The sequence below is a fragment of the Bradyrhizobium sp. CCBAU 25338 genome, from assembly GCF_028128965.1.
GTDB classification, from domain to species: Bacteria; Pseudomonadota; Alphaproteobacteria; order Rhizobiales; family Xanthobacteraceae; genus Bradyrhizobium; species Bradyrhizobium liaoningense.
Map to the genome: position 1 here is coordinate 1 of NZ_LFKY01000033.1, position 57,671 is coordinate 57,671.

Below are 57,671 nucleotides of genomic sequence, written 5' to 3' on the forward strand. Positions count from 1 at the left end.
ACCGCCCGGATGGGCACATCCAACCGCCCGAACGAACTCAGGTCTGGATAAAACTTGGGGGCAACGTCACCGTCGACGCGCAAGCTGCCGTTCATCGGGTATTCAGCGCCTCCGTCATACGTTGTGAGGAGGGAGACGGATCATGATCATTAGCGTTGCCGCGGCTGCGCTCGCGCTTCACCTCGGGACCCCGGTGGCACGGGACATTTCACCCGAGATTCGGACTGTCCAATACCATGTCCCCGTTAGGCCGCCTCCGTGCGGCCACGGTTGGGATGTGAGCGCCCGTGACGGTATGTGCTATCCAAACGGGTACCTTCCGCCTCAGGAACAGGCTGCGCGGCAGTACTACTATCGCGGTGGTGGAGGTTACGGCAGACATCGAGTTCCCTGTGGTCACGGCGCAGACGTCGATGTTCGAGACGGTCAATGCTACCCCAACGGTACGGTCCCGCCGCAGTTTCAGCAGGGTCGACAGGGGTACTATGGCTACGACGAGTATGAACGCCACCCCAGACGCCGCTATTATTGAGAAGCCCGCCAGCGGTGAACTGGCGGGCCTCGACCTCAGCTCTTCGTATCAGCGCCCTTCAGCGCATCCCATGCGGCTTGGTTCGCTTGATCGAACGCCTTCCGGGATTCGGCGAGCGCGGCGCTCAGGACGGACCAGGATTCACTGCCGGCCTGCTTCAGCTTTTGCACACGTGCTTCCGCTTCGGACGCATCGGATTTCATCTGCTTGAGCGCGGCATCGACGTCGGCGGTGCGGGCCGTGGCCACTTTGCCCGCGGCCTCGCGGAATTTGTCCGCCGCTTCGCGCCAGGCCTTGGCCTGTGCCGCCGCAACGTCCTTGAACGTGGCCTGCTGCTGCTCGAGCTGCTTGCCCGCGGTTTCGAAGAAGGTCTTCACCTGGGCTTCAAACCCAGCCCATTGCTTTTCCAGGTCTGTCTTGGCGCCCGCCCAAGCGGCTTCGCCGGCCTCCGCCTGCGTCTTGAGCAAGGCCTGAAACTCATCGCGGCGATTCTTCAGGTCCGACAGGAGTTGATCAGTCTTGACCTTGGACTCGGCCTTGGCCTCGCCGGCCTTGACCTCGAAGGAAGCCAATGCGGCATCCATTTCGTCGATCCGCTCCTTGGCCCAATTGAGGTAAAAATGCATGCTGCTCTGCTGTGACATGGCCGTCTCCGTTTGCTTGCCGAGGTCAGGATTTCAGAGCTCGGGCTTGCCCGTATTGACCTGTCTCAATGACCTTGTGGTCTGAAGCGCTGGCGAACGGTCGACGGCGCACCTCCTCCTGGCGCAAAGGAGGAAAAGCGCGTCAGGAACGCCATCGAATTTGAGAGATTAGCCTGACCGGAAGCTTCACAGCGGGCAACGCATGTTCTTCTTCTTCTCAAACCGGCTGGGATGTCTCGGCTCGCTGCTGATCTCCGGCTTGATCACTGTGGCGCTGCTGTTCCTGTTCGGGATACTCCGGTTTTGATCCTCGGCGCGTGGGTCCAAGGCTGCGCCCGCGCTCGGGAGGGACGGCAGAAGCTGGAAGGTCTGCCTTTGCGCTCCGAACGGCGATCGTGGGAACCCCTTGAGCATCCAACGCGTTTAGACACGAATGCGAATTGCGAGGTCCACCTGCTTCAGAGTTCATCGACCCTGATCCCCGGCGACACCGTCTGGCGGCGGTGCGAAGCGCGGCGTGTGGCGGTTCTGAACGATGCTGCCGCTTATTTCGCGGCCCTGCGGGAGGCGCTGCTGGAGGCGCAAGATCTCGTCTATATCGTAGGGTGGGACATCCATAGTGAAACCCGGCTGGTCGGAGCTTCCGGACGAGCCGATGATGGCTTGCCGGAACAGCTCGGTCCGTTCCTGCGCGCGCTGGTTCAACGCCGGCCCGCCTTGCGGATCAACATTCTCGTCTGGGACTTCGTCTCCTTTTACGCCTCCGAAAGGGAGTGGAGTTCCGCGGCAAAGTTTACCGCCGAAACAGATGGCCGCGTCCGGTTTCATCTGGATTCCACGCTTCCGTTTGGCTCGGCCCAGCACCAGAAGATCGTCTGTGTCGACGGTTCACTGGCGTTCGTCGGCGGGCTCGATCTGACGATCAGGCGCTGGGACACGAGTGACCATCGCGCCGATCACGCATCGCGCTGCGACCCCCAGGGGAAGCCATACCTGCCGTTTCATGACGTTCAATGCATGGTCGACGGGGATGCCGCGGCGTTGCTGTTCGAGCTCGCGGAGGCACGCTGGCGTGCGGCAGGTCAACAGAGGCATGATCGGCGCGCGCTGAAGAGCGTTCGGTGGCCAGCCAACGTGCCGGTCGAGGCCGAGCACTTGCCGGTCGGTATCGCCAGGACCGAGGTGGTCTGTCCCGCAGGTTCGACCATCAGGGAGGTCGAGCGTTCCCTGATTGCAGCGATCCGGTCCGCGACGAGCTTCATCTACATCGAAAATCAGTTCACCAGCGCCACCAAGATCGCGCGCGAACTGGCGGAGCAGATGCGTCGCGTGCCGTCGCTTCGGGCTCTGGTGGTCGCTCCAAAACTGCATTCCTCGTGGCTGGAATTCCAGGCCATGCAGAACGGCCGTGGCGCCTTCATCGACTGCTTTGGTGCAGCCGGGGTCGCAGATCGCATTCGCTTCCTCTATCCGGTCTCACGCAGCGGAGATACGGAAGTTGCCGTGATGGTGCACAGCAAGCTCATGATCGTCGATAACAGGATATTGAGAATCGGCTCGGCTAACCTTAACAATCGGTCGATGGGAGCCGATAGCGAATGTGACCTCATTTTCGAGGCCGCATCCGAGGAGCATCGGGATTTCATCGCCTCGGTTCGCCATCGCTTGATCGCCCATTTCTGCGTTCTCGAAGAACAGACCCTCGCGCAAGATGAGGATCGCCTTCTTGCTCTCCTCGACGACGTGTCGAAAGGTGATGGGACGAAGACGCTGCGGAAAGTGGAGTCCTCGGGTTTGACCAGTACACTGGCCACGATGGTTCAGCCGGTGGCGGACCCTGAGAGGCCTCTTCATTTGGAGCGGGCAGCATCTCGCATGTGGAGCACGAAGACGATAATCGGGATCGTATCGATCGCCGTGGCGCTTCTTGGCTTGACGCTGGCCTGGTCGTACTCATCCTTGAGCGATTTCGCCGATGAAGGCCGCATTTCGACGCTCCTCTCTGCCTATTCGCAATCCATCTGGGGACCATTCTTCGCGATCGCAGCTTTTGTCGTCGGCGGGCTGGTCGTGTTTCCGATTCTCGTACTCATTGCCGCAACCGCTGCTGCACTGGGGCCATGGCTGGGTTTCTTCACTGCAATGGCTGGCGCCTTGCTCAGCGCCCTTGTCCTTTTCTCAATCGGACGGGTGCTCGGTCGAGAACGCCTCCAGCATCTGCTCGGACGACGCGCAGCACGCATCCAGGAACGCATTGTCGGTAGAGGCATTCTGGCCGTCGTCGTCATCAGGATGATTCCGATCGCGCCGTACTCGGTCGTGAATGTCGTGGCAGGTGCGAGCACGCTGCCGCTTCGTGACTTCATGGTTGGAACGCTGCTGGGTATCACGCCCGGGATTCTCGCCATGGCCGTTCTGGGAGCTCAGATCGCGGATCTGGCCAGGAATGCGTCCTGGAGCAACGTTTTGCTGCTCGCACTGGCGTTTCTGGGCTGGCTCGGGTTCTGCGCGGGCGCACAATTCCTCGCGACGTGGCTCGCCGGGAGGCGCTGATGGCGCCAATGCGCTTCATGACGTGGAACGTGCACGGCACGTTCAATCTCAATCCGAAATTCGACCTGGATGGTGTTTGCTCCATCATTCGCAAGTGGTCGCCGGATGTCGTCGCGCTTCAGGAGGTGGATTCCCGATCGCGGTCGGACGATCCCTTTGCGAAGCTCGCGAGTGCGGTCGGCGATCATCGCGTCCACGCCAAGTCGATCGTCACGGAGGACGGTGACTACGGTCAGATGCTCCTGAGCCGCTTTCCGTTCTCCGGCGTGCCGGAGATCGTCGACGTGTCGTATCGGGAGCGGGAGCCACGCAGAGCGATTGCCACGGGATTGCTGACGCCTCTTGGCGACGTCCGCGTGGTCGCCACTCATCTCGGCCTGAGTATCCACGAGCGTTATGCGCAGGCTCAGGCCCTGGTGAGCCTGGTGAGGCCTGGAAGAACTGTCGTCCTCGGCGATTTCAACGACTGGTTTTGGGTGAAATCGGTGCGGCGCGTGCTCGCGCAGGCCTGCCCAAACCGTACGCGGCTGCGAACCTTCCCGGCGCGCTTGCCCTTGCTTCGGCTCGACCGGATCTATGCAACGCGCGATAGCCGGTTCGGGAAAGTCTGGACCGACGAAGAGGCGAGGGCCTATTCGGACCATTTGCCTGTGATCGCGGACATCGAGATCTGATTTGCCGGCGACGGGCCCGTTTCACTTCCCCTCTCGCCGTGGCCCCCCGAAAAGGGGAACTCGGTCAGATGTTCCGAGGGATGAAAGGGCTGTTGCGCTTCAGAAAAGCGTTGTGGCAGCAGGACTTATCTACTGTGCATGGGGTTGTTTTCGCAATCTTCATGACCGGGCCTATGCCCGTGAGCGGGACCATGCGGGAACTTTTTCCTCGCCGCGGCGTTGATTTGGCATGACTGAAGACCTTTCCTTTCGACGCAAACCCCTGACCCCCGAACAGCGCCAAGCGCGCGATGCGGCGCGCCGGATCGAGGCCGAGAAGGCCATGCGCGACCATGAAGCGGCGCAGAAGGCGTTTTACGCCAACAAGGAACGGCTGAGGGCCGAGCGGCTGGCGCGTGAAGCGGCGGCGCCGAAGGACTGAGCTGACGCGCTTGCTGCCCAATCCGTGAATCGTTTCTCCGGCGGCCTTTTTGGCCGCTGGTGCCGCTTGGACACCTTTTTCGAGTCGTCGGCGACCTTCAGCGGTCCGCTTCGCGCAAGGTCCGGGGTTGATAGGGTGGCTTGCTACAGGCAGATCCGTTCAAGCCTTCGAAACTCCGGCAGTTCATTGCTCGGGCGTCAGCTCTCGATGTCTCCGCTCCATGCGGCGCCGTGCACCCGCGTGCATCGGCAGGCTTGACGGCGTTCGGCTTCCGGGAGGAAGCTTCAGATGATCCTAAACTGACGTGAAGCACGGAGACTTTCGCTCCCAGCAAGTCCGATCCTCATCAGCGAACCAGAATGGAGCTGACCATGACCACGTTCGACAAGCGCGAGCAGGGCTTTGAAGCCAAATTCGCTCACGACGAGGAGTTCATGTTCAAAGCCGCCGCGCGATCCAACAAGCTGCTCGGGCTGTGGGCCGCAGGCCAGCTCGGGCTTAGCGGCGATGCCGCGGCAAGCTACGCAACCGCGCTGGTGACGGACCACCTGGAGAGCCGGACGATCGACGATGTCGTCGGCAAGGTGTCAGGCGATCTCGCAGACAAGGGCGTCGTGCGTGAGCAGGTCGCGCAGAAGCTTCAGGAGTATCTGCACCAGGCCCTTCAGCAGCTCCAAGCAGAATCCTGAGCGTGTGCAACTGGCGCTCACAGCTCCATGTGAACGATTTCGATGGGCTCGCCGCCGAGGCCGTGAGAGAACTGCCCTCTGCCCGTGCTTCTGAATCCGTATCGTCGGTAGAAGGCCTCGGCGTTGATCGTGGCTTCAAGACGGATCGGTCCGTCATGGCCGAGGCGAGCCTGGGCGACGCCGATGTCGAGCAGCCGCTGACCGAGCCCGGAACCGGCCGCTTCGGGCAGGACGAACAAGCGGGTGACCTCGCCGGGCTCCGCATCGACGAAACCGACGACGATCCCGTTGCGAAGGCCGACGGTCATTCGCCCTCTGGTGATGAGATCTTCGTAGAACCGCGGTGTCCGTTCGCCCATCCAGTTTTCGATCTGGGCCTGCGAATAGCACCCACGCGACAGACCCGCGATCGAGGCTTTGGTGATGTTGAACACCGTTTCCGCATCGTCAGGACGCGCCGCCCTGAAAGACACCTCGCTATCGGCGGACATGAAACCTCTCAGGGCAGGCGGTGGGTTGCAAGCTGTGCGGGCGATCCTCACTCCGCATGTTTGCGCATCCCGGACTCGCTGAGCTTGTCGACATAGGCAATGCCGATCGCCGACACGACGAAGGTGAGGTGGATCAGCACCTGCCACATCACGGCGGTTTCGGTGAAGCCGGCGCGGTTGGAGCCGAGATTGCCGGCCTCGATGAAGGTGCGGAGCAGCGCGATCGAGGAGATGCCGATGATAGCCATGGCGAGCTTGATCTTCAGGGCGCTCGCATTGACATGGCCGAGCCATTCCGGTTCGTCGGGATGGCCCCGGAGCTCGAGCCGCGAAACAAACGTCTCGTAGCCGCCGATGATGACCATCACGAGCAGATTGGAGATCATCACGACGTCGATCAGCGCCAGCACGCTCATCATGATCTGGTGCTCGGTGAGGTCGAGGGCGTGCCAGGAGAGGTGCCAGAGCTCCTTGAGGAACAGCGCGATGTAGACGCATTGCGCCACGATCAGCCCGAGATAGAGCGGCAGTTGCAGCCAGCGCGAGCCGAAAATGATCGTCGGAAGCAGGCCAAGCTGCGGCGAAGGCGGGCGGCGGCCAGTTCTGGGGTCAAGCTCAACCGACATTCAGGCCGCATCCTCGCATTCGGACGATCTCGCCGTCATGTACCCCGACAAGATGGCCGGCGGAAGACGCGAGGCGCTTGCCGCCTTCCATGGGCAGGGCTGTTTCGTGCTACCTTGCCGACCGGCCGCCGGGTGACGGCCGGCGAGCTGGAGGTGGGGAGTGTCTCGGAGCAGCCTTGGCAAGTGGTCCGGCGCAGTCGCATGCGCGGGCGCCATGCTGGTTGGTGCAGGCGGCGCCGAGGTCTCGGCGACGCCGCTGACGCCGTTTCGCTACGAGGCGCAGGCGCAGCGTCATTGCCCGCATGACAGGGTGGTCTGGCTCGACTTCAAGAAGGGCATCTACTACCGCAAGGGTCAGAAGCGGTATGGCCAGGGATTTGAGGGCAGCTTCGTCTGCCTGAGCGAGGCCCGCGACGGCTTCTATCGCCGTTCACTGCTGGGTCTGCGCTGAGCGGCACGTGATCCAGGCTTGCCGACGCGCCGGCTATTTCTGCGCCGGCAGCTTGATCGGCACGTGCGGACAGGTGCTGATGACCCGGGGACTTCCATCCGGATAGGTGCGGTCGCCGCGGATCAGGGATTCCAGGACCAGGAAGAATTTCTCGGCAAGCATCTGCGTCACCCTCATTGGTGATGGCCTCTCGCAATTGGTCGAGGCGCCGAACGCAGAAATTCAATCAACTGAATGGGAGCGGGACAGTGGCGCTTGCTGCGCCGCGGTGGAGCGATGTCCTAGATCGGAAGCAGGGCCCTCAGGCAAATGCCAGGGCCACGAGGCTCGAGCAGAGCAGCACCAAGCCGCCCGCGGTCAATGCCAGGAAACCATCGGATACGAGGTCATGGTTGCGCATGGGACACCTGCTGCTCTCGTCTACGATGCTCGGTCGGATCCATCAAAATCGTCCGAACGGGCCGCCTTGAAAGAGGTGACGCTTGCTGCCCGCGCGAGTGCCTTTAGGCCCTCGTGCGGTAACCTTCAAACGCATGGGCCAGGAAGATCACCGCGCTTACCAGACCCATCAGTGCCGAAACCGTCTCGATCATCGTTAAATTCCAATCCGCCCCTGCCAGCCGAGAAGACGCGTGCGGCCTTGCACAGTCAAAAGAATTTCGGTGAGCGCCGCGACAATGGGGGTGGAGTGAGGATTTGGCGCAACAGCTTGTCCAGCGGTGGCACAGAGCAGGGCGCCCAGGTTCCGTAGATGGCGGGGGGAAGCGAACCTCCCGTTTACCATCTCGGCGTGATCGCTGTGGGCTCCCCATTTCCGCCGTGTTCGGGTTGCGTTATCCTTACTACTTCCGATGCGGTGGTGGGCCGCCTTGGAATCACAGGTCCGGACAGCGCTCTCCGTCACCAAAGCGGGTTGGGTACGCCTCCGGCGGAATGGTATTTGGGGCGCATGGGGATCCGACGGTCAGATTCGGTTTTGCGGGCCGCGCGTGGTGTTGCGGCAGTCGCGACCTGCCTCGCGCTCGCCAATTGCGCCTCGTCCAGCAAATTCGCCAGCCGCGTCGATCCGAAATACGGCGTGTCCTCGAGCCCCCGGGTGGTGGCCTGGGGCGAACCGGTCCCGAAAGGCGGCGGCACCTACCGTGTCGGCAAGCCCTATGTCGTGGCGGGCCGGACCTACGTGCCGGAGGAGGACGTCAACTACCGTGCCGAGGGCATGGCGTCCTGGTACGGCGACGATTTCCACGGCCGCCTGACCGCCAACGGCGAAGTGTTCGACATGACCTCGCTGACCGCGGCGCACCCGACCTTGCCGATGCCGTCCTACGCGCGGGTGACCAATATCTCGAACGGCAAGTCGCTGATCGTCCGCGTCAATGATCGCGGGCCCTATCACGGCAATCGCCTCATCGACGTCTCGAACAAGGCTGCCGAACTCCTTGAATTCAAAGGCAATGGTGTCGCCAAGGTCCGCGTCGAATATGTTGGCCGGGCGCCGCTTGAAGGCTCCGACGACCGCCAGCTGATGGCAACCTTGCGCACCGGCGTTCCGGCACCGTCGCCCTCGATGGTCCGTGTCGCCTCGGCAAAGCCGTTCGTGCCGGAGCTGCCGTCATCGAGCCGCGGCTCCATCCGCGGCGAGGTCCCGATGCCGGAAGGACGCCCCTACAATCTCGGTAACACCTCGGCCGACATGGCATCGCTCAATGCGACCTCGGAAATGTCGGCCTCGAGCCGCGGCCGGGGCCGAGCGCTGCAGAACGTGCGCGCAGTGTCCTATGACGAGGACCGCCGCTACCTCGCCGAGAGCGCGGCCTCATCGGATGGCGCCGCCGAGGCTCGCAACATCCTGAGCGGCCGCGGGCTCTACTGAGCCGCGCTCGCCGTCAGGAATTTCACCAGCGCCGCGTTCACCTCGTGGGGCCGCTCCTGCTGCACCCAATGGCCGGCGCCCTCGAGGATCAGCCTGCCCTTGAGATTCGGCAGCACCCGCTCGAGCTCGTTGACGCGCTTGGCGCCGATCAGGCCGGTGATCACTGCGTCCTTTGAGCCTGCGATGAAGAGGGAAGGCTGGTGGATCTGTGCGTCCTGCCAGGGCGCGGTCAGCTCCCAGTTGCGGTCGATGTTGCGGTACCAGTTCAGCCCGCCGCGGAAGCCGGACTTGCGGAAGGCTTCGGTGAAATAGGCCAGATCAGTCTCGCTGAGCCAGCCGGGCAGTGGCTCCTCGGTAGTCGCGTGGCTGAGAAAGCCCTTGCCCTCCTGCACGAACATGGCCGCGGACGGATCGGCCAGGCCGCGTCCGGCGAGCACGATGCGCATGGTGCGGCCGACGTCTCGCTCGAGTTCAGCCTCGGCGACGCCGGGCGCCTGGAAATACTGCCAGTAGAAATTGGTGATGCCGCCTTGGCGCAACAGGTCGAGCGGCTTGCCGCGGCCGCGGAACGGTGGCGGCACGCTCAGGCCCGCGACCGCCGTGAAGATGTCGGGCCGGAACAGCGCCGCGTGCCAGGCGACCGGGGCGCCCCAATCGTGGCCGACCACCATCGCCCTGGTCTCGCCGAGCGCCTGGACGAGGCCGACCACGTCACCGACCGTATCGAAGATCGAATAGGCCGCAACATCAGGCGGCGCTGAGCTTTGGCCGTAGCCGCGCATGTCGGGCGCGACGACGTGAAACCCGGCCTCGGCGAGCGCGGGGATCTGGTGGCGCCAGGAGTAGGACAGTTCCGGCCAGCCATGGCACAGCACCACCAGCGGTCCCTGGCCGGCTTCGCGGACGAACAGCTCGACCCCGTTGGCCTTGATCATGCGGGTTGAGGACATTCGCTTTTCCGCCTTGTTTCAGGGGTTTGGTCCGGAAATATGAGATGCCACGATAGGGGCGCGAGGAGAATCGTGCAATCTCACGGGCAAGCATCCAACCGCGTGTTGTTCGCATCTGTTCCAACTGTTAGAACGCCTCCCTCAGGGCTTCGCCATGGCATTTCGTCTTCCTTTGCTTCGTCGTAACCGGCTCACCGCCGGCACGCTGGTGCGCGGGCTGATCGCTGCGGCCCTGGTGGCGGGGATCGGCTGGGGCGGGGCGCTCTATGCGGCCAACCAGAGCGTCCAGGGCGCCAAGAAAGCGGAAGAGGCCGGATTCGATGGCGATGCCCCGACTGCGATCCTGATCGAAGCCTCCAGCGGCAGCGTGCTGTTCGAGAAGAACGCCGACGAGCTGCGCGCACCCTCGAGCATGATGAAGCTGATGACCGCGGAGGTGGTCTTCAATGCGATCAAGAAGGGCGACATCAAGCTGACGGACGAGTACCGGATCAGCGAGAATGCCTGGCGCCGGGGCGGCGCGCCCTCGGGCGGCTCGACCATGTTCGCGGCCATCAACAGCAAGGTCTCGGTCGACGATCTCCTGCACGGCGCGATCATCCAGAGCGGCAATGACGCCTGCATCGCGCTTGCCGAAGCCATGGCGGGCAATGAGCGGATCTTCGCGGCCGACTTCATGACCAAGCGCGCCCGCGAACTCGGCCTCGCCAGATCGACCTTCGCCAATTCCAACGGCTTGCCCGATCCCGGCAACAAGATGACGGTGCGCGAGCTCGCCATGCTCGCCCGGCACATCATTCTCGACTTCCCCGAATTCTACAAACTGTTCGGCGAGAAGGAGTTCACCTGGAACAAGATCCGCCAGTTCAACCGCAATCCGCTGCTCAATTCGATGGAAGGCGCCGACGGTCTCAAGACCGGCTACACCAAGGAAGGCGGCTACGGCATGGTGGGCTCGGCCGTGCAGAACGGCACACGGCTGATCGTCGTCGTCAACGGACTCGAAGATCCCGAGGATCGCGCCACGGAAGCCAAGAAGATGCTGGAATGGGGCTTCCGCAATTTCGAGACCCGCACCCTGATCGCCGCCGAGCAGCCGGTCGGTTACGCCAAGGTGTTCGGCGGCGAGAGCCGCTCGGTCAAGCTCGTCGCCAGGACGCCGGTGAAGGTGATGGTGCACAAGAACGGCAGCGACAAGCTGATTGCGCGCATCGTCTATAGCGGCCCGGTGCGCGCGCCGATCGAGGCCGGTCAACGGGTCGGCGTGGTCAAGGTCTGGCGCAGCGGCAACATTGCGGTCGAGACGCCGGTCTATGCAGCGGAAGCGATCGGCACCGGTTCGACCATGCGCCGCGCGATCGACGGCGCGAGCGAGCTCGTGATCGGCATGTTCCGCGCAGGCGCCGAGAAGCTCTGATCATGAGTGAGAGCGCGGTACAGCGACCGTCCGGACGCGGACGCTTCATCACCTTTGAAGGCGGCGAGGGCGCGGGCAAGTCGACCCAGATCAAGAAGCTCGCTGACCGCCTCAAGGCGGCAAAGTTGCGCATCCGGGTCACGCGTGAGCCGGGTGGCTCGCCGGGCGCCGAGATCATGCGTCACCTGGTGCTGTCGGGCATGGGCAAGCTGCTCGGCCCCGAAGCTGAGACGCTGCTGTTTGCCGCCGCGCGCGATGACCATGTCCGCACCGTGATCCTGCCTGCGCTCAACCAGGGCACCTGGGTGCTCTGCGACCGCTTCGCCGACTCGACACGGGCCTATCAGGGCAGCCTCGGCCGCGTTCCCGAGGGCCTGATCAACGCCATGCAAAGGGTCACGATCGGCGATCTCAAGCCTGATCTCACCATCATCCTCGATTTGCCGGTCGAGATTGGCCTGCAACGCGCTGCCGCGCGCCGCGGCAGCGGCACGCCTGACAGGTTCGAGGCCGAGAAGCTCAGCTTCCACGAGGGCCTTCGCGAAGCCTATCGCAAGATCGCAGCGGAGGATCCCGCGCGCTGCGTGCTGATCGACGCCAATTCCGATCCGGACACGGTCGCCGGGCGCATCTGGACCGTGCTGTGCGAACGTCTGCTCCCCACGCCTGCATCAGTGGTGTCAGCATGAGCCCGCGTCAGGCCGAACGCGAAACCGCGATCCCGCATCCGCGCGAGACTTCGCGGCTGTTCGGCCATCGCGAGGCCGAGGCGGCGCTGCTGACGGCCTATCGCAGCGGGCGCATTCCGCATGCCTGGCTGATCGGCGGGCCGCAAGGGATCGGCAAGGCAACGCTGGCCTATCGCATGGCGCGCTTCGTGCTCGCCCATTCTCAGCCGCTCGCGCCCGCCGTGCTGCACGCCGAGAACCTTGCGATCGATCCTGACGACGCGGTCGCGCGGCAGGTGGCCGCCGGCTCGCATGGCGGCCTGCTGGCGCTGGAGCGAACCGCCAATGATCGCGGCGTGATGCGCACCGTGATCACCGTGGACGAGACGCGCGAGACGATCGCGTTCTTTGGCTCGACCGCGGCAGCCGAAGGATGGCGCGTCTGCATCGTCGACACCGTCGACGAGCTCAATCCGAACGCGGCCAACGCGCTTCTGAAGATCCTCGAGGAGCCGCCCCAGCAATCGCTGTTTCTTCTGGTGAGCCACGCGCCCGCGCGCGTGCTCGCCACGATCCAGTCACGCTGCCGCAAGTTGCGCCTGCGTCCGCTCGCCACGGATGACGTGATCGCGGCCGCGGCTTCGGCGGCCGAGCTCGATCCGAACGATCCCGCGCTGCGCGAGGCGGCCGAGGCCTCCGAGGGAAGCGTCGCACGGGCGCTGACGCTGCTCGGCGGCGACGCCCTGAAACTTCAGCAGCGCACGGCGGCGCTGCTCGCGCGCCTGCCGCAGGTCGATCCGCGCGAATTGCACACGCTCGGCGATTCGCTCGGCACCAGCGACCGCGTCGCGCTTGCCGCCTTCGTCGACGGCATCGACCGCTGGATCGCGGAGCGGCTGCATGCGGATGAGGCCAATGCCAACCAGAACCTGCCGCGCCTTGCGCGCCTAGCTGAGGTATGGGAAAAGATCGTCCGCGCCGCGCGTGACACCGAAACCTACAATCTGGAGCGCAAGCCCTTGGTCTTCTCGGTGTTCGGCTGGCTGGCGGACGCAACGCGCTGAAGCATGATCCGGAAAAGTGCGGAGCGGTTTTCCGAAAAGATCATGCGCAAAACAACAACCTAACGCAGGTTCGTTTCCAAATTTCGGACAAGCCGGTAAAGGAATTCGTGGTGGCAACGCGAGCTAAGAAGACCGTCAAAGGCAAGAGCAGCAAGAAGAAGGCTGCCAAGAAGGCCGTGAAGAAAGCCGCCGTGAAGGCCGTGAAGACGCGCGCGGCCAAAGCCGCCAAGAAGACCAAGAAGGCCGCCGCCAGGAAGGGCGGGGCGAAGAGCGCTGCAAAGACGACGAAGAAGGCCGGCAAAAAGGCTGCGAAGGAGCAGGTCGTCGCCAAGAAGGCTTCGAAGAAATCGGCTGCCAACAAGCCGGCCAAGGCTCCGGCAAAGGCTCCGGCGAAGAAGGTCGCGAAGAAGGCGGCTGCACCTGCCGTGACCGCCGCGCCGTCTCCTGTCGTCACGCCGCCGAGGGCTGTGACGCCCAAGGTATCGAAACCCAAGACCCCGCGTGCGCCGAAACCAGTCGCTGCTCCACAGGTCGCCGCACCCGTTGCCGCCCCCGCGCGCGACAACGTCTTCTACATCACGACCGCGATCGCCTATCCCAATGGCAGCCCGCATATCGGCCACGCCTATGAGGCGATCGCGACCGACGCGCTGGCGCGCTTTGCGCGGCTCGACGGCAAGGACGTGTTCTTCCTGACCGGCACCGACGAGCACGGTCAGAAGATGGTTCAGACCGCGGCCGGGGAGGGCATGTCCGCCGCCGCGCTCGCGACCCGCAATGCCGGCCGCTTCAAGGAGATGGACGAGCGTCTGAACGTGTCGTTCGACCGCTTCATTCGTACCACCGAGGAGCAGCATCACCGCTCCAGCCAGGAGATCTGGCGGCGCATGGAAGCGAACGGCGACATCTATGCCGACACCTATTCGGGCTGGTACTCGGTCCGTGACGAGGCCTATTACGCCGAGGACGAGACGCGCGTGAACGACGACGGCGTGCGCCTGGGGCCGCAGGGTACGCCGGTCGAATGGGTCGAGGAGAAGAGCTATTTCTTCCGCCTGTCGGCGTATCAGGACAAGCTGCTCAAGCTCTACGCGGATCACCCTGATTTCATCGGACCGGACTCGCGCAAGAACGAGGTGGTGAGCTTCGTCAAGGGCGGCCTGCGCGATCTCTCGATCTCGCGCACGACCTTCGATTGGGGCGTGAAAGTGCCTGGCGACGAAGGACATGTGATGTATGTCTGGGTCGACGCGCTGACCAACTACATCACCGGCGTCGGCTTTCCCGATGAGAGCGACAAGAACTGGCGCTATTGGCCGGCCGACGTGCACGTCATCGGCAAGGACATCATCCGCTTCCATGCGGTGTATTGGCCGGCCTTCCTTCTGTCGGCCGGAATCCCGCTGCCGAAGCGGGTCTATGCCCACGGCTTCCTGTTCAGCAGGGGCGAGAAGATGTCGAAGTCGGTCGGCAACGTCGTCGATCCCTTCAATCTCGCCGACCAGTACGGCGTCGACCAGATGCGCTATTTCTTCCTGCGCGAGGTGCCGTTCGGACAGGACGGCAACTACAATCATGAGGCCATCGTGGCGCGCATCAATGCCGATCTCGCCAACGACCTCGGCAACCTCGCGCAGCGCTCGCTCTCGATGATAGCCAAGCAGTTCGGCGGCGTGCTGGCCGAGCCCGGGGACTTCAGCGACAACGACAAGGCGATTCTGGCAATGGCCGACGGCATGATCGCTGCGTCACGCGAGGCCATGGCGACGCAGCAGATCCATCAATGGCTCAACGCCGTCTGGGCAGTGGTCGCGGAGGCCAACCGCTATTTCGCCGGGGAGGCGCCGTGGGCGCTCGCGAAGACGGATCCTGCCCGGCAGAAGACGGTGCTCTACGTCACCGCCGAAGTCGTCCGCCAGGTCGCGATCCTTGCTCAGCCGGCGATGCCGACCGCCTCAGGCAAGCTGCTCGATAGCCTCGGCATCCCCGAGACCGAGCGCAAGTTCGCCATGCTCGGCGGCGCCAAGCGCATCGCGCCCGGCTCGACGCTCCCGGCGCCGACGCCGGCGTTCCCGCGCTACGTCGAGCCGGCGGCCTGAAGGCGTTCGCGCGATGCTGGTCGACAGCCACTGCCACCTCGATTTTCCGGACTTCGCGGAAGATCTCGACGGGATCGTGTCGCGGGCGCGAGCGGCCGGCATCACGCGCATGGTCACGATCTCGACGCGGGTGCGCCGGCTGAAGGATCTGCTCGCGATCGCCGAACGCTATGACGACGTCTATTGCTCGGTCGGCACCCATCCGCACAACGCGGACGAGGAGGACGGCATCGCGCCGGACGAGCTCGTTGCCCTGACGCAGCACGCCAAGGTCGTCGCGCTCGGCGAGGCCGGGCTCGACTATTTCTACGACAACGGCTCGCCGGAGGCGCAGGCGAGGGGCTTTCGCGCCCACATCGCCGCCGCTCGCGCCACCGGCCTGCCGCTGGTGATCCACACCCGCGAAGCCGACGAGGACTGCGCACGCATTCTGGAGGACGAGGCGGCAAAGGGATCGTTTCGCGCCGTGCTGCATTGTTACACGGGCGGACGCGAGCTGGCACTGAAGGCGGTGTCGCTCGGGCTCTATATCGGCTTCACGGGAATCCTGACCTTCAAGAAATCAGAGGCCTTGCGCGCGCTCGCGGCCGAACTGCCATCGGACCGTATTCTGGTTGAAACGGACTCGCCCTATCTTGCGCCCGGCAAGTTTCGAGGCAAGCGCAACGAGCCAGCCTATGTCGTCGAGGTGGCAAAAGTGCTCGCCGAGACACGCGGCGTGTCGTTTGACGAGATCTCGCGCCAGACCACTGAAAACTTCTTCCGACTGTTCTCGAAGGTGAGAGCTTGAGACTGGGAACCACATGACGTTGACGCTGACGATCCTGGGCTGCGGCTCCTCCGCCGGCGTGCCGCGCCCGGCGCTCGGCTGGGGCGCCTGTGATCCCAACAATCCCAAGAACCGCCGTCGCCGCTGCTCGCTCCTGGTCGAACGGCCGTCCGAGCACGGCACGACACGCATCGTGATCGACACCTCGCCGGATCTGCGCGAGCAGTTGCTCTCGACCAATGTCGACCACATCGACGCAGTGTTCCTGACGCACGAGCACGCCGACCAGACCCACGGCATGGACGATCTACGTTCGGTCGTCATGCACATGCGCCGTCGTATCCCGACCTACTTCAACCAGTCGACCGCCAAGGACATCCTGTCGCGATTCTCCTATTGCTTCATCTCGCCGGAGGGCAGCGACTACCCGCCGATCCTGACCCGGCATTCGATCGAGGCGGGCGAGAGCCAGACCATCCTGGGGAAGGGCGGCGCCGTGACGATGACAGCCTTCCTGGTGCAGCACGGCAACATTCCCGCGCTCGGCTATCGTATCGGGGATGCCGCCTACACGCCCGACCTCAACGACATCCCGCGCGAGAGCTGGGGCGCACTGGAAAATCTGGACCTCTGGATCGTCGATGGCCTGCGCTACACCAGCCATGTCAGCCATTTCAGCATCAACGACGCGCTGTCCTGGATCGAGCGGTTCAAGCCGAAGCGCGCGGTCATCACCAATATGACCGCCGACGTCGACTACGAGGTCATCCGTCAGTCGCTGCCGGCCGGCGTGGTGCCAGCCTATGACGGGCTGCGGCTGGAGACGCACTGAACCTGGGGTAGAAATTCTGGCGTGAGCCGGCATACTCCTTGCTTGCACCCACCCCATCATGTTGATCTAACGTCTGAAAGACAGGCGTTGGACAGGGCGACATTCAGGCACGACCGGCACGGGTCGATTGAATCGCCTCGTGTGAGGATGGGGATTGCGTTGGCAGGGGACGATGTAGCGGCTCGGGGACCAGTGCGACGCGCGCTGGATCTGCTTTACCTCGGCGCGGGCTACGCCGCGGGCGTCTTCATGGTCGCGATCTTCGCAATCATGATGGTCATGTCGGTCGGGCGCCAGTTTGCGATCAACATTCCCGCCGGCGATGATTTCGCGTCCTGGTGCATGGCCGCGATGGCTTTCCTCGGTCTCGCGCACACATTTAAGCGCGGAGAGATGATCCGCGTCGGTCTGCTGCTGGAGCGTCTGCACGGGCGGACCAAGCAGATCGCCGAGATCGTGGCGCTCGGTATTGCCACCGCCTTCATCCTCTATTTCACCCGCTATGCCGTGCAGATGACCTACGACTCCTGGCGCTTCAACGATGTAGCGCAGGGCGTCGTCGCGCTTCCGCTCTGGATTCCGCAGCTCGGCTTTGCCGGTGGCCTTGCGATCATGTCGATCGCGCTCATCGATGAAATGGTCAATGTCGTCGTCGGCAACCGGCCGAGTTACGAGAAGGGCTCGCCGGATGAGACGCCGGACGAATTCATCGAGCGCATCTCGCAGGGCGGCGGAGGTTGACCATGGCCAATCTCGGCATGATCGAGCTGTCGTTCGTTCTGCTCGGCGTCATGATCCTGCTGCTGGGAAGCGGCGTGTGGATCGCGGTCTCGCTTGGACTTGTCGGCTTCGTGGCGATGGCGCTGACGACGAGCCTCCCGCTCGGCGCCGTGCTCGCCACCACCACCTGGAGCGCCAGCTCGTCGTGGACCCTGGCCGCGCTGCCGCTGTTCATCTGGATGGGCGAGATCCTCTTCCGCACCAAATTGTCGGAAGAGATGTTCCGGGGGCTGTCGCCCTGGGTTCAGTGGCTGCCGGGACGCCTGACCCATGTCAACGTGATCGGCTGTGGCATCTTTGCGGCGGTGTCGGGCTCTTCGGCGGCGACCTGCGCGACGATCGGAAAAATCGCGCTGCCTGAGCTGGACAAGCGCGGCTACGACAAGAGCCTGAGTCTCGGATCGCTCGCAGGGGCGGGCACGCTCGGCCTCCTGATTCCGCCCTCGATCCCGATGGTGGTCTACGCAGTCACGGCGAACGTCTCCGTGCTTCAGGTGTTCCTCGGCGGATTCCTGCCGGGCGTGCTCGTGATGGTGCTCTATTCGGGCTACATCATCATCTGGTCGTTGCTCAATCCCAAGAAGGTTCCGCCGCGCGATCCGCCGATGCCGTTCCGGCAGAAGCTGCGAGAGTCTGCGAAGCTCGCACCCTGCCTGCTTCTGATCCTGGCCGTGTTTCTTTCACTCGTGCTGGGCTTTGCGACCGCCACGGAATGCGCCGCATGGGGCGTCACGGGCGCGCTGCTGCTGGCTTGGTGGAGCGGTACGCTCACGCGCAAGAATTTCCTCGAGAGCATCATGAGCGCGACGCGCCTGACCTGCATGATCATGCTGATCCTGGCAGGTGCGGCCTACACCACGGCTGCGATGGCCTATACGGGCATTCCGGCCGCGCTCGCCACCTGGGTCCAGGGCCAACAGCTCACGCCGGGCATGCTCGCGCTGTATCTGAGTATCATGTACATCATCCTGGGATGCCTGATCGACGGCATCTCGATGATCGTCCTGACCGCCGTCATCGTGCTGCCGATGGTCAGGCAGGCCGGGCTCGACCTGGTCTGGTTCGGCGTCTATCTCATCATTCATGTGGAAATGGCGCAGATCACGCCGCCGGTCGGGTTCAATCTCTTCGTGCTACAGAACATGAGCGGCCGTGATACGTTCACCGTTGCGCGTGCAGCGTTTCCGTTCTTCGTCCTGCTGCTCGCGTCCGTGTTCATCATCACGGAATACCCGCAGATCGTGATGTTTCTGCCCAAGCTCGCTTTCCCAGACTGAGCGTACGAAGTGTTCAAATTGACTGTGAGGAGAAGCCCGATGACGTCCCGTTTAATCCGCGCATCCTTGATCGCCGGCGCCGTGCTGGCCGCGACGCCCGCCATGGCTCAGACCAAATGGAATCTGCCGGCGGCATATCCAGCCGACAATCCGCACTCCGAGAATCTCGTCGCTTTCGCCAAGGACGTCGAAGCCGCCACCTCCGGCAAGCTCCAGATCACGGTTCATCCGGGTGCCTCGCTGTTCAAGGCACCCGACATCAAGCGCGCGGTGGTGACCGGGCAGGCGCAGATGGGTGAGGTGCTGCTGTCGATCCACGAGAACGAGGACCCGCTCTTCGGCATCGACGTCGTGCCGTTTCTCGCGACCAGCTTCCCGGATGCGATGAAGCTGTATCAGGCCTCCAAGCCCGCAATCGTCAAGAAGCTCGATGCGCAGGGTCTCAAGCTGCTGTTCGTCGTGCCTTGGGCGCCCCAGGGCGTCTATGTCAACAAGCCGCTCGCCACGATCGAGGACATGAAGGGCCTGAAATGGCGCGCCTACAATGTCGGAACCGCGCGGATCGGCGAGCTGGTCGGCGCCCAATCGGTGACGATCCAGGCGGCGGAACTGCCGCAGGCGCTGGCGACGGGCGTGGTGAACTCCTTCATGTCGTCGGGCGGGACCGGTTACGATTCGAAGGCCTGGGAATCGCTCAAATATTTCTATGACGTGCAGGCCTGGATTCCGAAGGACTACACCTTCGTCAACAAGGCCGCGTTCGAGGCACTCGACAAGCCGACCCAGGAGGCCATCCTCAAGGCCGCCGCGACCGCGGAAACCCGCGGCTGGAAGGCGTGGCAGGACAAGAGCACCTGGTACATCGACCAGCTCAAGGCGAAAGGCATGACGGTCGAGCCGCCGAGCCCGGCACTCAAGGCCGGCTTCCAGAAGATCGGCGAACAGCTCACGGCCGACTGGCTCAAGAAGGCAGGCGCCGACGGTCAGGCGGTGGTCGACGCCTATAGGAAGATGTGAGAACGGAGAGAGCTTCCGCTCGCCGTGCTTGGGCGGGCGGAAGGCTCTCCAGACGCTGTTTAAGCCGAGATCGCCTTCACTGATCCGACCTCGTTGCGCAGCAGGAACTTCTGGATCTTGCCGGTCGAGGTCTTCGGGATAGGTCCGAACACGACCGCCTTCGGCGTCTTGAAGCCGCTCATATGCGAACGGCAGAAGGCGATGATGTCGGCCTCGCTGGCGCTGGCGCCGTCCTTCAATTCGACGAAGGCGCAGGGCACTTCACCCCATTTCGGATCGGGCTTGGCAACCACGGCTGCGAACAGCACGGCCGGGTGCTTGTAGAGGATGTCCTCGACTTCGACGGAGGAGATGTTCTCGCCGCCGGAAATGATGATGTCCTTGGAGCGGTCCTTGATGATGACGTAGCCATGCTGGTCGAGCACGCCGAGGTCGCCGGTGTGAAACCAGCCGCCCTCGAAGGCTTCCCGGGTCGCCTTCTCGTTCCTGAGATAGCCCTTCATCACGATGTTGCCGCGGAACATGACCTCGCCGATGGTCTCGCCGTCGCGCGGCACCTCCTGCATCGTCTGCGGGTTGATGACGGTGACGCTTTCCTCGAGCGGGTAGGGCACACCCTGCCGGCGCTTCATGCGCGCGCGTTCCGCAGGCGGAAGGTCGTCCCAGCCGGGCTGCTCGGCGCAGACGGAGGCGGGGCCGTAGACCTCGGTCAGGCCGTACACATGCGTCAGCTTGATGCCGATGCTTTCGGCGCCTTCCAGCACCGCGACCGGCGGCGCAGCGCCGGCGATCAGGCCGACGACGCGGCGGTCCGCATTGCCCTTGGGCGCATCGGGTGCGTTGATCAGCGTGTTGTACACGATCGGCGCGCCGCACATGTGGGTGACGCCGTGCTGCTTGATCAGCTCGAAAATCTTCGTTGGCTCGACCTTGCGCAGGCAGACATTGATGCCGGCGGCGGCCGCAATGGTCCAGGGGAAGCACCAGCCGTTGCAGTGGAACATCGGCAGCGTCCAGAGATAGACCGGATGCTGGCCGAGATTGCCGGCGAGGATGTTGCTGACGGCGTTCAGGTACGCGCCGCGATGATGGGTGACGACGCCCTTGGGATTGCCCGTCGTGCCCGAGGTGTAGCTCAGCGCGATCGCGTCCCATTCATCGCTCGGCCTGACCGCCACGAAGCCGGGATCGCCTTGCGCAACGGCTGCCTCATACTCGATCTCGCCGATGCGCGTGCCGCCCTTGAACGATGCGTCGTCGACGTCGACCACGAGCGGCTTGGGGCCCTTCATCTGCGCGAGCGCATCGGTGATCACGCCGGAGAATTCGGGGTCGACCAGGATGATCCTGGCGCCGCCATGGTCGAGCTGGAACGCGATGGAGGGCGCATCGAGGCGGATGTTGAGCGCGTTGAGCACGGCGCCGGTCATGGGCACGGCGAAATGCGCCTCGTTCATCGCGGGAATGTTCGGCAGCATCGCCGCAACGGTGTCGCCGACGCCGATGCCCTTGCGCGCCAGCCAGGACGCAAATCGCCTGCAGCGTTCATAGGTCTGTGCCCAGGTGAAGCTGCGGCCCTCATAGACGGTGCTGACGTGATCGGGATAGACGGCGGCGCTGCGCGCGATGAAGCTCAGCGGGCTCAGCGGCACGTAGTTGGCGGGTGTCTTGTCGAGGCCGATATTGTACGGGTTCTGCCGCTCACTCATCGACACACTCCTTAAATCGCGTCAAAGAAATCCGATCGAGATCCAGGGGAAGATCGCGACGATGATCAATCCCACCAGCAGCGCCAGTAGATAGCCCCAGATCGGCCTGATGCCCTCAGCTGGATCGACCCGTCCAATGGCGCAAGCGGCATAATAGCCCACGCCGAACGGCGGGGCGAATAGCCCGATACCCATGGCGAGAATGATCACCATGGCATAGTGCACCTCGTGCACGCCGACGGCGCGGGCGATCGGAAACAGCAACGGTCCGAACAGCACGATGGCCGGAATGCCCTCCAGCACGCTGCCGAGAATGGTGAAGGCGAGGATCGAGACGGCAATGAAGGTCGCCGCTCCGCCGGGCAGCCCCGTCATGGCGGCCGCCAGCGAACGCGAGAAGCCGGATTGGGTCAGGCCCCAGGCCATGCCGGTCGCCGTGCCGATGATCAAGAGGATCGCGCCCGACAGCGCCGCCGTCTCGACCAGCATCGGAAACAGCCGCCGCCAGTCGAAGCGGCGGTAGACGAGGAGGCCGACGAGGGCGCCATAGACGATGCCGATGGTGGAGACCTCGGTCGCGGTGGCGATGCCCTCGACGACGGCGTAGCGGATCACGAAGGGCAGCGCGAGCGCGGGCAGGGCGACGATGAAGGTCCTGCCGATCTCGGATGCCGTGGCGCGGCGGACGTGACTCATGTCCTCGTGGCGGTAGCGCCACCACACCAGCATGCACAGCGTGATCGCGAGCACGACGCCGGGCAACAGGCCGCCTGTGAACAGGGCTGCGATCGAGACGCCGGTGACCGAGCCGATCGTGATCAGCACGAGGCTCGGCGGAATCGTCTCGGTCTGGGCGCCCGTCGCCGCAAGAAGCGCGACGAGGTCGCCAGGCTTGGCACCGCGCTCTTTCATCTCGGGAAACAGCACGGGCGCGACGGCGGCCATGTCGGCGGCCTTGGCCCCGGAAATGCCGGAGACCAGATACATCGCGCCGACCAGCACGTAATGCAGGCCGCCCCTGATATGGCCGAGCAAGCTCGCCAGGAACGCCACCATGGCCCGCGCCATGCCGGTCATCTCGATCAGGAGGCCGAGGAACACGAACAACGGCACCGAGAGCAGGATGAGGTGGCTCATGCCCTCGTCCATGCGCCCGACCAGCACCATGACCGGCGTGCGTGTGGCGAGCGCGAGATAGCCAAAGATGGCCAGGCCAAAGCCGAACGCAATGGGAACACCGGCAAAGACGCAGAAGCCGGCAACGCCGACGAAGAAGATGACGAGGTTGAGATTGCCGAGCGGCCGCAGCAGCGGCTCCGCCAGCCAGAACAGGCCGATTACGGCAGCAACGGTGACGAAGGCAGTTGCGACCATCCGGTAATCGGCCGCGCGCAGCAGCCGCAGCAAGGCAAAGGCCGCCATGAGGCCGATACCGGTCGGCAGCGCGGCGGCGCGCCACATGTTGGAGATCTGGAGCGCCGGGGTGGTTATGTAGCTCTCTTCGTAGGCATAGTCGAAGGACGGCCAGACGATCAGCGCCAGGAACGCCAGCGCCGCGCAGGTTGCGACCAGATCGAGATAGGCCCGCATCGCAGGCCTGGCGCTCGCGACGATCGCGGTCATGCGCATGTGCTCGGAGCGGCGGAAGGCGACCGCCGCGCCGAGCATGGCCAGCCACAGGAACAGGATCGAAGCGAGTTCGTCGGACCAGATCAGCGGCCGGTGCAGGCCGTAGCGCGCGACCACCCCGGCGAACAGGATCACGATTTCGGCGACGACGAGAATCGCCGCCGGGACTTCGACGAGGAGGCCGAGCACGCGTTCCGTTGAGCCCAGCAACGAAGGTCGGCGAGGGGACTGCACAGCCACCTCGCCCGTTACTTCGGTCACCTCAATCTCGATATGAGCCATGACGGCCCCGACGCGTTACGACAGCTTGCCGACGGCCTTCTCCAGGAGGTCCCAGGCCTGGTCGCCGTATTTGCCTTTCCACTCGGCATAGAAGCCGGCGGCGCGCAGCTTGTCCCGGAACGGCGCAACCGCGGGCTGGTTGAAGGTCAGGCCCTTGCCCGCGAGTTCCTGCTGCAGGCTGGCATTGAGCTTGGCGGTGTCCTCGCGCTCCTTCACGGCCGCGGCGTTGATGTTCTTGGCGACGATGGCGCGCACGTCCTGCGGCAGCTTTTCCCAGGCCCGGCGGTTGGCCAGGAACCAGAAGCCGTCCCACATGTGGTTGGTCAACGAGCAGTATTTCTGCACCTCGTAGAGTTTTGCCGTCGAGATGATCGCGAGCGGGTTTTCCTGGCCCTCGACAATCTTGGTCTGGAGCGCCGAATAGACCTCGCTGAAATTGATCGAGGCGGGCGCCGCATCGAACGCCTTGAACATCGAGGTCCACAGCGGCGACACCGGCACCCGGATCTTGAAGCCCTTCAGGTCGTCCGGCCCGGTGATCGGCTTGGTCGACGACGTGGTCTGGCGGAAGCCGTTGTCCCAGATCTTGTCCATGACCTCGAGGCCGGCCTTCTTGATCTCGCCGCGGACATGGGCGCCGAGATCACCGTCCATGGCCTTCCAGACCGTGTCGTAGTCCGGGAACGCGAAGCCGATGCCGTTGATGGACGCCGCCGGCACCAGGGTCGACAGGATCAGTCCCGACAGCGTGAAGAACTCGACGCCGCCGGAGCGGATCTGGCTCAGCATGTCGGTGTCGGACCCGAGCTGGTTGTTCGGGAAGATCTGGAGGTCGAACTTGCCGCCGGTCTCGCTCTTGATCGCCGCGGCCATCTCCTTGGCGCGCACGTTCATCGGATGGGTGTCGGGCAGGTTGTTGGCATATTTGTAGGTGAACTCGGCGCTCTGGGCGCGGGCCACATGGGGCGCACTGAGGCCGCCCAGGACCGCGGTCGCGGCGGAGGCCTTGAGAAGCGTGCGTCGGGAAAAGCTCATGGGTCTGCTTCCTCGGAAGGTTTGTTGTTGTTCTTGAGATGCAAACCTATATGGACGGTCGGCCCTTCAGGTCATCTGCGATCTCGCGAGGCCTCGCTTATTGCAGCCGGACAACGTCACGGCAATATCGGCTTTCGGCATACGGGGCCCATTTCAAAATCTGAAAAACAACCCCATGCACAGTAGCCGTCAAGAGCTGGGGCGACGGTCAAGGCGTGGACCGAAAACCGCGCTCCAGTGAACGTGTTGCACCAGGAACCTCGCCTAAATATTTGATCTGATTGTAGATAAATATATTCCATAATATACCTTATGCGAATTAGAGATTGGGCGCGCAGCGTTCCCGCCTGTTGAAACTTCTCTCCTGATCCGCGTCTGCTTTCGGCTCTTTTGAGCCTAGCCCCTCTACAACGCATCGAGCCGCAGGCCTTCCCATTCGAGGAGGTTCGCCGGACGATAGGTCTGCGCGCCAACGCTCAAACACCGAGGTGTCGACGGTCTCTTTCATCCTGAGCGTCGTGGCCTCCAGACCGACGGGACGGTAGAGCGATTGAGGGCGGTGCCTGAACTCGCCGTAGGAGTTAGTGACGGGCGGCATGACCTGCGCCGTGTCGATGACGACCTCATCTCGGAACGCGAGGCCGGCGTATTGGTCCATAGGCGATTTCAACGGGCGCTACGCCAACGGGGCGCTCGCGTATCCGCCATCGAGAAGATCCGGCCGTCTAACAGCCGCGCACGACCGGCAGTGCATGTGATCCTGGCCCTCGCGGCGGAGGTCAATTACTGCCCTGCCCTTAGCGGCTGCCTTCACATGAAAATGGAGAACGGCGCCCCTTACGGCGAATTCGTAGGGCGAGTGCTCTGAGGGTAAAGGGCGGGGACGCGCCCTTCTCCGAGTTGTCGAAGAGTTGTTTGCGTGGGATCGGGCGCTCCTGCCCTTTGGGAAGATCATGGCTCGCAGCGAGGATGGTCAAATCCGATGGCGGCCTAACCGCCAAATCTCTTGACGAGCTTTGAGCCCTTGGCCGTGCTGATCTGCTGGCTGGTCAAGTCGCTTCCCGCGCTCAATCCCTTCACCATGAGGTTCTTGACGCGCTGCGCCGCCTGCTTCTCGTTGGAATAGTCGATCTCGACGTGATCGAGCTCCATCAGATGGCCGAGTTCGTGCGCCCAGGCGCGTCCATTGGCGTGGTCATTGCCATACCACTGGACGAAGCTCGCGGGCTCGGGAGAGCCATTCGGGTATGAACCTCCGCCGGCGTTCAGACTTGCGATCGAATTGACCAGGAAGATGTGGACCGCATTGTCCGCGTCGTGCCGGGACGCGAGAACGCCCAGCAGGACCTCATCGCTGCTGCGCCTGCTCGGTGCCATGTCGAGCGGTTTGTCCAATAGGCAATCGCTGATCACGAAGGCGATCTTCGCCTTCGACCAGATCGTATTGACGACATCGAGCGCCTTCTTCGCTGTATCGCAGTCCCATTGCGCAGGCTCGAGGACGCCCCTGTTGGCGAATGGGGTGACATAAAGTCTAAGCGGAATGGACATGCGCCGGGCTACCGATCAGTCTTACGGCAGGAAGAACGGTATGAAGCCGATTCCGCCACCACCACCACCACCGCCGCCTCCGCCCGCGTTAGCCTCGGGCTTCGGCGGCCTTGCAGGCCGTGCCGGAGCTTCTTCGGGGTCCCTGTTCCTGCGCTCGAGCTTTGCGGATGGTGTCGGACGGGCCCTGCGCTTCTCGCACTCATCGTCATTATTCAGGAAGTAGCCCGCGGCGCAGGTGATCTTGACACACCGATCTCCATCGCGTTTCTGGCCGGATCCGCAAATTATCGGGCAAACCCGCGCCGATTTGAGCTTGATCGCGTCGAGCGCCTCAGGGCTCGCAGCCTTTGCATCGAACGTGGTGCCGGCATTCTTGTTGTACAACTCGAGCGAACGCCGTGAGGCCGCATCCCAGTCGCCATCGGCCGGTCCGCTAAAGCAACCGACCCGGCGCAACTCGGCTTGCACCGATTTTGCAAGCTCGGCCTTGGACGGCGGTGCCGGCGCGGACGTCTGTGGAGCTGGCAGCGCGGCCACTTTCGCATCCGAGTTCGGGGGAGCCTCTTGCGACGGGTCGGACCCAGCCTGAGCGCCAATTCTCGCGACGGCTATTTCAGCTTCCCGGCGACGCTGCTCGGCCTGCGCGGCCAATTGTTGCGCGGTTTCTCTGGCCTTCTCCGCTTCGGCACGAGCGTCCTGCGCTGCTTTCAAGTCCGAGGCGGCTTTGGCCAGTTGTGTCTGCTGGGCCCCCTGGTTGACGAGCCGCGCCTGCTCCTGCTCGGCCTGGCGGGCCTTTTCCGCTGCGGCCGCGCGCTTATCTTCCGCATCGATCTTGGCGAGCTGCAGCTTGGCCAGATTTGCGTAGTAGCCGTCCGGATACTGGGCAAGGAAGTAGTTCAGCGCATCCTTGTTGCCGATCTGCAGCGCGAGCTCGTAATCGTGCCGAATTTCTGCACGCGCCGAGACCGGTGGAGTTGCAGGCAGCGGTGGCGGGGCCGGTTGAGGCGCTGCGGCGGCCGCTTCCTTGGCCAGTGCCGGCACGAGCGGCACATCATCGCCACCAAGCGTACCGTACACATAGGGCTCCTGCTTGTTGCCGGTCGCCTTCATGACGTCGTCGCGGACGAAGCCGAACACCCGGCGCAGGTCCATGCCTGGAGTAGCGATATATTTCACCAGTGCCGAGGCATAGGGGCTGTTCTTGCTGCCACCGTCGGACGCCGTCGAGCCAGCCTTGGCAGCGAAAGCAACCAGCGTATTCGAGGTCGCCGGCTCGATCCTGGCGAGGCCCCGGCTGACAGCCCGCGAGCCGACCGTCCGCTTCATCTTGTCGGCGAAAGGATTGTTGCGGCAAGCATCGAGGATCACGAGCCGCAGCTGCCGCGCCGGCTCGATCGCCAGCAGCACTCGCTCGAGCGAAAAGGCCTCGTCGTACACATCTGTATCGCGCTCGAGCGTCGCATCCGTGGGGATCAGGTAGTTCGTACCTTCGAGCTCGATCCCGTGGCCCGCGTAGTAGACGACGGCGACATCCGAGTCGCGCGCCACATCGGCAAAATCACGCAGCGCACGCCGCATCTCCGATGCCTGGAGATCCGTGCGGGTCTGGACGACGTCGAATCCCGCTCTCTTCAGGGTTCCCTCAACGATCGCAGCATCATTGGCTGGGTTGGCAAGCGCTGCGGCGTTCTTGTAGGCCGAGTTGCCGATGACAAGCGCGACACGGTTCGCAGCCCATGCCGGCTGACAGACAATCAGCGCAGCGAGAAGAAACAGGGTACGGCGCAATGCCACAGATCGGTGCAAATGCATGGCAGTACTACTTCTAGATTTTCTTCTTCCATCATTTGTGTCGTCACGACAGAAGCGGTTCAATGCGATCTCATGATCCGGCTGTGGAACCCACAGGGATGGCATGACTGCGCTGGCTGGCCGGTCAATTGACCTCACCGCAAGCCTGCCGTTTAATGAGGCAGGTTTCGAACAGGCGAGATCACTCCCGTGACTGGCGCGAAGCTCGATCAGGCGGGAACAGCGCGGAAGGAGATTGCCGGGCGCGGAGGCAATGCCTTGTTGGATTGGACCGCCAGGGCCGTTGTCGTGATCATCTATGGCGGGTCTGCTGTTATGGGCGCCGCCAGCGTCCCTCACCTGCTTCCGCCGGACAATCTCCACGACGGGCTTGCGCTTGCGGCCAGAATTGCCAACATCCTGTTCCTCGGCCTCGTCGCGCTGACAACCATCACCAGGCTGACGCCGATCATGAAATCGCAGGGCATCGAGACGCGGGTCTCAGCCTTGCTGGGTACTTTCTTGAGCATCGTCCTCGCATTTCTTCCGAAGGCAGAGCTCGGGCCCGTCTGGTCGGCTGTGTCCTCGACGTTGGTCTTGGTGGGTACCTCGCTCTGCATCGTGGTGCTCCGCTGGCTCGGCAGATCCTTCAGCATTCAAGCGGAAGCCAGGCGTCTTGTGACGGAAGGGCCTTATCGGATCGTCCGGCATCCTCTCTATCTCTGCGAGGGGATTGCCCTCGTCGGCATAACACTCCAGGTCCTTTCACCGCTTGCCGTCCTCGTCGCCATCGTGATTGTGATGATCCAATGCCGGCGGATGATCAACGAAGAGCGGATCCTGAGGCGGGCATTTCCCGAATATGCCGCCTACCGCACGACAACTCCTTTTCTGATCCCCACGTGCCGGGCGATCGGCCGAATAGGCCGGGGCCAGGCACCGGCCAAGGCGATCGATCCGCACGCCTGACACCACGCTTCACATCCGCTCGATCTGCAACCAGGCGGAGTTCGATCCGAACCGACTTTCGGCCTTCTTCAGCGCTTCAGGCAAGCGATCGAACAGATCAGTAAAAGTAGACATATCAACAATTTACCTCAAAGAACCGGAGTGCGAAGAGCGCCGGCGCGACCGCTCGCAGGCCCCGAACAATCGTCCGAGGCCCTTGAACGCGTTCACTGGAATACGCGACCAATATCAGGAATGGATCGGGCTCGAGACTGTTCCTTGCACGAGCCAGGCGGTCGCCAGGAGCTATGAGTTTAGTCAGCATCTGCGCGGCCATGCCAACTTCGTTGACGCTCGCTACCATTCTTCGGCTGATGTTGGACGTCGCGCCATGAGCAATTACACGCAGATCAAGTTGTACGCTCTTCTTCTTGCTGCCTTGCTGTTCCTGACCGCTCAGCCTGCTTCCGCGACAAAGCGCGTCGCCCTGGTGCTTGGCAATGCCACATATCAAAACGCTCCCCTGCTTCCCAACCCGGCCAACGACGCCGGCGCCATCGCTGCGACGTTGAGGGCCGCGGGATTTGACGTGGTCGACTCGAGGCTCAACCTCGCAGCGATGGACATGAAGCGCGCCCTGAGGGATTTTGCAGATCAGGCGCGCGACGCCGACATCGCACTCGTCTACTACGCAGGCCATGGGATCGAGATCGATGGCACGAACTATCTGATCCCAACCGACGCCAGGCTTGAACGTGATACGGACATCTACGACGAGGCGTTCTCGCTCGACCGTGTCCTGATGGCGATCGAGCCTGCAAGGCAGCTACGGGTCGTGATCGTCGACGCGTGCCGCAACAATCCTTTTGCCGACACGATGAAGCGAACGGTCGCCTCGCGATCGATCAGCCGCGGGCTCGCCAGGGTCGAGCCAACGGTCTCCAATACGTTGATCGCCTTCGCCGCGAAGGCCGGGTTGACGGCGCTCGACGGCAACAGCCAGAACAGCCCGTACGCGGCCGCACTGGTCAAGTATATCGCAAAGCCGGGCCTCGACCTGCGCAGGGCCTTTGGGTTCGTCCGCGACGACGTCCTGCAAGCCACGGGCAACCGGCAGGAGCCTTACGTCTACGGCTCGTTGGGCGGCGAGGACGTTGCGCTCGTGCCTGCTCCAAAGGCCGTGGAGCCCACGCCAGCGGCGGCCAACCCCCAGTCGGAGGTTCGCCGTGACTACGAACTGGCGCTGCAGCTCAACAACAAAGCCGCTCTGGGCGCATTCCTGACCCAGCATCCAGACGGATATTACGCAAGCCTCGCCAAGCTTCAGCTCAACCAGATCGAGGCGGAGGAGGCACGGGTTGCGGCGACCGAAAAGGCGCGCCAAGCCCAACAGCAGCAAGCCCGGCTTGCCTCCGAAGGCGCCCTGCGCGCAGAGCAGGAAAAGGCGGCCGCTGATCTGAAGGCTGCGGAGGACGCCCGCATTGCGGCCGAAAGAACAAAACTAGCTGCGCAACAGCAAGCGGCCGATGCCGAGCGGAATCGGACCACATCCGAGGGATCGATAAGCGCCGCGCTCACTCGGAACAAGGCCGCCGTCGAGAATTCCACCACGGCGAGCCCGCCTCCAGCCGCTGTGGCCGCTCAGAGTGACACAGACACGAAGGTCGCCGCTCTGAGCGCCGGGCCGCAGCAGGCCGATCCGGCCAGGGCCGATATCCCTCAGGCCGATCTCGCCAGATCGGTACAGAGCGAATTGAGCCGTGTCGGATGCTTCACCAGTGCCGTCGATGGCGAATGGAATGCCGCTTCGCAGCGCTCACTCTCGCTCTTCAACCGCCACGCGGGAACCAAGTTCGACACGAAGCTTGCGAGTCTCGATGCACTTGACGCAATCAAGCTCAAATCGTCGCGGGTCTGTCCGCTGGTCTGTGAACGCGGCTACAAGGCCAATGGCGACCAGTGCAGCAAGATCACCTGCGCCGAGGGCTCGTTCCTCAATGACGACAATGAATGCGAGAAGCGGCGCGGCAAGAAGCCTGTTGCAAACCGCAACACGGGCGAGCGCCCGGCCCGCGCGGATCGCCCGGCCCGCGAGAGGTTTACGCCGGCTGCGGAGGCGCCCGCGCCACGGCGACAGGCGACTGCCAAGGGAAGCAGTGGCAGCATCTATTGTGACCAGCATATTTGCCGTCAGGTCAATCGTGGCTGCCGCCTCGAATACCGGGGCGGTGGAGGTCCCGGCGGCAACACTGGGAATGTCGAGGTCTGCAACTAGAGCCTTTTCCGTTCCGATGGAATCGGAACGGGGCTCTAGACTCTTGTTTTGACGCGTTTTCTTGACGCGAACCGGTGTCCACTTCGCTCGAAAACGCTCTAGCGCCACGCAAAAGAGGTGTCCGAAGGAGTGACCTGAGTGACAACCTGCGAGCTGGAGCAGAAAGATGTCGGCACCTTTCCGGGTGTGACGCTCTTCACGAAGCGGCAGGCGCCCGGCATGAGGCCGACGGCGGTCTATCTTCCACCGAAGCACGCAACGGCCGCCACCAAGTTCGATGTCGTAATCTGGCTACACGGTTTCTATGTCAGGGATCATGAATACCTGTTCCGGAACGATCCTGCGCGTCTGCGCGAACAGGTCCGGGATTCGGGAAAGGATGTCGTGCTTGTCGCGCCATTCCTGGGCTACGAATATGCCGTCGGTGACACCTTTGCCGGAAACTACAGCGTGAAGGATCTGGCTTCTGCCAAATGGGGCGAACGCTACCTGGACGAGATCCTCGGGGCTCTTGCCAAGTTCGTGGCGCCTGTCGCCAGCACCGGCAACGGCAACGGCACCCGGAGCATACCCGAGCTCCAGGTCGGCAAGCTCATCATCGCCTGCCATTCCGGCGGCGGGAGCGGCATGCGCAACCTGGTCGGAAGCCTCGGAAAGTATCAGCCGAACCTGTCGGCCTGCTGGGGATTTGATTGCCTCTACGGCGCCAAAGTGCAACCGGACGACGCCACGTTCTGGTACCAATGGCTGTCGGGCCAGAGCACCTGCGCGCTCGAAATTGTCTATGGCCCGACCACCCTTTCGCAATCGGTGAAGCTGGACCTGGTCGGACGCGGACTCGCAACGCTCGACGGCAATCGTCCTCCGTCACAGCGCCCTGCTCTCAAAAACCTGACTGTGAGCGTGGGTCACTATGATGCATTTCCGGCCTTCGGGCAGATGGTCAGGGTCAATGATCTGGATCCGGCCTTCGTCGACCGCTTCATGATCCCGCAGGTCGCCGACAAACCTCCACTGGGCCACAAGCCGGCGTCGCGCAATGGAGAATTCCTCAAACAGGCGATTGCCAACGTTCGCGGCGCTTTCCCCTTTCCGAAGGACATTCACTACATGATTGCCCGCGGCGGTTTCTACAGCCGCCTGAGTAAGCTGTAGCGTCGCAAAGGCCCTCCGGCGGGCACGAATTCGCCAGTCACCGGCTCGCTGCTTAACCTTGGCTGTGATGATGCGAGGAGACACGCAGGACATGACGGAACCACCTTTCGATCCGAACACCGCGCCGAGAGCCGGCAACTCGGCTCAGGACCGCGCCGCGATGCGAGCGGACATGAACAAGGTCGCGCTGAAGCTGCGCGAAGCCGGCATTCAGCTTTACGGATTCTACAAGATCCACGACCTCGTGCCGTACTGGAATCCGCTTGGCTTCGATTTCATGTGCGACAACTGGCGGCAACTGCTCGATGCCGCCGGCAAGGCACCGCGGCTAGGCTCCGACCAGATCAACATGCCGGGCTACGATCCGTGGCTGCAGGCCGGCGTCAAGAGCGTCGGCTTCACGCAGACCGGCAAGGCTCCGCACGTGCATCTCGACATTGCGATCGATCGGCCCGGGCTCTGTCGAATTTACATCCTGGAGAAAGACGAGGAGCGACGTCTCGACGCCCTGCGACGGGCCCGGGTGGTCACCGCGAGAGATACCGACGTATTCAGGAAGATCCACCGGCGGGTGGAGGGTCTCGGCATCGATCTCGACGATCACATCGGCTCGCACCTGGAGGCGGGGCGGCTCGTGCTCGATGGCATCAATTTCGTCGCCAAGGATCACCACCGTCTTCTCGATGCGCTGACGAACCTGAAATATCCCGCCGGCAACAATGTCTTTTTTCGCGGAGAGAGATCCGGCCGCGGTCATTTCTTCGGCATGGCCTCATTCCTGGCCACCGACGGCATCGGCTTTCGGCAAATCTGGCAGACATTTCCGGAGGAAAGACCGGTCGCAACACCAGATCCGCGTACCGGACCGGCGATGGATCCCAAGGCTTCCGGGCGGTTCGGCGATTCACCGAACCTGCCGGATCTCACCTCGGTGCACTGTGCCGTGTCGAACCGGATCTGCAACGTCCATATCGACGAGATGGGCTTCGTGGTCACGGACAGCAAAGGCACCATCATCGTCGACCCTGACGCGCTGCGGCACATCTTCGTCGAATTGCTCTGGAAGACCAACCTGCAGGGCAAACTGCCTTTCTGGGCGCTCGATAACGTCAATTTCATCATCCCGAGCTCGCCAAACGACTTTTCCCGCGTTGGAGTCAGCGTCGACATCGCGAAGTTCGGGCGTGTCAAGATTGCGCTCAACGGGAGCTGCTCGGCCGACGGCAAGATGGAAGCAGCCGGCACGCTCACGCTCGGGTTCAAATTCTGAGACAGCTGACAGCCACGGCTCACTTGATGGAATAGGACTTGACGTCGAACGACCAATTGTTTGGCACGAGTTTTCCGCTGCCGCCGTCCGGCACACGCAGCTCCCTGGTCCACGCCGACAGGTAGCTCAACGTATCGGCTTGATTCTGTAGTTTGCGCGGGAGATCCGGCAAATCGAGCAATTGCACGCGCCGTTCACTCAGGATCGCAACCATGACGGCCGAGCCGGTCGGCGGTGCGACGACATATTCAAAGCCACGTTGCCGCCCTGCCGGAGTCGGCACAACAAATTGCACACCGGGCTTGACGAGATTGATGTCGCGGCCATCCGACTGCTCCAACAATTCGGGAGTCGGAAAAATCTGGGACATCCGTCCGTCCGCATCGACATCCACCAGAATGAGATAGCCTGCCTTCTTCGCAGTCACTCCGAATGACACCTTGCCGCCAACGTCGACGGTCAGGCCGGGCAGGATCTCAAGGGACACACTTGCAGCATTGCTCTGCGTGGCGCTGGACCGTCCGCGCGTCGCCTGGATGCGCCAAGACCATGGTGCGCTCGCCAGGCTCGCATGTAGAGATTCCGGCCGCAGCGGCGCCGCGGGCGCGGCCCCGCTTCCCGCCAGCAGCAGGGCGAATGCGAAGCATACTCGTTTACGGCGGATCAGCTCCGATCGCCACATGGCTCTCCCCAAACAGATGTCAGGGAGCGCTGAAAAAGCCGATCGAGGCGATCCGCGCGTCCGCAGGCAGATAGCGCTCGAGGTTCTTGATCAAGTGCCCTGAGGCACGTCGCCGATTGAGCTGAATCAGGACGGTCTCGAGATCGACCATGCGCCGCTGCGAGGTTACAGCAACGACCTGCTCGGCACCGAACGGCTCACCCACCCGGAGTGGCAGCCGCAAGTTCGACGATTTGGCCACTGCCGCATCTGTACCCACCGGGTACAACATCTGGATGGTACCGTCGCCGGATACATTGAACAGCAGCAATGCCCTTGAAGCCACGTCGGACAGTTCGACTTCGATGGTCTGACCAGCGCGCTGCTGTCGATCATCCGGCCAAATACGCATGATCTGCGGCGATCGGGTCGCCATTCGCTTGAGCTCCCGCATTGCTGCGGTGCGATCCACCACAGTCGGCAAATTGGCCACGTCCATCCCATAGGCGACGACATCGCCCCAGGCGATCACGTCATGCGAGACGGGGTCCCAGATCAGGTCGGGATTGTCCGTCGGCTGAACGGCCTGCACGGTGGCGTCCTTCGGCGTCATGCCGGCGAAATAGTTCATCTTGCCGTCGAGCGCCGCCAGACGGATCGGTGCCGTGAGACGGAGGGGCGCCGGTGCGGCGACGGTCGGGGCTGCAGCAGTCGGAGCGGCGACGGGCGCAACCGTATTGGGTGCAGCGGCCAGCGTCGGCAGCGCCGGAGCCTTGGTCGTCGCAGCCGGCGGGGCAGCCGCCTGTCCATCAGCAGCCTGACTGGAGGCCGTCCTCGCGGCCGGGCCCTGAATCAGCACCACGCCGCGCGTCAGCTCGAAGGCGACGGCGGTCTCCGGCGCCTGCGCCGGTGACGATATCGTCACGATGTTCTGGCGCTGGTCCGAGAGCTGATAGACCACCTGCCGGACATTGGCGAAGAGCTCCTTGAGCGTCACCTTGCCATCGCGATTGATGTCCGCGCTGCCCTCCACTGCCCGCGCCACCGCATAGCTGAGAGCCCCGCGCAGCCCATCGATCCCGGGAATCCGTACTTCGGGCGCCTTGGTGTGGCGATCAACAGCGGCGAGGAACGCCGTATGGTCGAGATCGAGCTCGGACTTCGGACCGTTGCTGTCCGATATCGGTTTCAATTCATCGACAAGCAACGTGTAGCGCGGCACCTGCCGGAAGCTCATCTCTGCAGCCCGCGGGTCGATATCGCGCACCATTCCGCCGCCATGGCAGGTATCCGCAACGAAGATCACCTTCGCGCCGCGCAACTCGAGCTGCCGGATGAAATGGTTGAACTCGCTCCCCAGAATGCGCTCGACTGAACCCTTCGGCGTGGTTTCGAAGCCGGGCAGCAGGAACACGTTCTCCATCCCATCGGGCTCCGAGCCCTTGACGCGCTCAGGCTCCTGCGTGCCGTGGCCGGCGATCGACAGGAAGACGAGGTCATTGTTCTTTGTGCGCGTCACCAAGGCACTGATTTCACGCAAGACGCTCGCCCTGTCCGCTTGGGCATTGGTCAACTCGACGACATCGCTAACCCCCATCGTCTTCAGGCTGGACACGAGATCTCCAGCGTCAGCGACTGCGCCCTTCAGTTTGCGGACGTGCTGGTAATCGTCGATTCCGATCACGAGCGCGCGCACGGCCGCCCCATCCGGATTGCTGATCGCCAGTGCTTCCGCTGCCTGGGCGCGCTGCAGCGGCAGACCGATCACCGCAGCAAGCGCGATGGCGGCAGCGCAGCAGATCCTGTACTCAAATCCTCTGGACCTTCGCATCGTGATCCACCTCGATGTCATGCAAGCCGGTTCCCGAACCGCGCCGGTCCGACGTGGCGGTGACACGTCGTCCGAACGTCCGGGATCCAGTCTGCGAACAGCATTCGCTACCCATCTGTAGCGCCAGTGACACACATGGTTCAGCGCCTCTTGGTCGCGGTTTTGGCAGCCGCCGATTTGCGGCCCGTCGGCGCATCGGAGTCCTGGTAGACGTCAGCTGAAACGGTTGTCTGGTCATCGGCGAAGGCACGGAAGCGAACTGGAGTGTAGCCACGCGCAAGCAGGCTCGCCAACGGATAGATGTTGCGGCAAACGCGTCCGTTGCAGCCGCCGGTCGAAGATTCCATCACCTCCGCCTTGCGATCCGGCGTGAACCGCAGGAACAACATCACATGGGAGCCGGGCTTGTTGAGTGCATCGCCGGGCTTCAACTCCCAGGGGTTCGTCACAGGCGCAGCGATCGCGGGAATGGCGGCGGTCGTGTAGTGGACCGAGAGTCCCCACGTGGCGCTGACGAACGCCGAGCAGTCGACGCCCGCCACATCCGGCCTCGGCGCGTTGCGGGTGCAGACATTCCCGGCCAACGTGCCGCTCTCGATGCGCTGCCGGAAGTTTGCGAGCGAGCCGTGACAGCCCCAGCAATAGGGTACGCCGCGTACCTCCTGGTTTACCTTGCCCTGAAGGTACCATGGGCGGCGAATGCGGTTGAATCCGCTGCACTGGCTGTCCGGATCGTTGCCATAGTTCGCCTGCGTCAGCTTCCACTGCACACCCTCGAACGCAAACGCGGTCTCGATCGCCTGCTGGCGATTTGACGGCCGCACCGCCGCTGTCGCATTGAACTTGCTATTGTTGTAGGGCTGCGCGGTTGCCGTCCGCGACGGCCGTGCGTCGATCACCGACGCGTTGCGCAGGGGGCGGAAGCCGACGCCAACCACATCGACACCGTTTGGCTTGGTTCGCAGGAAATAGACGTCGCCGTCACCCGAGATCGTGACGAACCGCCTCGTCAGCGGGGTGTTCTCGAGAGGCAACTCGTAGATTCCCTCGAGCCGGCCGTTGGCGGCATAGCGCACGACGAAAGTGGATGCGTTCTTTCCCGACGGCGGAATGTCTTCGGCCAACACATAGAAGCGATCGCTATTGTCGATCTCGAGGAACTCGACCGTACCGAGCTGGTCACGCACGCGCAGGCCGAGCGCGCCAATGGTCTCATTGGTGACCATGGTCTGGATCTCGATCCGCACGCTGGAATTGCCCTTGTCCGGGATGATATCGGCGATGACCGAGCCCTTGCTGCGGGACGCGACGTACTGTCGGTCGGGCTGCCGGCCCGTTTTGACGACGGCCGCGCGGGTGTTCTGGTCGAGCAGCTCGGTCGCGCTGCCGGGTGGCTGCGATCCCATCTGGGCGAAGGCGGAGATGGCGACCTGGTCGTCCGTGCCGCGGCTCGAGACTTCCTCAAGTTGGATTTCGTCGCCACCGAGCCCGCGCGTGGACTGGTCTGGCGCCGCCTTCAACGTGCGGACGCCGCCGTCCCAAACCATGATGTCACCGTTATGAACGACGAGATCGGTCGGCTGTACATCCCTCGGCATCTTGAGGACGTCAGGATCGGAATTCGGTTGCTTGGGATCGAACTGGAGAATGCGTCCGTTGACCTGATCGAGCACGAACAGGTTGCCCTGCCCGTCGGCACTGAGCGCCTGAGGGCCTGCCAGTTCCACATCCTCGCCGGCCGGGACGATGCCGACCATGGAGGCAGCCGAGCCGCCCGAAAAGCTCCGCACGACGGTGTCCTCGGCGTGCGTCCCGGTGGCAAAAATGCTCGCACCGGCGATGAATACCCAGATCCAACTCGTTGGACGAAACATGTTCGCCTCAATGTGCCCGAACCGATTGTCGCGCCAGATCGACTAATCCGAGATGCCGTTGATGCGGCGCGTCAATTAGTGGTGAGCAATCTCAATCGCGTTCAATTCTATCACCGGACGGTGATAGCCCGAATGTCTTCAGCTTGCGGTGCAGAAATCATGGCCAAGAATAGATTTGAGCAGGTCAACGAGATCCAGCCCGACGCCATTACGCTGGTCCTGAAACGCGACCTTGACGGCGCCACCGGATCGGTTGTGATGCCGGCTGCCAGCAGCGGCGGGAGGCTGTCCAATGACCAGGTCAGCGCCCCGTTGCCGGCCCAGGACGCCTTTCGCGGCGCGATCCGGCTGGCCAATGACGTGAAGCTCGCGATCGTGGTGTGCGATCCGGACGGCGTCTGGAAGCCCGAATGGGGCGATCTTTACCGGGCCCTCGACTGATTCATTGCCGGGCGGACCGGCACATGTTGCGACGCCGTATGGAGACGAGCATGCTGAACGGACCCCTGCCCCGCGCGTCGTTGCGGGTCCGAGCCTTGATGGTCGCGCTGTTGGTTGCGACCAACTGGCCGGCACGGGCCAACGACTCGGCCGCCGAATTGTCGATCGGGGGGCTCCAGTTCGTTCGCACCCGCGATGTGGCCATGGAGAGCGAGGACCTTCGTATCGCACTCGACAGGATCATCGTTCGCTATCAGTTCGCCAACGTCACGAACAAGCCGGTTACGCTGACTGTTGCCTTTCCACTGCCCGACATCGACCTGTCGGAGGCCGATAACATTGCGCTGCCGTCGAACGACCCGGTGAACTTCGTCGACTTCGAGACCAGGATCGACGGTAGCCCAGCGCCGCTGACGATTGATCAGCGCGCCATGATTGGCGACAAGGATGTCAGCGCACTGCTCCGCCAGCTCAAGCTGCCGCTGTTGCCCATCGGCAGCCGCGAGATCCGCGTGACCGACCTCCCGGCAGCAACCCGAACCCGGCTTGTGGACGAGGGGTTATTGATGCCTGCCGGAAAGAGCGACAACGGCCGTCAGCAATATGCTCCAGGCTGGGTCACCAGGACGTCCGCCGTGCGCCAGCAGGTGTTTCCGCCTTCCCGCACCGTCGTCGTCGAACACCAGTATCGGCCCAGCGTCGGCTCCAGCGCTGACACCATACTGCGCCCGGGCCTGCGCCGCAGCAACGCACTCGGCCCGGAAGTCGCGCGTTACCGGAAGGATTATTGCGTCACGGACGGGTTCCTTGCCGAGCTCGACAAACGCGCCGGCGACGGCACGGCCAACACCGCCAAGCTGCAGGAGAGGCGCATTTCATACGTGCTCAAGACCGGCGCAAATTGGGCCGGGCCGATCCGGGCGTTCAAGCTGACCATCGACCCGGGTGGCAGCGACCGCATGGTCAGCTTCTGCCAGGGCCGGCTCAAGGCGCCCCCGACCGGAAACACGCTTGAATATACGGCAAGCGATTTCAAGCCGGATACCGACCTGAAGATCCTGGTGATTGGAAAATTCTGAGCGCCGATCAGTTCGTAAGCATCACGTAGCGCGCGGCCGCGGTGATCGTCACGTGGTTGCGCTGGGCGTCACTCAGCGCCTGCAGGAAGAACGTGTCGGCAGCGATCGGCCGCGGCTGGCGCAACGAGTCCAGAACCTGCGGAGTCGCTACGGCCAAGATCAGTTGCGGACCGCTCGCGCGCGGGACCGGGAGCGAAAACGACAGCGAGTCAATGCCCGGCTTCAGAAGGTAAGACAGGCTCTGCACCTCACCGCGATCCGATACCACGAGCAGTTCCACCACACGATTGGCGAAGTTCTCGATGGTGCCGTTGAGGATTTCGCCAGCCTTCAGTTCCGTCGCTGACAGGGTGACGCGCGGCACTCGCATCTGATCGTTTCCTACCTGGCTCAAGAACTTGACGGCCGGGCACTGGGCCTGGGTCACCTGCCTGACACCGACCGAAGCCTCAAATCCCTGGTCCCGTCGAAACGCCTTGTCGAACGTATCGAACGGGGCCGTCGAGGCGCCGAAGCCTTCGATCACGGCGGCCGTTTGACTGACCGCAACCGGCAAGATGAAGAAGCAATCGCCGCCGGAATACTGAGTTACATATTTGCGGATGCGTTCGGCTCGTCCCTGCCCCTCGGCTGGCGGAGTGGGTGTTACCGCTGGCGGTGGTGACAGCTTCACCGACTCCTGACGTCCGAGCTGTGGTGCAGGGGACTCGACTTTCGGCGGCGACATTGTCCCCGCGAGTTTCGGAGGCGGCGGCAAGGCCGCCACGCCAGGCGCCGACCAGACCAGCTTGTAGAAGGCATATCCACCCGCGCCCAACAGGAGCAGCACCGCGGCTGCGCTCGCATAGAGCCAGAGACTCCGCGGCCTCCTCTGCGCGGTTGAGGGCGCCCTGTCCTGCCAGGCCGGCGCCGCGCTTTCCGGCGGCGCCAGCGGATCGAAGCCGGACAGCGGCGCGGTGGATGTCTGAGGCGGACCTGTCGGCGTCCATTTGGCGACCTCCGCCATGGTCGCACGCAACGCCGGATCGGGCTGCAGCATCCGCTCCAGCAAGGGCCTGATGCGCATGTCTACCGCACCGAGATCGGGCACACGCCGGCGCTTCTCCACCAGTTGAAACTGGCTTCCGCCCATGTCGAGCTTCTGTCCGGTCAGCGCATGGAACAGCACGAGGCCGAAGCTGTAGACGTCGGACTTCGCTGTGATCTCGTTGCCGTACAGGCCGACCTGTTCCGGGGACGCGTAGTTGTCCTTGCCGGCGAAGCCCGAACCGATGATGGTCTTGTCACCCATCTGGGTCGATCGGGCGATACCGAAATCGATGATCTTGGCGCGTCTCACATCGTCGAGCGGCACGATGATGTTGTCCGGGGAAACGTCGCGATGGATGATGCCGTGCTCGTGGGCGGCCTCAAGTCCCGATGCAACGCGCTGCATCAGCTTGACCAGCGCCTCGAAAGTCAACGGCCCTTCGTCGAGCATGTTCGAGAGCGAACGGCCGTTCACGAACTCCATCGCGAGATACGGTCGCTGCAGCACGGGCTCCACGGTGAACAGGAAGTAGCGAACGATCGCGTCGTGCGGGAGATTGTGGAGCGCCGCTGCCTCACGCCGGAACAGCGCGAGCGCGGCCTCGTTGTCGACCATGTCGGGCAGCAGCATTTTCACCGCAACCGGCGATCCGGTCTGGATCTCACGGCACTTGTAGACCTCACCCATGCCGCCCGCGCCGATCACCGCTTCGATCTCGTAGATGCCGTTGAGGCGGGTGCCGGGCGGCACACCGCGGTAGCCCGACGGGAATGGATCGTTGACGGTCATGGTTGCGGCTCCCGATCCAGCGGCGATCTTGTCGGTTCCGAGGATCGCGGCACCAGCAGCCGCACAACCACGATCGTCACGTTGTCGAGCCCTCCCCGATCAAGAGCCAAAGCGAGCATGTCATCGCAAGCCGCCTGGGCGTGCCGCGTGATCGCATGCTGCAGGATCTCGTCGTCCTGCACATGCTTGGTCAAGCCGTCGCTGCAGATCACGAAGACGTCTTCCGGCTCGGCCGGACCTGTCACGACCTCGAACTCCGGATCGTCGGCGACGCCAACGGCCCGCGTAATGGCATTGCTCGGCCAGTCCTTGACGTCTTCGCGCGACACCGCGCCGCCGGCAATCAGTTCCTCCAGCTCGCTGTGATCATGCGATACCTGATTGATGCTGCCCCGGTTGACCAGGTAGACCCGGCTGTCGCCCGCCCATATGCAGGCATAATAGCCGTCGCGCACGAGCAGAACCGCCGCCGTGGTGCCGACGGTGGCACCCTGCCGCTCCTTGCTGAGCGACAGGATCTGCCGGTTCGCGTGGAACAGCCGCTCCTCGCACTGCGCCAGCAAGTCGGCGGCCGAGTCCGGCAAGTCGATCGTATCAAGCGACTGCACGACGATGCGGCTGGCGAGATCGCCGGCCTCGTGACCGCCCATACCGTCGGCAACGGCCCACAGGCCGACATCGGTCCGGACCAGGCATGAATCTTCGTTTCGCGTCCGCACCCGTCCGGCATGAGTGACGCTACCGACATCGAACAAGGAAGGGACATGCACCATCGCGCGTCACCCCGTCCCGGATGCTGCACGGCCGAGATTGCCGGTCAACAGTGTGGAATAGTGAAATGGATCCGGCAATCCGCGGCAAGCGAGCGCCATTGATGGAAAGCCTTCGCCACCCGCGGTCCACCAGAAACTTGCCGCAGCATAGATCTGCGGACTGGCAGCGGAAAGCGCGGCAAAGGACTTGGTGAATGCGTCATCCGCTGAAACCGCTCCGACGGTCGTTGCGCCCAGTGCGATCATTTGCGATTCGTCGGCGATCGGCGCCTGCGGTCGCGGCAGCGCGAGACGATCCAGGGCACCCGATATCTGCTCAAAGGTAGAAGTTTGATCCAGGGTCGAAAGCAGGAACGCCTCCGCCTGTCCGTACCATTCATCCTGAGGATCGACGCTCGGCGGCGGCAGCAAGGCGCTTTCGTCCGACACCACATGCAGCGTCAATGGATAATACCGCCCCACCCCGTCGAGCGAAGACATCATTGCCCCCGCCACCGTCGTGCCGCAGATGGCGGCGCCAAGCCAGAATCGCCAGACCGGTGCGGTCAGGAACGCCTGCTGCCAGCCCGGGCCAAGCTGATGACGACTGGCCGACAGCGCAGACTGCACCCATGGCTCCCAGGCTTCCAGGAAGCTGCGCGGGGTGGCGATCGCGATGAAATCACGCTTAGCGCCGATCTTGCCGAATAGCCCACAACGCATGGTCATATTCCGGTCGGGCAACGAAACTCGCGGAGCACCGACAGGTTGAGGGGATTGCGCAACGACCCGGTCGAAATCTGATAGTTGAGCTCGCGCCCCGCGACGATGAAAGTCGCGCTGGCGGTTTCCGCTTTCACCACCAAAGATCCAGCCTCTAGCATCCGGAACAACGACCAGGGACCGATGCGCTCGAGCACGGATGGCGGCCCGATATCGTTGCTGACCGAAATTGCCGTCCGCGGCGACGGACCCGGCCATAGGACGGTGGTCGGTGCGTTGCTCTGAGGCTGCGGCGGTGGTGGCGGAGGTTGCGGCCCGCCGAACATGGACGAAGCCGTGGGCGGGCCCGGCGTGACCGGGCTGGTGATCGTCGTGCCGCCAATCTCGGTCTTGACCGTCACGCCCGGTCCGGATGCCCCGGGCGGCCGGATCGCGAACGACACCGCCGGCACGCCACCGCCGGTCTGGAAGAAGGCGTCGCGGACATAGGCCGCATTCTGGAACTGCTTCAGCGTGTCGGGCGAGAACGATCGGCCGACGGGACTCTCCTTCCGCCACGTCCAATCTGATCGCGAAGTGTCGGCGTAAGACGCCAGGAACTGGGTGAAGAATTTGTCCATCACGCCGTTCGGACTGAAAAGCTTGGCGAAATCGGCGAGTGGCACCTCCTGATTGCTGCCGCGGACGAACGGATACCGGTTGGTCACCGTCTGCTGGCAAACCGGCGTGACCTGATCGCGCAGCGCCTGCAGGATCTGTCCGGCAGTCGAGGCGGCAATACTGCCCTCGAACTCCGCGGCGGCCGCGCGCAGCATGTCGGAGAACGGCGGCGGCATGCGCGAGGCGTTGTTGCGCAGGGCCGCAACCTGGCTCTGAAGCGAAGCGGTCGCCTGCGCGGTCAGTTGCGGGTTCTCGATCATCAGCGTCAGATTCTGCGCGATATCGTTCAGGTTGGCGATGGTCGAGTCGATCGGCCGGCGGGTGCTGTCGCCTTCCAGCACCGCCTGATATGGTTTGAACTGCGCTTCGATCGTCGTCCCGAGTGGTCCATCCTGGGCGTTGGTGAACAGTGGCGGCGCGGCCACGGCAGGCGTGGCCGGGTTCGTGGCCGCGTTCGCCGGCTTCGGCCGTTCCTTGGTCAGCATCGTCTCGTCGCGCACCGATTCCAGGATTTGCCGCATCGGTGAGGTCGGCGCGGAAACCGCCCTTAGCACCTCGTATTTCGGCTTGTCGGCGAGCAGTTTCTTCAGACGCAAGCTGCCCAGCGCGGTCCGCCAAGTCGTGACAAACTCGTTGGAATAGATGTTCAAGAGGTCGCCGGCGAGGTTGTCGTACTGCTGGTCGATGGCCGACTGCTGGCCGGCATCGCCCAGAACCCAGCGTTCCTTCTTCATGCGCTCCGACAAACCGGGCAGCCGGGCGACGAAGTTCTGCTGGAAGCCGTTATACGTGAAGAACTGGGGCACCCGCACAGCGTCCAGAGGCTGCCCCGTCGTGGTTTCGAACACGACCGCCATATCAGGACCGCCGCGGCGGGCGGCGAGCCAGTCGCCTGCAGTCGATGAGCGAGCCTCGGATTTCAGGAATTCGTAGGCGCGCTGCGAGACGCTCAGGCGCGCGAGCGAGTTCTGCGCCTGCTTGATCAGCCGGCCGTCCAGCTCGACAAGCGGGGGCTGCTCCGTCTCGAGGTCGAACATCGCCGTGAGGTTCTCATCGAGCAGGCGCCGTCCTTCTGCGTTGGTTGCGCCGGGATAGAGGTTGTCCTGCCAGTCGCGCTGCATCCAGGAGCGGATCAACTCGCGGTCCGGCGACTGCAGGCCGCCGAGCATCAGATAGACCTTCAGCGCCTCGTAGACGAACGCAGATTCGTTGATGCGCGTGTTGAGCTGCTCCTCCAAACGATACAGCAGGCGTGGCCTGAACATGCGCTCGAGCGCCGTATGATAGGCCGCCTTGGAGGGGGACATCAGCCGCGCGTGCTGGCTGAGCCCGTAACGGGCCGACAGGGGCACCGATTCGTTGCGCGATCCGTAGCCTGCCGGGGCGTTGCGCAGCCGATAGAGCAGTGGCAACACCTTGTCGAGATCATGATCGTCGATCAGCGTCTGCTTGATGAGAGGCGCTCCGGCGGCTGCATATTCGTTGTCCGCCTGCACACTCTGCTCGATCAAGTCAGAATTGCGCTTGTAGCTGGTCAGCCATCCTGCGATTAGCCCGATCGAGACCAGACCGATCAAGGATAGCGCTGCGGTTTTCAGAATCAGTGCGCGGCGCACCGCCGCACGGTCGGTCGAGACCCAGTCGGCCTCGCCGATGATGACCTTGGAAATGAGATCGGCGAGGAAATAGCTCTTGCCCGTCCCTGAATAGGATCCGGAACCGACCTCCTCCGCGCCGAACGTGCGCGCCAGCGACCCGATCAGTTGGTCGATGGGCGTCCCTTGCTGAGTACCCGAGGTGAAGTAGAATCCGCGCAGGTTCGCGTTCACGTGGTAGCGCGTCGGCTCGAAGATCTGGTTGAGGAAGTCGTGGATCTGGGGCTTGAGCCGCGCCATCTGTGCCGGGAAGCCGAACAGTTGCACGCGGTGCTGCGGCGTCGGCTCGTCCTGCAGGCGGTCGAGTGTCTCCTCGCTCAGGCGCTCCAGCAGACGGTCGAACTCGACGGGTATCTGTCCCACCAGATTCTGGGTCTTGTCAGCGGTTTGGAATGTCGCACCCCAGACCTGCCGACGGCCGGCCTCGCCGAGATAGGCGAAGTATTCGGTGAAGCCGGCAACGAGATCGGCCTTGGTAAATAGCGCGTAGACGGGGAAGCTGACCTTGAGCTTCTGATGCAGCTCGAGCAGGCGCATTCTGATGGCGTCGGCGTGAAGCGCGAGCTCCTGCTTCGGCAGCGTCAGCACGTCCTCGATACTGATGGCGACCAGGACGCCGTTGATCGGCTGGCGTGACCGGCTCTTCTTGAGGATGTCGAGGAAGGCCAGCCAGCTTTCCTTATCAGCCTTGGCGTTGGAATCCTGAGTGGTATAGCGGCCGGCCGTATCGATCAGCACGGCCTCCTCGGTAAACCACCAATCGCAATAGCGGGTACCGCCGACCCCCGCGACCGCAGCCGGCGTTGCCCCGCGTGCGAGCGGAAATTTGAGCCCGGAATTGACCAGCGCGGTGGTCTTGCCGGCGCCGGGCGGGCCGATGATGACGTACCAGGGCAGATCGTAGAGATAGCCCGATTTGTTGCCGCTGGCGGTCTTCAGCGTGGCGAGCGCATCCTTCATGCGCTCCTTGAGAACCGGCTCGTCGCTGACGGGCTGATCTGCCGCACTGATCCCGTCGGCGATCTCCTTGGCATTCTTGCGCCGCTTGAAGAAACTGAAGGCGGCGACGCCCGCCACGGCCGTGGTCAGCAGCAGAATCGCGATCTGGCGGATGATGTGGTTCTCGAGCGGATGCCAGTCGCCGAATGCAATGAAGGGACCTGCGAAATAGATCACGGCGCCGAGCGAGCTGAGCCCAACTCCGTAGAGAATGATGCGGATGATATCCTTGGCAAGCATTGATCGGTACCTGTCGCAAACCGCGTGAGCCGTGGAGCCTGCTTATTCGCTGCGTTCGATGAAGATCTCGACACGCCGGTTCTTGGCGCGTCCGTCAGGCGTCGAATTGGGTGCGATCGGCGCGTCCGCTCCCTTGCCTTCAACGTCGACGCGCGAACCATCGGTCAGGCCGGGCTTCAGCGCGGCGGCAACCGCCTTGGCGCGCTCGACCGACAGCTCGAAGTTCGAAGGGAAACGCACTGTGCGGATCGGCGAGCTATCGGTGTGACCGACGACCCGGATTCGTCCCGGCTCCTTGTCGAGAGTTGCTGCGACGCGGGTCGCAACCGGCTTGAAGCCGTCGAGGACGGTGGCCTGGCCTGACGAGAACAACACGAGGTCACAGACCCTGATCACGATAAAGCTCGCGGTCTGGTCCGCAGTCATGGCACAGGCGGTGTTTTCCTTGGCGAGCGCGTTGCGGATGCGCTGCAGCTGGGTGATACGGTCCGGCGGTGGCGGCGGAGGTGGTGGAGGCGGAGGTGCAATGACCTTGCGCTTGAGTTCGATCGGATCGCTGGGATGCAGCGCCAGAGCGACTTCGGCAGCGTTCTCCGCCCGGCCGGCCAGCAGCGTTCGCAGGACGAAATAGGACCCCGTCAATAGCGCGGCGGCCACGGCTGCCACCAGCCAGACCGGAACGCGGAGACGCTGCCGGCGACCGGCCAGCGCCTGCCCCCTCCAGTTGGGCGACAGGTCGCTCACCGTCTTGGGACGGACCCGGCGCAACAATTCGTAGAGGTTGCGCTGGATCACCTGCAGGTTCGCAAGCCCGCCTGCCGACGTACGGTGGATGCCCTGGAAGCCGAGCGCGAGACAGGCATGCTGCAGTTCGAGCACTGGATAGTTGATCAGCGGATCAACCTTCAAATGGTCGAGGATCTCGAAGAAACGGACACCACCCACCCGCTCGCCGAAGAATCGGCTCAGCATGGAATATTGCGTCCAGACGTGGCGCTCATCGGTCGGGATGTGCTGCACGATATCGTCGGCGGTGGCGCATAGGATGTATTTCGCCGTGTTGGCCTGATGCTCGGAGATCCCCGCCGAACGGATATCCTTCTCGAAGAATTTGATCGCGTCGGCGACCTGCTCCATCAGACTCGCGAATGACGCACGCATGAGCGCCACGCGCAACCGGCCAAGCAGTTGCAGCAAAGGGCCGGCCGCACGCATCACCGGATTGGCGTTTGGCGCCACCAGATCGTCGACGCGCAACGGCGGTCCGGGCGGCAGCATCCCCTGCTGCACCGGTGCCTGCGCGGGTGTCGATATCCATTCCTCGGACGGCTGGCTGGTCGGCGCAGCGGCGTAGCTCGGGTGCTGCGGAATGGGAGAAGAGGATGACGGCGAGGAAGGCGCGGGCGCGCCGGGAGACGGCACAGGTGACGGCGAATAGCTTGGACGTGCTGCGGGTCCCTCGCCCGCCGGAGGCTGAGCGGCGGGCGCCGGCGGCAACCTCCCGCCGGGATTGGGACGAATGATCGTCCGCTCGCCCCGACCGAAAGGATTGACCGGCTTGTCCCTGTCGCTCATGGCCTGTCTTCCAGGATAGCCCAAAGGTACAGCTCGAGCTCCGGCCAGTCGCCGGAGAAATGCATCCCGATCGAGGCCGCCGTGCTGAACTCCGGCCATAGCGGCGACTTGCGATCGAGATAGAAGTAGACGTGATCGGTGATGGCCCGGATGTGCGGCGGCGGGGTCGGCAGGTGCACCAGCGTCAACCCTGGCAAGTTGGCGTGCACGATTTCGTTCATCTTGGTGTTCGGGCCGACCTTGAACAAATGCGGGAAGTCGTTCTGGATCTCGACGAGCGGCCGCCGTGCGGCGACCTCCAGCACCAGGGTCGCATTCCGGAACAGCGCCCGGTCGCGGATCGGCGACACGAACGCATTCTGGGCGCGCTCGATGATCTCCAGGCGGATCGCCCGCCGGCCCAGCCGCGCGCTCAGGAAGTCCTGGATGTCGTTCACCAGGGGTGTGAAGATATTCTCGAGATCGTCGTGATCGTACGCCGGATAGTTGCGAGCACGTCGTTCTGGTGTGGCAAACGTCGCAAGCTCACCGGCAAACCTCAGCAGCTCCTCGTACAGCCGTTCCGGGTGAACGCTGCCCGAACGCTGGAAATGGGTCAGTACGGGAATGGTCCGGTTCAGCACCTGCAGCACCAGATAGTCGACGCTCTGCAACCCGCCCCCGGACGACGGATCGACCGCGTAACGTGCCAGCTCGTCGAGCTTGGTCTCGACCCAGCCGATGATGCGATTGAGCCAGCCGTCGATGATGGGATGTGCGGCGCAGACCAGCATCGGCGGCACGAACTTGTCGTCGAACAGGACGTTCTTGTCGCGCACTTCCAGAATGCGCGCGATGCCGAGTCCCATGTATCCCGGCTTGCTGGTCTTGCGCAGTTCGAACGACAGCCGCGGATAAGCGATGTCGATCTCTTCCTCGATGCGCAGCGCTGAGGTCGAATCGATGAAGGTCTCGGACGTGCGAACATAGCGACTGGCGCTGTCGGTGCGATCCTCATCAACCTCGCGGGTGTTTGGCGCTGCGATCGGCATCATCAGCCAGACGATCTGGCCGGCGGCGGAATCCGGCACCTCGATCGCTTCCGGAATCGGGCTGTCTGCGGGGATGTCGAACGGCGTTCCGTCCGGCATGACGCCGGACGCGTTGCGCACTGCGAACTTGCTCTGTTCGGTGAGGTCCTTGTCGATCTCGAGCTGGGCGAATCCCCAGGGGTATGGCGTTGTGTAGCGAACGCGCTTTTCCAGCAAATGTTCGATATAGCGATCGTTCTGCTGCAGATGGTGCGGCCGCAGAAACAGTCCTTCTGACCAGAAAACCTTGCTGTACCAAGACATTCCTGCATCCACTTACCAATGTTCGGCGACCGCGTGGTCGCCGATAGTCACTTTGATCCGCCCTTGTCGGCGCGGTCGTAATAGTCCGAAAAATGCAACATGAAGGTATCGATCGGCGCGCTATTGTCGCGGCCGAGATGCGCTTTCCAGCGCGTCAGGAATTCGTCCCAGAGTTTGCCCTTGTTCGAGCCGAACCAAGAGTTGGCGCCGCGCTGAAGCTCGAGCTCGCGCGCCATGAGCGTCGGATCGATGCCGGCGATCAGCTCGTGGACGGCGTGCTGCATCGCCATGTACGTCTTCAACTGATGCGATTTGAGGTCGCCAAAGCCCTGCGCGAAGGCTCGTTGCGCGTCGAGATAGCTGCGCGTCTGCGGCCCGAACAATATGCGCATGGCCTCTTCCGAGGTCGGCGAGAATTTCAGCGGGTTGTTCTCCACGGCCTGGACAGTCGTCTGGCTGGTGCTGCGGGTCAGCTGCTTGGCCTGAGTTCGCGCCTGCAGCAGCGCCATCAGATTGTCTACGGTCATGCGCAAGATCGTGCCGAGCTGTTCGGCGAGCTCCGCGTCGGTCTTGTTGGCAAAGAAATTGTCCGGCAACCCCGCAGCACGTGCCACCAGCCGTGCGAACTCGGTGCCGCCGACCGGCTTGGCCGCGACGGGCCCCTCGTCTGCCACTGGTGCCGGGCGTGACTGCTCAACGGGTGGCCGTGACCACGCCGGCGATGGCGGCGGCTGGACGGGCGCTGTTTCATCATCGGTCCACACCGATTTCCGGCGCGGGGTCGGCATGGCGGGTGGTGGTTCCACCAGTGCTCTCGGCGTCGCGACCGGGCCGGCGGCCCAGCTCAATTCGTCCTGCGCATCGGGCTGGTGCGGAGGCGTCGGCGATGGACGTCGAAACGGATCCACTCCCGGCGCCGGGACGCTCGCGGCCCAATCCAGAAACTCCGGATTGATCGGCCGCGCCGCCTCGCGTGGGTTCTTCAGCTGCTGCGGATCGATCGGCGGCGGCACGTCGCGGTCGGCCGCCCAAAGCTCCTGGTACCCGGCATGCTGCTGGACGTGGGAAGCGCGCGGTTGCGCCTCGCGGTCCGGGACGCGCCCGCCCTCCTCGTCCTCCAGTGAAACTCCGATGATGTAGTGGCCAATGGTAAGCCGATCGCCGTCGCGCAACCGGTGTGGCCCCCGGATGCGCTGGTCGGCGCCATTGAGAAAAGTGCCATTGGTCGAGACGTCATGCAGCCAATAGCCGCCGTCGCGAAAATGCACCTCGCAATGCTTTCCGGAAATCATCCGCGCCGGATCGGGCAACGTCCAGTCGAGGTGACGGTCCCGGCCAATATCGACCGAACGCCTGCCGGTGACCGAAAATGATACAGGGCCGCCGTCCGGAAGGTTCGGTTCGTTCTCGATATTGAAGCGAAGCACCATCTCATCGTCTCATCAGCGCGGAGGGCGCGGTTCGCCGCGTGCTAATTGAATACCATCCTCCAGGCATGCCGTCATTATCCGGTCCCGGGACTCGCGGGGGAGCCGGCAAAGGGCGATCAGCAGGGCCGCCCGCACCGCGCGCGCGGCTTGATCGGGCTTGGCCTCGACCGGCGCAAATTCTGCCGGAACCACGCTTCCGCCGGACCATCCGGCCGCCAGCGCCAACCATGTCGCCGGCTGCTCGGGATCGTTGGCATTGCCGACCGCCAGCGCCTTGTTCCGGGATTGCTCGTCCGGCTGCCGGACCCAGGTCTCCACGAAATTCAGCGCCCTACTGTCGTTGGCGTCGAACTGGTCGAACATCCGTCGCAACGAACGGCATCCCCAGGCAACCGCCACGCGCCTGGGCAGCAGATAGGCGCAGAAAGAGACGGCCCCGTGCCAATTGCGCGCGTCGGCGGCGTCCTGGAGGAAGTCCAGCGAGGGCTTGTCGACTTCGGCCTTGCCGACGTCGTGGCGCGCCATCGGATAGGCCTGAAATAGATCCTGCACCGTACCGAACCGAGCCTGGCTCATAGCGGTCAGCCGACAAGAGTTGGCAGGCCGTGGGCGCCCAGCGGTCCCCCGGCTGCGAGTGCCATGGCGCCCTGCGCCGTCATCGCGATGGTCGGCGCGTTGATGACGATACCCGCAGGGGTCAGGATGATCTGGCTGGGACCAACCTGCAGGGTGATGTTGACGTTCGCCATGAGCGTGATGGTCAGGCCCGCGGTGACGGACTGATCCATCGTCATGGTGATATGCTGGCCGCCCAGCTCGATGTCGAGCTTGTCGTTGCCGTTGACGAGGGTGGTCTTGCGGGTGTCACCACCGAGCGCCGCTTCGCCGATCGTCCGCGTCTCGGTGTCGCGGACCGTCACGTCGTGGTCCTTCTCGGCGTGCACAGTGATCTTCTCGGAGCCCTTCTTGTCCTCGAAGTTCCACTCGTTGTAGCCGCCGCCCCCCTTGGTGGAGTCCGATTTCAATCCCGCGATCGTCTTCTTGGACGGCAGATCGTAGGGCAGCTTGTATTCGTCGTTATACACCGTGCCGATCACCAGCGGCCGGTCCGGATCTCCTTCCAGGAATTCGACGACCACCTCCTGTCCGACGCGCGGAATGATCTGACCGCCCCATTTCTTGCCGGACCAGACCTGGGCGACGCGCAACCGGCATGACCGCTTTTTCTTCCGGTCCCAGAAGAACCGGACATAGATTTCGCCGAGATTTTCGACGTCGATCTCCTCGCTGGAATTGTCGTCCTTGGTCACCACCTTGGCGGTCTGGACGCCGTTGATCCTCGGCTTCGGCGTTAGCATCGGCGCGCGGAACGGCCGATCACTTGGCAGAAACTCGTAGCTGCCGAAATAGACGTGTTGGCCGGCGTCGCTCGGGCCGCCAGTGCGATAGGATTCGATCGAGAACGAATGGGTGGCTCGCACCACGAGATATTCGACATTCTGCGAGTCCTTGTGGTGCTTTTCGAGCTTGGTCAGTCCGCCGGGGAACAGGTTGACCGCGTCGCCGTTGCCGCGCCGCCGCCGGTCCATAGCCTGTTCGGACTGGAGCTGGATCTTCGCGTAACGCTCGCCGTCGGATTTTTCCTTGAACTTGCCTGGATAGTCGTAAAACTCCATCTCCGACCGCGTGTAGTGCTCGTTACCCTTGGCGTCGCTGATCATCTGCGCGTTGGGCTTCTGGTAGTTGTAGTCGTTGAGCTCGACCTTGCCGGTCCGAAACCGGCGCTCCGAGACCCATTCGTAGATGTGTTGCTCGCCGCGCCGGTCGGCTCCCGTCAGCGGAATGTAGGGTATCGTGGCAAGACCGTTGATCGGGCTGTGCGACGATTTGGAGTCCGCCAACACCAGCGTGTGCTTGCCGCCCTCGTGCTTGAAATAGTAGTAGATGCCGTGCTGTTCCATCAGCCGGCAAACGAAATTCAGATCGGTCTCCCGATACTGAACGCAATATTCGAGCTTCGGACAGGAGCCCTCTTCGGTCAGCTTGGATTCATAGTCGGTGAAGCCGCGATCGTTGAAGACCTCTTTGATGATATCGGGCGCCTTCTTGTCCTGCCAGATCCGGCAATCGGTGGTTCGCGACAACAGCCATAGCCAAGGCCTCAGCACGATCCGATAGCTGAAGTAGTCGTTCTTCACCCCCAGCCACTGGGCTTCCGTGAGAATGCCGCTGAACTCGCGTTCCTTTTCGTGCAGCTTGATGGTCAGCGTACATTGCTTGCCGATCGCGCGGTCGAAGTCGAGATCGGCATCCTCGCTGAGACACTCGATGCGATATTCGAAGAGTTCGCTAAGTCCTTCCGAAGCCTCGTATCCGACGAAAACCAGAACGTCTTTGCCGAGAGGCGTCTTGAGCTCGCAGAGGCGGGTATCCTGGGTAAGCTGGCCCATGTGGGCGTTAACTCCCTCTTCGTCCGCGTGATCGGCAAAAGTGCAGATCAGGCGTCATGCACGAACCACGGAAATCCCTTCTGCCGCTGACAGGGCCGGCAAGTCCGCCCCGAGGGTGGGTGGGCCTTCTGACGCGCCGCGGCAGCCGTCCAAAGAACCACCTCGCCCCTCAAGTATAGTCGCCTCCAAGAGCTTGCCGGTTCACGCGAAACTGTCATGATCGTTGGGGAATGAACCAGGGCCATCATGGATCTGACCTACCAAGGCAATCAGATCGTGATCTTCCCCTGCCCGATCCGCTGGACGACACGGCTTCGGCACAGGGGCGGATGGCTCAGGAGACGGACGATCCTCGCATGCTCGACGTCGCATCCCTCACCCAGGCCATAACGGCCGATGATCCCTGCGGGCCGGATCTCGACGCCGCCGGCGACATCCAGTACCTCAATTTTTTCGCAGGTGCGGAATCCCTGCTGCCGATGTCGTATTTCGAGGTCGTCAACGCCAATGGAGAGCGCGGACGATTTGATCCAAAGGCCGTCGATATCGCGGGCCAGTTCGAGGCCGTACGGCCCCTTCTGGCGCGCACGCGCGATCTGCGCCTGAACATGCTGCTGGCCAAGTTCTCCATCCTCAACCGGGATCTCGACGGCTTTCTGAATTGCCTGAAGGCGACCACCACGCTGCTGAGGGATCAGTGGGAAGCGGTGCATCCGAGGGCCCAAGACGACGACTATGCGCTTCGGGCCGTCACGATCGAAGCGATCGATGTGTTTCCAACCGTGATCAACCCCCTCCAATTCCTTCCGCTGATCGAAAACCGCAGGCATGGCAGCCTCAATTACCGGGCCTATCAGGTCGCCAAAGGCGAAATTGCGTCCGGCGATGCCGACGCGGGCAGCCCCGATCTAGCGACCATCGAGCGCATCATCGGCGATACGGATCTCGACACCCTCAAGGCCGTGAGTGCCCGGTGCTCGGCGGTCGCGGCCGAAATTTCAGGCATCAAGGCGATCTGGCACGAAAAGTTGAACACGGGTCAACCCATCAGCCTCGATCGAGTCTCCGGAGTCGTAAACGGTATGGCCGCGTGGCTTGCGGGGCTTGTCACGGAGCGTGATCCGGCCGCAGTGGCCCCGCTATCGGACGATGCCGCACCGGTTGACGCGCAAGCGCCGCTGGAAACGACCGGCGCGCTGGCTTCGTCAGCGCAGGCCACCGCAGCACTTGCGGCCGCGGCGGACTATTTTTCCCGAATGGAACCGTCCAACCCGGCGCTGTTGCTGGTGCGCCAGGCGCAGGAGATGGTCGGCAAGTCATTCATCGAGGTGATGCGGATGCTGGTGCCCGCACACGTGGAGAGCGCCGCGATCAACATCGGGCGCGACAAGGTTTTCGACCTGCCGATCGAACGGATGGCGGAACTCGCCATAACACCCTCATCCACGGTCGAGAACACATCTCAAGATGTTGTTTTTTGTGTAGAAAACAGAACTCAAGCTCTGGGCCTGCTGGCGAAGGTGGCGGCATTCTTCCGAGCCGCAGAGCCGTCCAGCCCGATCCCTTTCTTGGTCGATCGCGCGCGCGATCTCGCGCAGCGAGACTTCCTCAGCCTCTTGAATGACGTCCTGCCCGAGGGGACGCTCAAGACAATCGACAAATCGCATTGAACCCGCTTTTCGCTCGACGGCACTAACAGGACATAAGGAAGCTTGTCGACCGCGAGTTGAGCCGCCTTATCAGCCTGCGTCGCGCAAGTCGGTTTCCAAAGCGATTTTGTAGAGAGGGCAGCCATGGCTACGGACAGCGGTCAAAAATTCATTCGGCGAAACCGCGCACCGCGCGTGCACATCACATACGAAGATCCCTACGACGCCGAGCGGCTGATCGAGCTGCCGTTTGTCATGGGCGTCCTCTCCGACCTTTCCGGCAACAACGCCGGCGTCGAGAAGTCCAAGGTCGAGGAGCGCAAATTCCTCGAGTTCGACATGGACAATTTCGACAACCGCATGGCGGCAATTCAGCCCGGCGTGACGACACGCGTGGCCAATCGTCTGGGCGATGCGCCCGACGAGAAGATTTCCGTCGCCCTGCGCTTCAACAAGATGGCCGACTTCTCACCGGTGGCGGTCGCCCGGCAAGTTCCAGCCACGGCCAAGCTGCTGGAGGCCCGCGAACAGCTCGCCAACCTGCTGCGCTACATGGACGGCAAGGTGGCCGCCGAGGATCAGTTGAAGAAGCTTCTCAGCGATCCGCAACTGATGGCTGCGCTGCAGGAGCGCGCAGCCAGCCAGCCGACCGAACCCGACGTTGAGAAATAAGGGAAGGACTGGGGACCATGGCAAAAGAAGCTGGTCAGAAAGCAACCGTTACTCAGCTCGGGACCGTCGAGGCTGACGAGTTCGCGACCCTGCTGAAGCAAAGCTTCAAGCCTCGCACTGAACGCGCGGCGACCGAAGTCGAGAACGCGGTATCAACGCTCGTCCAGGAAGCGTTGAAGGACACCAGCGTCATCAAATCCGACGTCCTCGACACCATCGAGGAGATGATCGCGCGGATCGACCAGAAGCTCACCGCGCAGATGAATGAGATCCTCCACGCACCGGAGTTCCAGGCGATCGAAAGCGCCTGGCGCGGTCTGCATTACCTCGTCTTCAATTCCGAGACGGACGCCAATCTCAAAATTCGCGTGATGAACGTCTCCAAGAGTGAGCTCTATCGCAATCTCCGGCTTTACCCGGACGCCCGCTGGGATCAGAGCCCGCTCTTCAAGCAGGTCTACGAGTACGAGTTCGGCCAATTGGGTGGTGAGCCGTTCGGCTGCCTAATCGGAGACTACTACTTCAGCCATTTGCCCACCGACGTGCAGTTGATGCGCGATCTCAGCAAGATTGCCGGCGCGGCACACGCCCCCTTCTTCGCCGGAGCCGAACCCACGCTGATGGGAATGGATTCGTGGACCGAACTGTCCAATCCCCGCGACATCGGCAAGGTGTTCGACACGCCGGAATATGCGGCATGGAAGGGTCTGCGCGACCAGGATGACTCGCGCTATCTCGGCCTCTGCATGCCGCGGGTACTGGGTCGCCTCCCCTACGGCGCCAAGTCTGAGCCTGTGGAGGAGTTCGCCTTCGAGGAAGAAACCGACGGGCATACCGGCGACAAATACGGCTGGATCAACGCGGCCTACGCGATGGCAGTCAATATCAACCGCGCCTTCAAGGAGTTCGGCTGGTGTACGCGCATCCGCGGTGTGCAGTCCGGCGGCGAGGTCATCAACCTGCCGACGCACACGTTCCCGACCGACGATGGCGGCGTCGACCTGAAATGCCCGACCGAGATCGCCATTAGCGATCGTCGCGAGCACGAACTTGCAAAGGCGGGCCTTATCCCGCTGATCCATCGCAAGAACACCGACAAGGCGGCCTTCATCGGTGCGCAGTCGCTCTACAAGCCGAAGAAGTATTTCGGCGAGAAAGGCGTGGATGCAACCGCGTCCGACAACCTATCGTCACGTCTGCCCTACATGTTCGCAGTGTCTCGCTTTGCGCACTATCTGAAGTGCATGGTTCGCGACAAGATCGGATCCATGAAGGAGAAGGATGAGCTGACGGTCTGGCTGCAGACCTGGATCAACGAATACGTTGATGCCAATCCAGCCCTGTCGTCAGAAGCTCAGAAAGCGCGCAAGCCGCTGGCCGCTGCGAAGGTTGAGGTCATAGCAAACGAGGAGAACCCGGGATACTACAACGCACGCTTCTTTCTCCGTCCACACTTTCAACTTGAAGCGATGGACGTCGGCCTCAGCCTCGTCTCGCGCCTGCCGGGCCCGAGCTCCTGACGTCACGTCATCGCGACCGTCAATATCAAGATTTTTGAGAGGACTATGCTATGGCTGTCGATATTTTCTTGAAACTCGATCCGATCAAGGGCGAATCGAAGGACGACAAACATCCTGACGAAATTGATGTCTTGAGCTGGTCTTTCGGCGAAAGCCAGACCGGTACATTCCACAGCGGATCCGGCGGCGGCGCCGGCAAGGTCAGCGTCCAGGATCTCCACTTCACGCACTTCGTTGACAAGGCCACGCCGGAACTGTTCAAGGTCTGCGCGAACGGCAAGCACATTGACACCGCGATCCTCACCGTTCGCAAGGCCGGCGAGAACCCACTGGAATATCTCAAGATCGAGATGAAGCACGTTCTGGTCACCAGCGTGTCGACCGGCGGGTCGCACGGCGAAGAGCGTCTCACCGAGAACGTGAGTCTGAACTTCGCGAAGGTCAAGATGACTTACAAGTCCCAGACGGAGAAGGGCGCCGCCGGCGCGTCGCCGACCTTCGGCTGGGACGTTCCTGCCAACAAGGAATGGGCTTGATCTGCGGGTCCTCGTCTGGCGCCGGTTACCGATAGCGGGAACCGGTGCCATGCGACGCGATCCCACCCTTCTAGCTTAGCCCGGTTTTCGGGCTGGACGCTTGATCACGGCAGGTCACGCCGGACGCCAATTGCCGCCATATGCGCCGGCCGACATGGGGACCGGAATGACGCTTACGCCAAAAAAGGATCGGCTTTCTCCACCGCTCATGCTGGCCTTTCGCGCGGCTCACGAGGCACGTGATGCGCGCAAGGAGCTCAATCTGCGCGACCAGTCCGGTGAACGGATCATCGCAGGCC

The 57,671-nt window shown here is 63.1% G+C and carries 48 protein-coding genes (1 of these 48 running past the window's edge); 26 read left to right on the forward strand and 22 right to left on the reverse strand.

From position 1 onward, the window contains the following. Positions 1-567 precede the first annotated feature (567 nt). Positions 568-1,176: a hypothetical protein gene (locus ACM42_RS13130; protein WP_271528315.1), complete on the reverse strand. Its 609-nt coding sequence runs from the start codon at positions 1,174-1,176 to the stop codon at positions 568-570. A gap of 519 nt (positions 1,177-1,695) precedes the next feature. Here ACM42_RS13130 and ACM42_RS13135 point away from each other — a divergent pair. From ACM42_RS13135 to ACM42_RS13150, 4 genes are all read left to right on the forward strand, one after another. Next, the gene (locus ACM42_RS13135) at positions 1,696-3,729 is read left to right on the forward strand and encodes a VTT domain-containing protein (protein WP_271528316.1); all 2,034 of its coding nucleotides are present in this window, start codon (positions 1,696-1,698) and stop codon (positions 3,727-3,729) included. Next, positions 3,729-4,403 (forward strand): endonuclease/exonuclease/phosphatase family protein, encoded by a 675-nt coding sequence (locus ACM42_RS13140; RefSeq protein ID WP_271528317.1) that lies wholly within the window; start codon positions 3,729-3,731, stop codon positions 4,401-4,403. Before ACM42_RS13135 ends, ACM42_RS13140 begins: the two co-directional genes overlap by 1 nt. A 229-nt stretch (positions 4,404-4,632) precedes the next feature. Next, on the forward strand, positions 4,633-4,824 hold the full coding sequence (locus ACM42_RS13145) for a hypothetical protein (RefSeq protein WP_035713295.1): 192 nt from the start codon (positions 4,633-4,635) through the stop codon (positions 4,822-4,824). Between the two features lie 371 nt (positions 4,825-5,195). Continuing rightward, positions 5,196-5,513, forward strand: a complete 318-nt coding sequence (locus tag ACM42_RS13150) for a DUF1476 domain-containing protein (protein ID WP_271528318.1) — start codon at positions 5,196-5,198, stop codon at positions 5,511-5,513. A gap of 17 nt (positions 5,514-5,530) precedes the next feature. On the opposite strand, the gene ACM42_RS13155 is transcribed toward ACM42_RS13150, so the two are convergent. Together ACM42_RS13155 and ACM42_RS13160 are read right to left on the reverse strand one after the other, a co-directional pair. Next, positions 5,531-6,004 carry a GNAT family N-acetyltransferase gene (locus ACM42_RS13155; RefSeq protein ID WP_271528319.1) on the reverse strand — a complete coding sequence of 158 codons (474 nt, stop codon included), beginning with the start codon at positions 6,002-6,004 and terminating at the stop codon, positions 5,531-5,533. A 47-nt stretch (positions 6,005-6,051) separates the two neighbouring features. Then, positions 6,052-6,630, reverse strand: coding sequence for a TIGR00645 family protein (locus tag ACM42_RS13160; RefSeq protein ID WP_271528320.1), 579 nt, complete (start codon positions 6,628-6,630; stop codon positions 6,052-6,054). Between the two features lie 214 nt (positions 6,631-6,844). On the opposite strand from ACM42_RS13160, the gene ACM42_RS13165 reads away from it, so the two are divergent. After that, the gene (locus ACM42_RS13165) at positions 6,845-7,081 is read left to right on the forward strand and encodes a hypothetical protein (RefSeq protein WP_271528471.1); all 237 of its coding nucleotides are present in this window, start codon (positions 6,845-6,847) and stop codon (positions 7,079-7,081) included. A 33-nt stretch (positions 7,082-7,114) separates the two neighbouring features. On the opposite strand, the gene ACM42_RS13170 is transcribed toward ACM42_RS13165, so the two are convergent. Next, the gene (locus ACM42_RS13170) at positions 7,115-7,243 is read right to left on the reverse strand and encodes a hypothetical protein (protein WP_271528321.1); all 129 of its coding nucleotides are present in this window, start codon (positions 7,241-7,243) and stop codon (positions 7,115-7,117) included. Positions 7,244-8,030: 787 nt separating this feature from the next. Between ACM42_RS13170 and ACM42_RS13175 the strand changes: the two genes are divergently transcribed. Next, positions 8,031-8,954: a septal ring lytic transglycosylase RlpA family protein gene (locus ACM42_RS13175; RefSeq protein WP_271528322.1), complete on the forward strand. Its 924-nt coding sequence runs from the start codon at positions 8,031-8,033 to the stop codon at positions 8,952-8,954. Here the strand turns inward: ACM42_RS13175 and ACM42_RS13180 are convergent. Further along, complete coding sequence (locus ACM42_RS13180) at positions 8,948-9,904, reverse strand: alpha/beta fold hydrolase (RefSeq protein WP_271528323.1); 957 nt, start codon at positions 9,902-9,904, stop codon at positions 8,948-8,950. The two genes, ACM42_RS13175 and ACM42_RS13180, sit on opposite strands and share 7 nt — an antisense overlap. A gap of 154 nt (positions 9,905-10,058) precedes the next feature. On the opposite strand from ACM42_RS13180, the gene ACM42_RS13185 reads away from it, so the two are divergent. The 9 genes from ACM42_RS13185 (at position 10,059) to ACM42_RS13225 (ending at position 19,827) form a co-directional block, all read left to right on the forward strand. Continuing rightward, on the forward strand, positions 10,059-11,321 hold the full coding sequence (locus ACM42_RS13185; RefSeq protein ID WP_271528324.1) for a D-alanyl-D-alanine carboxypeptidase family protein: 1,263 nt from the start codon (positions 10,059-10,061) through the stop codon (positions 11,319-11,321). Between the two features lie 2 nt (positions 11,322-11,323). After that, on the forward strand, positions 11,324-12,010 hold the full coding sequence (gene tmk, locus ACM42_RS13190; protein ID WP_271528325.1) for a dTMP kinase: 687 nt from the start codon (positions 11,324-11,326) through the stop codon (positions 12,008-12,010). Continuing rightward, positions 12,007-13,053, forward strand: coding sequence for a DNA polymerase III subunit delta' (locus ACM42_RS13195; RefSeq protein WP_271528326.1), 1,047 nt, complete (start codon positions 12,007-12,009; stop codon positions 13,051-13,053). Before tmk ends, ACM42_RS13195 begins: the two co-directional genes overlap by 4 nt. Positions 13,054-13,163: 110 nt before the next feature. Continuing rightward, positions 13,164-15,152 (forward strand): methionine--tRNA ligase, encoded by a 1,989-nt coding sequence (gene metG, locus ACM42_RS13200; RefSeq protein ID WP_271528327.1) that lies wholly within the window; start codon positions 13,164-13,166, stop codon positions 15,150-15,152. A gap of 13 nt (positions 15,153-15,165) precedes the next feature. Continuing rightward, positions 15,166-15,942: a TatD family hydrolase gene (locus tag ACM42_RS13205; protein WP_271528328.1), complete on the forward strand. Its 777-nt coding sequence runs from the start codon at positions 15,166-15,168 to the stop codon at positions 15,940-15,942. A gap of 13 nt (positions 15,943-15,955) precedes the next feature. Then, positions 15,956-16,753: an MBL fold metallo-hydrolase gene (locus ACM42_RS13210; protein WP_271528329.1), complete on the forward strand. Its 798-nt coding sequence runs from the start codon at positions 15,956-15,958 to the stop codon at positions 16,751-16,753. A 147-nt stretch (positions 16,754-16,900) separates the two neighbouring features. After that, positions 16,901-17,494 (forward strand): TRAP transporter small permease, encoded by a 594-nt coding sequence (locus ACM42_RS13215; RefSeq protein ID WP_271528330.1) that lies wholly within the window; start codon positions 16,901-16,903, stop codon positions 17,492-17,494. A 2-nt stretch (positions 17,495-17,496) separates the two neighbouring features. Beyond that, positions 17,497-18,810, forward strand: a complete 1,314-nt coding sequence (locus ACM42_RS13220; RefSeq protein WP_271528331.1) for a TRAP transporter large permease — start codon at positions 17,497-17,499, stop codon at positions 18,808-18,810. A 39-nt stretch (positions 18,811-18,849) separates the two neighbouring features. Further along, positions 18,850-19,827 carry a TRAP transporter substrate-binding protein gene (locus ACM42_RS13225; protein WP_271528332.1) on the forward strand — a complete coding sequence of 326 codons (978 nt, stop codon included), beginning with the start codon at positions 18,850-18,852 and terminating at the stop codon, positions 19,825-19,827. A gap of 59 nt (positions 19,828-19,886) precedes the next feature. Here ACM42_RS13225 and ACM42_RS13230 read toward each other — a convergent pair whose 3' ends face one another. From ACM42_RS13230 to ACM42_RS13250, 5 genes are all read right to left on the reverse strand, one after another. Beyond that, positions 19,887-21,536 carry an acyl-CoA synthetase gene (locus ACM42_RS13230; protein ID WP_271528333.1) on the reverse strand — a complete coding sequence of 550 codons (1,650 nt, stop codon included), beginning with the start codon at positions 21,534-21,536 and terminating at the stop codon, positions 19,887-19,889. Positions 21,537-21,557: 21 nt separating this feature from the next. Then, positions 21,558-23,447: a TRAP transporter large permease gene (locus ACM42_RS13235; protein ID WP_271528334.1), complete on the reverse strand. Its 1,890-nt coding sequence runs from the start codon at positions 23,445-23,447 to the stop codon at positions 21,558-21,560. A gap of 15 nt (positions 23,448-23,462) precedes the next feature. Further along, positions 23,463-24,482, reverse strand: coding sequence for a TRAP transporter substrate-binding protein (locus tag ACM42_RS13240; RefSeq protein WP_271528335.1), 1,020 nt, complete (start codon positions 24,480-24,482; stop codon positions 23,463-23,465). A gap of 990 nt (positions 24,483-25,472) precedes the next feature. Continuing rightward, a complete protein-coding gene (locus ACM42_RS13245; protein ID WP_271528336.1) occupies positions 25,473-26,033 on the reverse strand; it encodes a hypothetical protein in 561 nt (186 codons plus the stop codon). Positions 26,034-26,054: 21 nt separating this feature from the next. After that, on the reverse strand, positions 26,055-27,845 hold the full coding sequence (locus ACM42_RS13250) for a caspase family protein (protein ID WP_271528472.1): 1,791 nt from the start codon (positions 27,843-27,845) through the stop codon (positions 26,055-26,057). Positions 27,846-28,103: 258 nt separating this feature from the next. On the opposite strand from ACM42_RS13250, the gene ACM42_RS13255 reads away from it, so the two are divergent. From ACM42_RS13255 to ACM42_RS13270, 4 genes are all read left to right on the forward strand, one after another. Beyond that, positions 28,104-28,793 (forward strand): methyltransferase family protein, encoded by a 690-nt coding sequence (locus ACM42_RS13255; RefSeq protein WP_271528337.1) that lies wholly within the window; start codon positions 28,104-28,106, stop codon positions 28,791-28,793. 370 nt (positions 28,794-29,163) lie between these two features. Next, a complete protein-coding gene (locus ACM42_RS13260) occupies positions 29,164-31,047 on the forward strand; it encodes a caspase family protein (RefSeq protein ID WP_271528338.1) in 1,884 nt (627 codons plus the stop codon). 138 nt (positions 31,048-31,185) lie between these two features. Continuing rightward, positions 31,186-32,202: a hypothetical protein gene (locus tag ACM42_RS13265; RefSeq protein ID WP_271528339.1), complete on the forward strand. Its 1,017-nt coding sequence runs from the start codon at positions 31,186-31,188 to the stop codon at positions 32,200-32,202. Positions 32,203-32,293: 91 nt separating this feature from the next. Next, the gene (locus ACM42_RS13270) at positions 32,294-33,472 is read left to right on the forward strand and encodes a hypothetical protein (protein WP_050995166.1); all 1,179 of its coding nucleotides are present in this window, start codon (positions 32,294-32,296) and stop codon (positions 33,470-33,472) included. A gap of 19 nt (positions 33,473-33,491) precedes the next feature. Here the strand turns inward: ACM42_RS13270 and ACM42_RS13275 are convergent, their stop codons facing one another. The 3 genes from ACM42_RS13275 to ACM42_RS13285 all read right to left on the reverse strand — a co-directional run bounded on the left by ACM42_RS13275 (position 33,492) and on the right by ACM42_RS13285 (position 37,838). Beyond that, a complete protein-coding gene (locus ACM42_RS13275; RefSeq protein WP_271528340.1) occupies positions 33,492-34,154 on the reverse strand; it encodes a DUF4384 domain-containing protein in 663 nt (220 codons plus the stop codon). Positions 34,155-34,173: 19 nt separating this feature from the next. Further along, entirely contained in the window at positions 34,174-35,964 is a 1,791-nt protein-coding gene (locus tag ACM42_RS13280; protein ID WP_271528341.1) for a caspase family protein, read from the reverse strand. Between the two features lie 140 nt (positions 35,965-36,104). Next, entirely contained in the window at positions 36,105-37,838 is a 1,734-nt protein-coding gene (locus ACM42_RS13285; protein ID WP_271528342.1) for a hypothetical protein, read from the reverse strand. A 159-nt stretch (positions 37,839-37,997) separates the two neighbouring features. Between ACM42_RS13285 and ACM42_RS13290 the strand changes: the two genes are divergently transcribed. Further along, the gene (locus tag ACM42_RS13290) at positions 37,998-38,279 is read left to right on the forward strand and encodes a hypothetical protein (protein ID WP_271528343.1); all 282 of its coding nucleotides are present in this window, start codon (positions 37,998-38,000) and stop codon (positions 38,277-38,279) included. Positions 38,280-38,377: 98 nt separating this feature from the next. Continuing rightward, positions 38,378-39,358, forward strand: a complete 981-nt coding sequence (locus ACM42_RS13295) for a DUF4424 domain-containing protein (RefSeq protein ID WP_271528344.1) — start codon at positions 38,378-38,380, stop codon at positions 39,356-39,358. Between the two features lie 7 nt (positions 39,359-39,365). Here the strand turns inward: ACM42_RS13295 and ACM42_RS13300 are convergent, their stop codons facing one another. From ACM42_RS13300 to ACM42_RS13340, 9 genes are read right to left on the reverse strand one after another with little or no spacing between them, the layout of a single operon-like run. Then, positions 39,366-41,177, reverse strand: a complete 1,812-nt coding sequence (locus tag ACM42_RS13300; RefSeq protein ID WP_271528345.1) for a serine/threonine-protein kinase — start codon at positions 41,175-41,177, stop codon at positions 39,366-39,368. Next, positions 41,174-41,950, reverse strand: a complete 777-nt coding sequence (locus tag ACM42_RS13305) for a PP2C family protein-serine/threonine phosphatase (protein ID WP_333921685.1) — start codon at positions 41,948-41,950, stop codon at positions 41,174-41,176. The genes ACM42_RS13300 and ACM42_RS13305 overlap by 4 nt, the downstream gene beginning before the upstream one ends. A 6-nt stretch (positions 41,951-41,956) precedes the next feature. Continuing rightward, on the reverse strand, positions 41,957-42,658 hold the full coding sequence (gene tagF / locus ACM42_RS13310) for a type VI secretion system-associated protein TagF (RefSeq protein ID WP_271528347.1): 702 nt from the start codon (positions 42,656-42,658) through the stop codon (positions 41,957-41,959). Beyond that, positions 42,655-46,206, reverse strand: a complete 3,552-nt coding sequence (gene tssM, locus ACM42_RS13315) for a type VI secretion system membrane subunit TssM (protein WP_271528348.1) — start codon at positions 46,204-46,206, stop codon at positions 42,655-42,657. The genes tagF and tssM overlap by 4 nt, the downstream gene beginning before the upstream one ends. A gap of 42 nt (positions 46,207-46,248) precedes the next feature. Further along, a complete protein-coding gene (gene tssL / locus ACM42_RS13320; RefSeq protein ID WP_271528349.1) occupies positions 46,249-47,781 on the reverse strand; it encodes a type VI secretion system protein TssL, long form in 1,533 nt (510 codons plus the stop codon). Then, a complete protein-coding gene (gene tssK / locus ACM42_RS13325) occupies positions 47,778-49,115 on the reverse strand; it encodes a type VI secretion system baseplate subunit TssK (RefSeq protein WP_271528350.1) in 1,338 nt (445 codons plus the stop codon). The genes tssL and tssK overlap by 4 nt, the downstream gene beginning before the upstream one ends. A 47-nt stretch (positions 49,116-49,162) precedes the next feature. Beyond that, complete coding sequence (gene tagH / locus ACM42_RS13330) at positions 49,163-50,545, reverse strand: type VI secretion system-associated FHA domain protein TagH (RefSeq protein WP_271528351.1); 1,383 nt, start codon at positions 50,543-50,545, stop codon at positions 49,163-49,165. A 12-nt stretch (positions 50,546-50,557) separates the two neighbouring features. Further along, the gene (locus tag ACM42_RS13335; RefSeq protein ID WP_271528352.1) at positions 50,558-51,121 is read right to left on the reverse strand and encodes a DUF6931 family protein; all 564 of its coding nucleotides are present in this window, start codon (positions 51,119-51,121) and stop codon (positions 50,558-50,560) included. Between the two features lie 5 nt (positions 51,122-51,126). Next, positions 51,127-52,995 carry a type VI secretion system Vgr family protein gene (locus tag ACM42_RS13340; protein ID WP_271528353.1) on the reverse strand — a complete coding sequence of 623 codons (1,869 nt, stop codon included), beginning with the start codon at positions 52,993-52,995 and terminating at the stop codon, positions 51,127-51,129. A gap of 356 nt (positions 52,996-53,351) precedes the next feature. Between ACM42_RS13340 and ACM42_RS13345 the strand changes: the two genes are divergently transcribed. The 5 genes from ACM42_RS13345 to tssE form a co-directional block, all read left to right on the forward strand. After that, positions 53,352-54,665 carry a type VI secretion system protein TssA gene (locus ACM42_RS13345; RefSeq protein ID WP_271528355.1) on the forward strand — a complete coding sequence of 438 codons (1,314 nt, stop codon included), beginning with the start codon at positions 53,352-53,354 and terminating at the stop codon, positions 54,663-54,665. A 123-nt stretch (positions 54,666-54,788) separates the two neighbouring features. Beyond that, positions 54,789-55,316, forward strand: coding sequence for a type VI secretion system contractile sheath small subunit (gene tssB, locus ACM42_RS13350; RefSeq protein WP_028178526.1), 528 nt, complete (start codon positions 54,789-54,791; stop codon positions 55,314-55,316). A gap of 17 nt (positions 55,317-55,333) precedes the next feature. After that, entirely contained in the window at positions 55,334-56,836 is a 1,503-nt protein-coding gene (tssC, locus tag ACM42_RS13355; protein ID WP_028178525.1) for a type VI secretion system contractile sheath large subunit, read from the forward strand. Positions 56,837-56,886: 50 nt separating this feature from the next. Further along, positions 56,887-57,372, forward strand: coding sequence for an Hcp family type VI secretion system effector (locus ACM42_RS13360; protein ID WP_028178524.1), 486 nt, complete (start codon positions 56,887-56,889; stop codon positions 57,370-57,372). 166 nt (positions 57,373-57,538) lie between these two features. Continuing rightward, positions 57,539-57,671: the 5' end (the start) of a type VI secretion system baseplate subunit TssE gene (tssE, locus tag ACM42_RS13365; RefSeq protein WP_271528473.1), read on the forward strand. The gene runs 416 nt beyond the window's last position; 133 of the gene's 549 nt are visible here — the first part of the coding sequence; its start codon is at positions 57,539-57,541; its stop codon lies off the right edge, out of view.

What these genes read in the sequence shown, in the direction of transcription:
- ACM42_RS13130 (WP_271528315.1), bottom strand. Translation starts at nt 1,176, where the DNA reads ATGTCACAGCAGAGCAGCATGCATTTTTACCTCAATTGGGCCAAGGAG.
- ACM42_RS13140 (WP_271528317.1), top strand. Translation starts at nt 3,729, where the DNA reads ATGGCGCCAATGCGCTTCATGACGTGGAACGTGCACGGCACGTTCAAT.
- ACM42_RS13145 (WP_035713295.1), top strand. Translation starts at nt 4,633, where the DNA reads ATGACTGAAGACCTTTCCTTTCGACGCAAACCCCTGACCCCCGAACAG.
- ACM42_RS13150 (WP_271528318.1), top strand. Translation starts at nt 5,196, where the DNA reads ATGACCACGTTCGACAAGCGCGAGCAGGGCTTTGAAGCCAAATTCGCT.
- ACM42_RS13155 (WP_271528319.1), bottom strand. Translation starts at nt 6,004, where the DNA reads ATGTCCGCCGATAGCGAGGTGTCTTTCAGGGCGGCGCGTCCTGACGAT.
- ACM42_RS13160 (WP_271528320.1), bottom strand. Translation starts at nt 6,630, where the DNA reads ATGTCGGTTGAGCTTGACCCCAGAACTGGCCGCCGCCCGCCTTCGCCG.
- ACM42_RS13165 (WP_271528471.1), top strand. Translation starts at nt 6,845, where the DNA reads ATGCTGGTTGGTGCAGGCGGCGCCGAGGTCTCGGCGACGCCGCTGACG.
- ACM42_RS13170 (WP_271528321.1), bottom strand. Translation starts at nt 7,243, where the DNA reads ATGCTTGCCGAGAAATTCTTCCTGGTCCTGGAATCCCTGATCCGCGGC.
- ACM42_RS13175 (WP_271528322.1), top strand. Translation starts at nt 8,031, where the DNA reads ATGGGGATCCGACGGTCAGATTCGGTTTTGCGGGCCGCGCGTGGTGTT.
- ACM42_RS13180 (WP_271528323.1), bottom strand. Translation starts at nt 9,904, where the DNA reads ATGTCCTCAACCCGCATGATCAAGGCCAACGGGGTCGAGCTGTTCGTC.
- ACM42_RS13185 (WP_271528324.1), top strand. Translation starts at nt 10,059, where the DNA reads ATGGCATTTCGTCTTCCTTTGCTTCGTCGTAACCGGCTCACCGCCGGC.
- tmk (WP_271528325.1), top strand. Translation starts at nt 11,324, where the DNA reads ATGAGTGAGAGCGCGGTACAGCGACCGTCCGGACGCGGACGCTTCATC.
- ACM42_RS13195 (WP_271528326.1), top strand. Translation starts at nt 12,007, where the DNA reads ATGAGCCCGCGTCAGGCCGAACGCGAAACCGCGATCCCGCATCCGCGC.
- ACM42_RS13205 (WP_271528328.1), top strand. Translation starts at nt 15,166, where the DNA reads ATGCTGGTCGACAGCCACTGCCACCTCGATTTTCCGGACTTCGCGGAA.
- ACM42_RS13210 (WP_271528329.1), top strand. Translation starts at nt 15,956, where the DNA reads ATGACGTTGACGCTGACGATCCTGGGCTGCGGCTCCTCCGCCGGCGTG.
- ACM42_RS13215 (WP_271528330.1), top strand. Translation starts at nt 16,901, where the DNA reads ATGGGGATTGCGTTGGCAGGGGACGATGTAGCGGCTCGGGGACCAGTG.
- ACM42_RS13220 (WP_271528331.1), top strand. Translation starts at nt 17,497, where the DNA reads ATGGCCAATCTCGGCATGATCGAGCTGTCGTTCGTTCTGCTCGGCGTC.
- ACM42_RS13225 (WP_271528332.1), top strand. Translation starts at nt 18,850, where the DNA reads ATGACGTCCCGTTTAATCCGCGCATCCTTGATCGCCGGCGCCGTGCTG.
- ACM42_RS13230 (WP_271528333.1), bottom strand. Translation starts at nt 21,536, where the DNA reads ATGAGTGAGCGGCAGAACCCGTACAATATCGGCCTCGACAAGACACCC.
- ACM42_RS13235 (WP_271528334.1), bottom strand. Translation starts at nt 23,447, where the DNA reads ATGGCTCATATCGAGATTGAGGTGACCGAAGTAACGGGCGAGGTGGCT.
- ACM42_RS13240 (WP_271528335.1), bottom strand. Translation starts at nt 24,482, where the DNA reads ATGAGCTTTTCCCGACGCACGCTTCTCAAGGCCTCCGCCGCGACCGCG.
- ACM42_RS13245 (WP_271528336.1), bottom strand. Translation starts at nt 26,033, where the DNA reads ATGTCCATTCCGCTTAGACTTTATGTCACCCCATTCGCCAACAGGGGC.
- ACM42_RS13250 (WP_271528472.1), bottom strand. Translation starts at nt 27,845, where the DNA reads ATGCATTTGCACCGATCTGTGGCATTGCGCCGTACCCTGTTTCTTCTC.
- ACM42_RS13260 (WP_271528338.1), top strand. Translation starts at nt 29,164, where the DNA reads ATGAGCAATTACACGCAGATCAAGTTGTACGCTCTTCTTCTTGCTGCC.
- ACM42_RS13270 (WP_050995166.1), top strand. Translation starts at nt 32,294, where the DNA reads ATGACGGAACCACCTTTCGATCCGAACACCGCGCCGAGAGCCGGCAAC.
- ACM42_RS13275 (WP_271528340.1), bottom strand. Translation starts at nt 34,154, where the DNA reads ATGTGGCGATCGGAGCTGATCCGCCGTAAACGAGTATGCTTCGCATTC.
- ACM42_RS13280 (WP_271528341.1), bottom strand. Translation starts at nt 35,964, where the DNA reads ATGCGAAGGTCCAGAGGATTTGAGTACAGGATCTGCTGCGCTGCCGCC.
- ACM42_RS13285 (WP_271528342.1), bottom strand. Translation starts at nt 37,838, where the DNA reads ATGTTTCGTCCAACGAGTTGGATCTGGGTATTCATCGCCGGTGCGAGC.
- ACM42_RS13290 (WP_271528343.1), top strand. Translation starts at nt 37,998, where the DNA reads ATGGCCAAGAATAGATTTGAGCAGGTCAACGAGATCCAGCCCGACGCC.
- ACM42_RS13295 (WP_271528344.1), top strand. Translation starts at nt 38,378, where the DNA reads ATGGTCGCGCTGTTGGTTGCGACCAACTGGCCGGCACGGGCCAACGAC.
- ACM42_RS13300 (WP_271528345.1), bottom strand. Translation starts at nt 41,177, where the DNA reads ATGACCGTCAACGATCCATTCCCGTCGGGCTACCGCGGTGTGCCGCCC.
- ACM42_RS13305 (WP_333921685.1), bottom strand. Translation starts at nt 41,950, where the DNA reads ATGGTGCATGTCCCTTCCTTGTTCGATGTCGGTAGCGTCACTCATGCC.
- tagF (WP_271528347.1), bottom strand. Translation starts at nt 42,658, where the DNA reads ATGACCATGCGTTGTGGGCTATTCGGCAAGATCGGCGCTAAGCGTGAT.
- tssM (WP_271528348.1), bottom strand. Translation starts at nt 46,206, where the DNA reads ATGCTTGCCAAGGATATCATCCGCATCATTCTCTACGGAGTTGGGCTC.
- tssL (WP_271528349.1), bottom strand. Translation starts at nt 47,781, where the DNA reads ATGAGCGACAGGGACAAGCCGGTCAATCCTTTCGGTCGGGGCGAGCGG.
- tssK (WP_271528350.1), bottom strand. Translation starts at nt 49,115, where the DNA reads ATGTCTTGGTACAGCAAGGTTTTCTGGTCAGAAGGACTGTTTCTGCGG.
- tagH (WP_271528351.1), bottom strand. Translation starts at nt 50,545, where the DNA reads ATGGTGCTTCGCTTCAATATCGAGAACGAACCGAACCTTCCGGACGGC.
- ACM42_RS13335 (WP_271528352.1), bottom strand. Translation starts at nt 51,121, where the DNA reads ATGAGCCAGGCTCGGTTCGGTACGGTGCAGGATCTATTTCAGGCCTAT.
- ACM42_RS13340 (WP_271528353.1), bottom strand. Translation starts at nt 52,995, where the DNA reads ATGGGCCAGCTTACCCAGGATACCCGCCTCTGCGAGCTCAAGACGCCT.
- ACM42_RS13345 (WP_271528355.1), top strand. Translation starts at nt 53,352, where the DNA reads ATGCTCGACGTCGCATCCCTCACCCAGGCCATAACGGCCGATGATCCC.
- tssB (WP_028178526.1), top strand. Translation starts at nt 54,789, where the DNA reads ATGGCTACGGACAGCGGTCAAAAATTCATTCGGCGAAACCGCGCACCG.
- tssC (WP_028178525.1), top strand. Translation starts at nt 55,334, where the DNA reads ATGGCAAAAGAAGCTGGTCAGAAAGCAACCGTTACTCAGCTCGGGACC.
- ACM42_RS13360 (WP_028178524.1), top strand. Translation starts at nt 56,887, where the DNA reads ATGGCTGTCGATATTTTCTTGAAACTCGATCCGATCAAGGGCGAATCG.